This window comes from Pseudobutyrivibrio xylanivorans, assembly GCF_008935055.1.
Taxonomy (GTDB): Bacteria; Bacillota; Clostridia; order Lachnospirales; family Lachnospiraceae; genus Pseudobutyrivibrio; species Pseudobutyrivibrio xylanivorans_A.
Genome location: NZ_CP043028.1, coordinates 1,700,172 through 1,757,715, shown reverse-complemented (window position 1 = coordinate 1,757,715; position 57,544 = coordinate 1,700,172). Strand labels below are relative to the sequence as shown.

63 protein-coding genes and 1 riboswitch (2 of these 64 only partly in view) are annotated in these 57,544 nt (G+C 39.7%); of the genes, 53 read left to right on the top strand and 10 right to left on the bottom strand.

Annotated features, from left to right (window positions below):
• The 7 genes from FXF36_RS08050 to FXF36_RS08025 all read left to right on the top strand — a co-directional run.
• Nucleotides 1–1,266 carry the 3' portion of a class I adenylate-forming enzyme family protein gene (locus tag FXF36_RS08050; RefSeq protein WP_151623264.1) on the top strand. 219 nt of this gene lie to the left of the window's left edge, so 1,266 of the gene's 1,485 nt are visible here — the last part of the coding sequence; the start codon falls outside the window, past its left edge; it ends in the stop codon at nt 1,264–1,266.
• Between the two features lie 54 nt (nt 1,267–1,320).
• Nucleotides 1,321–1,788: a hypothetical protein gene (locus FXF36_RS08045; RefSeq protein ID WP_151623263.1), complete on the top strand. Its 468-nt coding sequence runs from the start codon at nt 1,321–1,323 to the stop codon at nt 1,786–1,788.
• Complete coding sequence (locus tag FXF36_RS08040) at nt 1,733–3,322, top strand: class I adenylate-forming enzyme family protein (RefSeq protein WP_167511324.1); 1,590 nt, start codon at nt 1,733–1,735, stop codon at nt 3,320–3,322. The genes FXF36_RS08045 and FXF36_RS08040 overlap by 56 nt, the downstream gene beginning before the upstream one ends.
• A 16-nt stretch (nt 3,323–3,338) precedes the next feature.
• Nucleotides 3,339–3,527, top strand: a complete 189-nt coding sequence (locus FXF36_RS08035; RefSeq protein WP_151623261.1) for a hypothetical protein — start codon at nt 3,339–3,341, stop codon at nt 3,525–3,527.
• Nucleotides 3,528–3,589: 62 nt separating this feature from the next.
• Complete coding sequence (locus tag FXF36_RS08030; RefSeq protein WP_151623260.1) at nt 3,590–4,129, top strand: hypothetical protein; 540 nt, start codon at nt 3,590–3,592, stop codon at nt 4,127–4,129.
• A gap of 5 nt (nt 4,130–4,134) precedes the next feature.
• A complete protein-coding gene (locus tag FXF36_RS16275) occupies nt 4,135–4,305 on the top strand; it encodes a hypothetical protein (protein ID WP_167511323.1) in 171 nt (56 codons plus the stop codon).
• On the top strand, nt 4,298–6,004 hold the full coding sequence (locus FXF36_RS08025) for an AMP-binding protein (RefSeq protein WP_151623259.1): 1,707 nt from the start codon (nt 4,298–4,300) through the stop codon (nt 6,002–6,004). Before FXF36_RS16275 ends, FXF36_RS08025 begins: the two co-directional genes overlap by 8 nt.
• Before the next feature lie 77 nt (nt 6,005–6,081).
• Here the strand turns inward: FXF36_RS08025 and FXF36_RS08020 are convergent, their stop codons facing one another.
• Nucleotides 6,082–6,429: a helix-turn-helix domain-containing protein gene (locus tag FXF36_RS08020; RefSeq protein WP_151623258.1), complete on the bottom strand. Its 348-nt coding sequence runs from the start codon at nt 6,427–6,429 to the stop codon at nt 6,082–6,084.
• A gap of 107 nt (nt 6,430–6,536) precedes the next feature.
• Between FXF36_RS08020 and FXF36_RS08015 the strand changes: the two genes are divergently transcribed.
• Entirely contained in the window at nt 6,537–7,052 is a 516-nt protein-coding gene (locus FXF36_RS08015; RefSeq protein WP_151623257.1) for a hypothetical protein, read from the top strand.
• 447 nt (nt 7,053–7,499) lie between these two features.
• On the opposite strand, the gene FXF36_RS08010 is transcribed toward FXF36_RS08015, so the two are convergent.
• Nucleotides 7,500–8,993 (bottom strand): ISLre2 family transposase, encoded by a 1,494-nt coding sequence (locus tag FXF36_RS08010; protein WP_151622274.1) that lies wholly within the window; start codon nt 8,991–8,993, stop codon nt 7,500–7,502.
• A 259-nt stretch (nt 8,994–9,252) separates the two neighbouring features.
• Between FXF36_RS08010 and FXF36_RS08005 the strand changes: the two genes are divergently transcribed.
• Nucleotides 9,253–10,749 (top strand): GGDEF domain-containing protein, encoded by a 1,497-nt coding sequence (locus tag FXF36_RS08005; protein WP_151623256.1) that lies wholly within the window; start codon nt 9,253–9,255, stop codon nt 10,747–10,749.
• Here FXF36_RS08005 and FXF36_RS08000 read toward each other — a convergent pair.
• From FXF36_RS08000 to FXF36_RS07990, 3 genes are all read right to left on the bottom strand, one after another.
• Nucleotides 10,735–11,706, bottom strand: coding sequence for an ion transporter (locus FXF36_RS08000; RefSeq protein WP_151623255.1), 972 nt, complete (start codon nt 11,704–11,706; stop codon nt 10,735–10,737). The two genes, FXF36_RS08005 and FXF36_RS08000, sit on opposite strands and share 15 nt — an antisense overlap.
• A 25-nt stretch (nt 11,707–11,731) precedes the next feature.
• Complete coding sequence (locus FXF36_RS07995; protein ID WP_151623254.1) at nt 11,732–12,532, bottom strand: N-acetylmuramoyl-L-alanine amidase; 801 nt, start codon at nt 12,530–12,532, stop codon at nt 11,732–11,734.
• A gap of 431 nt (nt 12,533–12,963) precedes the next feature.
• Entirely contained in the window at nt 12,964–14,457 is a 1,494-nt protein-coding gene (locus FXF36_RS07990; protein WP_151623253.1) for an ISLre2 family transposase, read from the bottom strand.
• A 148-nt stretch (nt 14,458–14,605) separates the two neighbouring features.
• A riboswitch (Lysine riboswitch) is annotated at nt 14,606–14,782 on the top strand.
• Nucleotides 14,783–14,892: 110 nt separating this feature from the next.
• On the opposite strand from FXF36_RS07990, the gene dapA reads away from it, so the two are divergent.
• From dapA to FXF36_RS07975, 3 genes are all read left to right on the top strand, one after another.
• Entirely contained in the window at nt 14,893–15,777 is an 885-nt protein-coding gene (gene dapA / locus FXF36_RS07985; protein ID WP_151623252.1) for a 4-hydroxy-tetrahydrodipicolinate synthase, read from the top strand.
• Nucleotides 15,764–17,302, top strand: a complete 1,539-nt coding sequence (locus tag FXF36_RS07980) for a Na+/H+ antiporter NhaC family protein (protein ID WP_151623251.1) — start codon at nt 15,764–15,766, stop codon at nt 17,300–17,302. The genes dapA and FXF36_RS07980 overlap by 14 nt, the downstream gene beginning before the upstream one ends.
• Nucleotides 17,303–17,420: 118 nt before the next feature.
• Nucleotides 17,421–18,995 carry an IS1182 family transposase gene (locus FXF36_RS07975; protein WP_151623185.1) on the top strand — a complete coding sequence of 525 codons (1,575 nt, stop codon included), beginning with the start codon at nt 17,421–17,423 and terminating at the stop codon, nt 18,993–18,995.
• Nucleotides 18,996–19,148: 153 nt separating this feature from the next.
• Here FXF36_RS07975 and FXF36_RS07970 read toward each other — a convergent pair whose 3' ends face one another.
• A complete protein-coding gene (locus FXF36_RS07970; protein WP_151623250.1) occupies nt 19,149–20,342 on the bottom strand; it encodes a hypothetical protein in 1,194 nt (397 codons plus the stop codon).
• A 271-nt stretch (nt 20,343–20,613) separates the two neighbouring features.
• Here FXF36_RS07970 and FXF36_RS07965 point away from each other — a divergent pair, with 271 nt between their 5' ends.
• From FXF36_RS07965 to upp, 4 genes are all read left to right on the top strand, one after another.
• The gene (locus tag FXF36_RS07965; protein ID WP_151623249.1) at nt 20,614–21,090 is read left to right on the top strand and encodes a KdsC family phosphatase; all 477 of its coding nucleotides are present in this window, start codon (nt 20,614–20,616) and stop codon (nt 21,088–21,090) included.
• Nucleotides 21,091–21,097: 7 nt separating this feature from the next.
• Nucleotides 21,098–21,868, top strand: a complete 771-nt coding sequence (locus tag FXF36_RS07960; RefSeq protein WP_151623248.1) for a TraX family protein — start codon at nt 21,098–21,100, stop codon at nt 21,866–21,868.
• Between the two features lie 181 nt (nt 21,869–22,049).
• Entirely contained in the window at nt 22,050–23,405 is a 1,356-nt protein-coding gene (locus FXF36_RS07955) for a uracil-xanthine permease family protein (RefSeq protein WP_151623247.1), read from the top strand.
• 34 nt (nt 23,406–23,439) lie between these two features.
• Nucleotides 23,440–24,078: a uracil phosphoribosyltransferase gene (gene upp, locus FXF36_RS07950; protein ID WP_015548398.1), complete on the top strand. Its 639-nt coding sequence runs from the start codon at nt 23,440–23,442 to the stop codon at nt 24,076–24,078.
• A 173-nt stretch (nt 24,079–24,251) separates the two neighbouring features.
• On the opposite strand, the gene metF is transcribed toward upp, so the two are convergent.
• Nucleotides 24,252–25,106 (bottom strand): methylenetetrahydrofolate reductase [NAD(P)H], encoded by an 855-nt coding sequence (gene metF / locus FXF36_RS07945; protein WP_151623246.1) that lies wholly within the window; start codon nt 25,104–25,106, stop codon nt 24,252–24,254.
• Nucleotides 25,107–25,291: 185 nt separating this feature from the next.
• Here metF and FXF36_RS07940 point away from each other — a divergent pair, with 185 nt between their 5' ends.
• The 6 genes from FXF36_RS07940 (at nt 25,292) to FXF36_RS07915 (ending at nt 34,364) form a co-directional block, all read left to right on the top strand.
• A complete protein-coding gene (locus tag FXF36_RS07940; protein ID WP_151623245.1) occupies nt 25,292–28,036 on the top strand; it encodes a glycoside hydrolase family 3 protein in 2,745 nt (914 codons plus the stop codon).
• 78 nt (nt 28,037–28,114) lie between these two features.
• A complete protein-coding gene (locus FXF36_RS07935) occupies nt 28,115–29,464 on the top strand; it encodes an ArsB/NhaD family transporter (protein ID WP_151623244.1) in 1,350 nt (449 codons plus the stop codon).
• 189 nt (nt 29,465–29,653) lie between these two features.
• The gene (locus FXF36_RS07930; RefSeq protein WP_151623243.1) at nt 29,654–30,280 is read left to right on the top strand and encodes a cytidylate kinase-like family protein; all 627 of its coding nucleotides are present in this window, start codon (nt 29,654–29,656) and stop codon (nt 30,278–30,280) included.
• 25 nt (nt 30,281–30,305) lie between these two features.
• A complete protein-coding gene (locus tag FXF36_RS07925) occupies nt 30,306–31,913 on the top strand; it encodes a response regulator transcription factor (protein WP_151623242.1) in 1,608 nt (535 codons plus the stop codon).
• Nucleotides 31,910–33,355 carry a sensor histidine kinase gene (locus FXF36_RS07920; protein WP_151623241.1) on the top strand — a complete coding sequence of 482 codons (1,446 nt, stop codon included), beginning with the start codon at nt 31,910–31,912 and terminating at the stop codon, nt 33,353–33,355. The genes FXF36_RS07925 and FXF36_RS07920 overlap by 4 nt, the downstream gene beginning before the upstream one ends.
• Nucleotides 33,348–34,364: an ABC transporter substrate-binding protein gene (locus FXF36_RS07915; protein WP_151623240.1), complete on the top strand. Its 1,017-nt coding sequence runs from the start codon at nt 33,348–33,350 to the stop codon at nt 34,362–34,364. The genes FXF36_RS07920 and FXF36_RS07915 overlap by 8 nt, the downstream gene beginning before the upstream one ends.
• Before the next feature lie 4 nt (nt 34,365–34,368).
• Here the strand turns inward: FXF36_RS07915 and FXF36_RS07910 are convergent, their stop codons facing one another.
• Nucleotides 34,369–35,310, bottom strand: coding sequence for a GntR family transcriptional regulator (locus FXF36_RS07910; protein ID WP_167511322.1), 942 nt, complete (start codon nt 35,308–35,310; stop codon nt 34,369–34,371).
• 351 nt (nt 35,311–35,661) lie between these two features.
• Between FXF36_RS07910 and FXF36_RS07905 the strand changes: the two genes are divergently transcribed.
• From FXF36_RS07905 to FXF36_RS07885, 5 genes are all read left to right on the top strand, one after another.
• Nucleotides 35,662–36,765 carry an ABC transporter substrate-binding protein gene (locus FXF36_RS07905; protein WP_151623238.1) on the top strand — a complete coding sequence of 368 codons (1,104 nt, stop codon included), beginning with the start codon at nt 35,662–35,664 and terminating at the stop codon, nt 36,763–36,765.
• Between the two features lie 178 nt (nt 36,766–36,943).
• Nucleotides 36,944–38,458 (top strand): sugar ABC transporter ATP-binding protein, encoded by a 1,515-nt coding sequence (locus FXF36_RS07900; RefSeq protein WP_151623237.1) that lies wholly within the window; start codon nt 36,944–36,946, stop codon nt 38,456–38,458.
• The gene (locus FXF36_RS07895) at nt 38,458–39,525 is read left to right on the top strand and encodes an ABC transporter permease (protein ID WP_151623236.1); all 1,068 of its coding nucleotides are present in this window, start codon (nt 38,458–38,460) and stop codon (nt 39,523–39,525) included. The genes FXF36_RS07900 and FXF36_RS07895 overlap by 1 nt, the downstream gene beginning before the upstream one ends.
• Nucleotides 39,525–40,556, top strand: coding sequence for an ABC transporter permease subunit (locus FXF36_RS07890; RefSeq protein WP_151623235.1), 1,032 nt, complete (start codon nt 39,525–39,527; stop codon nt 40,554–40,556). Before FXF36_RS07895 ends, FXF36_RS07890 begins: the two co-directional genes overlap by 1 nt.
• 173 nt (nt 40,557–40,729) lie before the next feature.
• Entirely contained in the window at nt 40,730–41,947 is a 1,218-nt protein-coding gene (locus FXF36_RS07885) for a diguanylate cyclase domain-containing protein (RefSeq protein WP_167511321.1), read from the top strand.
• A 39-nt stretch (nt 41,948–41,986) separates the two neighbouring features.
• On the opposite strand, the gene FXF36_RS07880 is transcribed toward FXF36_RS07885, so the two are convergent.
• Entirely contained in the window at nt 41,987–43,357 is a 1,371-nt protein-coding gene (locus FXF36_RS07880) for an MATE family efflux transporter (RefSeq protein ID WP_151623233.1), read from the bottom strand.
• Nucleotides 43,358–43,394: 37 nt separating this feature from the next.
• Complete coding sequence (locus FXF36_RS07875; RefSeq protein WP_151623232.1) at nt 43,395–44,282, bottom strand: class I SAM-dependent methyltransferase; 888 nt, start codon at nt 44,280–44,282, stop codon at nt 43,395–43,397.
• 473 nt (nt 44,283–44,755) lie between these two features.
• On the opposite strand from FXF36_RS07875, the gene rpsJ reads away from it, so the two are divergent.
• The 26 genes from rpsJ to infA all read left to right on the top strand — a co-directional run.
• Complete coding sequence (rpsJ, locus tag FXF36_RS07870) at nt 44,756–45,067, top strand: 30S ribosomal protein S10 (RefSeq protein ID WP_015548360.1); 312 nt, start codon at nt 44,756–44,758, stop codon at nt 45,065–45,067.
• Nucleotides 45,068–45,233: 166 nt separating this feature from the next.
• On the top strand, nt 45,234–45,917 hold the full coding sequence (gene rplC / locus FXF36_RS07865; protein WP_015548359.1) for a 50S ribosomal protein L3: 684 nt from the start codon (nt 45,234–45,236) through the stop codon (nt 45,915–45,917).
• Between the two features lie 29 nt (nt 45,918–45,946).
• A complete protein-coding gene (gene rplD / locus FXF36_RS07860; protein WP_015548358.1) occupies nt 45,947–46,567 on the top strand; it encodes a 50S ribosomal protein L4 in 621 nt (206 codons plus the stop codon).
• Entirely contained in the window at nt 46,567–46,866 is a 300-nt protein-coding gene (gene rplW, locus FXF36_RS07855) for a 50S ribosomal protein L23 (RefSeq protein WP_151623231.1), read from the top strand. The genes rplD and rplW overlap by 1 nt, the downstream gene beginning before the upstream one ends.
• A gap of 86 nt (nt 46,867–46,952) precedes the next feature.
• Nucleotides 46,953–47,795 carry a 50S ribosomal protein L2 gene (rplB, locus tag FXF36_RS07850; protein WP_015548356.1) on the top strand — a complete coding sequence of 281 codons (843 nt, stop codon included), beginning with the start codon at nt 46,953–46,955 and terminating at the stop codon, nt 47,793–47,795.
• Nucleotides 47,796–47,806: 11 nt separating this feature from the next.
• On the top strand, nt 47,807–48,088 hold the full coding sequence (gene rpsS, locus FXF36_RS07845) for a 30S ribosomal protein S19 (RefSeq protein WP_028234427.1): 282 nt from the start codon (nt 47,807–47,809) through the stop codon (nt 48,086–48,088).
• Between the two features lie 22 nt (nt 48,089–48,110).
• The gene (gene rplV / locus FXF36_RS07840; protein WP_151623230.1) at nt 48,111–48,500 is read left to right on the top strand and encodes a 50S ribosomal protein L22; all 390 of its coding nucleotides are present in this window, start codon (nt 48,111–48,113) and stop codon (nt 48,498–48,500) included.
• Between the two features lie 11 nt (nt 48,501–48,511).
• Entirely contained in the window at nt 48,512–49,171 is a 660-nt protein-coding gene (gene rpsC / locus FXF36_RS07835; protein WP_151623229.1) for a 30S ribosomal protein S3, read from the top strand.
• Between the two features lies 1 nt (nt 49,172).
• Entirely contained in the window at nt 49,173–49,601 is a 429-nt protein-coding gene (gene rplP / locus FXF36_RS07830; RefSeq protein ID WP_151623228.1) for a 50S ribosomal protein L16, read from the top strand.
• The gene (gene rpmC, locus FXF36_RS07825) at nt 49,601–49,807 is read left to right on the top strand and encodes a 50S ribosomal protein L29 (protein ID WP_015548351.1); all 207 of its coding nucleotides are present in this window, start codon (nt 49,601–49,603) and stop codon (nt 49,805–49,807) included. Before rplP ends, rpmC begins: the two co-directional genes overlap by 1 nt.
• A gap of 40 nt (nt 49,808–49,847) precedes the next feature.
• Nucleotides 49,848–50,102 (top strand): 30S ribosomal protein S17, encoded by a 255-nt coding sequence (rpsQ, locus tag FXF36_RS07820; protein WP_028234423.1) that lies wholly within the window; start codon nt 49,848–49,850, stop codon nt 50,100–50,102.
• A gap of 18 nt (nt 50,103–50,120) precedes the next feature.
• Nucleotides 50,121–50,489 (top strand): 50S ribosomal protein L14, encoded by a 369-nt coding sequence (gene rplN / locus FXF36_RS07815; RefSeq protein WP_090297135.1) that lies wholly within the window; start codon nt 50,121–50,123, stop codon nt 50,487–50,489.
• Nucleotides 50,490–50,501: 12 nt separating this feature from the next.
• Nucleotides 50,502–50,813 carry a 50S ribosomal protein L24 gene (rplX, locus tag FXF36_RS07810; protein ID WP_151623227.1) on the top strand — a complete coding sequence of 104 codons (312 nt, stop codon included), beginning with the start codon at nt 50,502–50,504 and terminating at the stop codon, nt 50,811–50,813.
• A 22-nt stretch (nt 50,814–50,835) separates the two neighbouring features.
• The gene (gene rplE, locus FXF36_RS07805) at nt 50,836–51,381 is read left to right on the top strand and encodes a 50S ribosomal protein L5 (protein ID WP_028234422.1); all 546 of its coding nucleotides are present in this window, start codon (nt 50,836–50,838) and stop codon (nt 51,379–51,381) included.
• A gap of 10 nt (nt 51,382–51,391) precedes the next feature.
• On the top strand, nt 51,392–51,577 hold the full coding sequence (locus FXF36_RS07800; protein ID WP_028234421.1) for a type Z 30S ribosomal protein S14: 186 nt from the start codon (nt 51,392–51,394) through the stop codon (nt 51,575–51,577).
• A 40-nt stretch (nt 51,578–51,617) separates the two neighbouring features.
• On the top strand, nt 51,618–52,019 hold the full coding sequence (gene rpsH, locus FXF36_RS07795) for a 30S ribosomal protein S8 (RefSeq protein WP_090297132.1): 402 nt from the start codon (nt 51,618–51,620) through the stop codon (nt 52,017–52,019).
• Between the two features lie 91 nt (nt 52,020–52,110).
• Nucleotides 52,111–52,650, top strand: coding sequence for a 50S ribosomal protein L6 (gene rplF / locus FXF36_RS07790; protein WP_028242193.1), 540 nt, complete (start codon nt 52,111–52,113; stop codon nt 52,648–52,650).
• Nucleotides 52,651–52,668: 18 nt separating this feature from the next.
• Nucleotides 52,669–53,037, top strand: coding sequence for a 50S ribosomal protein L18 (gene rplR / locus FXF36_RS07785; protein WP_151623226.1), 369 nt, complete (start codon nt 52,669–52,671; stop codon nt 53,035–53,037).
• An 11-nt stretch (nt 53,038–53,048) separates the two neighbouring features.
• Entirely contained in the window at nt 53,049–53,558 is a 510-nt protein-coding gene (gene rpsE, locus FXF36_RS07780; protein ID WP_015548344.1) for a 30S ribosomal protein S5, read from the top strand.
• Between the two features lie 14 nt (nt 53,559–53,572).
• The gene (rpmD, locus tag FXF36_RS07775) at nt 53,573–53,758 is read left to right on the top strand and encodes a 50S ribosomal protein L30 (protein ID WP_015548343.1); all 186 of its coding nucleotides are present in this window, start codon (nt 53,573–53,575) and stop codon (nt 53,756–53,758) included.
• A 17-nt stretch (nt 53,759–53,775) separates the two neighbouring features.
• Complete coding sequence (rplO, locus tag FXF36_RS07770; RefSeq protein ID WP_015548342.1) at nt 53,776–54,219, top strand: 50S ribosomal protein L15; 444 nt, start codon at nt 53,776–53,778, stop codon at nt 54,217–54,219.
• Nucleotides 54,220–55,533 (top strand): preprotein translocase subunit SecY, encoded by a 1,314-nt coding sequence (gene secY / locus FXF36_RS07765; RefSeq protein WP_151623225.1) that lies wholly within the window; start codon nt 54,220–54,222, stop codon nt 55,531–55,533. It begins immediately after the preceding gene.
• Nucleotides 55,534–55,630: 97 nt separating this feature from the next.
• Entirely contained in the window at nt 55,631–56,275 is a 645-nt protein-coding gene (locus FXF36_RS07760; protein WP_151623224.1) for an adenylate kinase, read from the top strand.
• Between the two features lies 1 nt (nt 56,276).
• The gene (gene map / locus FXF36_RS07755; RefSeq protein ID WP_151623223.1) at nt 56,277–57,077 is read left to right on the top strand and encodes a type I methionyl aminopeptidase; all 801 of its coding nucleotides are present in this window, start codon (nt 56,277–56,279) and stop codon (nt 57,075–57,077) included.
• Nucleotides 57,068–57,334, top strand: coding sequence for a KOW domain-containing RNA-binding protein (locus FXF36_RS07750; protein ID WP_151623222.1), 267 nt, complete (start codon nt 57,068–57,070; stop codon nt 57,332–57,334). The genes map and FXF36_RS07750 overlap by 10 nt, the downstream gene beginning before the upstream one ends.
• On the top strand, nt 57,327–57,544 hold the 5' portion of the coding sequence (infA, locus tag FXF36_RS07745; RefSeq protein ID WP_015548337.1) for a translation initiation factor IF-1. It continues 1 nt past the right edge of the window; 218 of the gene's 219 nt are visible here — the first part of the coding sequence; the start codon lies at nt 57,327–57,329; only part of the stop codon is in view: it crosses the right edge, with 2 bases visible at nt 57,543–57,544. The genes FXF36_RS07750 and infA overlap by 8 nt, the downstream gene beginning before the upstream one ends.

Genomic DNA, 57,544 nt, shown 5'->3' with positions numbered 1-57,544 from the left:
GTTGCATTTGGTGTGAAAAAGGGAGACTTTGTAACCATTTGCTCTACAACAACACCAGAGGTTATTTATACCTTTTATGCAATAAGCAAAATTGGAGCAATTGCAAACATCATAGCGCCTTTTTATACAACAGATGAAATGCTCAGCAGAATAAAAGAATGTGAAAGCCGAATAGTTATTGTGGCCGATAACTTTATTTCTAAGTTCAGAGACTCATTTACAAAGGATAAAGAAATACAAGTAATAGTGTTACCGTTGTTGAATTCATCAATTCTACGATTTATTAAGAGCGGTACGAAAGCAAATGAACAATGTGGTGAGATTAGCTGGAATAATTTTGTAAAAGTGGGGGAAGGAAAGCCTGTTGTCGAGACAGAACAGTATGAGCCTCAATATCCAATGGCGATGGTTTATTCTAGTGGCACAACTGGAGCTTCAAAAGGAATACTTCTTTCGGTAGATAGTTTTCAGAAACTAATCAATGCCTATGGAAATTCTGGATTTGATACATCAAGAAGGCAGAAAGTTTATCAGAATATACCGCCTTGGCATTCAACTGGGTTAAGTCTAGGAATTAATTTTCCACTTTCATATGGAGTGAAGGTATGCGTTGATCCAAGATTTGATCATGATGTTTTTATCAAAAATGTATTGAAGTTTAAGCCGGAATACATATTAACAAATACTAGTATGTTTCAAGGTTTTACGTTTGAAAAAAGCCTTAAAAGACTAAAGGGAAGGTCCTTAAGTTTTTTGAAGTATCCAGTTGAAGGCGGAGAACCTCTTACAGAAAAGGATATCGAAAATATAGAAGGTGTTTTTCACTCGCATGGTTCTAACGCTAGATTGTTAAATGGCTATGGGGAGTGTGAATGTGGAGCAACAGTAACAACTGATATCACAAGCCATAAGTTCTCAAATGTAGCATCTGGTATACCGCTACCAGACATTACAGTTATTGGAATTTTTGATGATGATAATCAAGAACTTCGGTACGGGCAACGTGGAAATGTATATGTTAAAACCGAAATTGGAATGTTGGAATATTTCAAGAATTCAGAAGCAACGAAGGAGTTCTTCTTTATAGATGAGAATGGAGAAAAGTGGAGTAAAACTGGCGATATTGGATATATCAAAGAAGATGGAAGCCTAGTAGTTCTTGGAAGAAAAAATGATTATTCACTTATAGGAACTGAGAAAATATTTAATTTTGATATTGAAAGGGCAATTCTTAATTCTGATAGGGTTAAACTTTGTGAGGTATAAACACATCCAAGGGATGACGGTAAGCTTATTGCGCATATAGTTTGGGAGAATGAAGTGGATAGGTTATTGCAGAGTAATCCAAAGTTGATGAATGATTATTTACGAGAAATACAGAGAACAGTATTCGAAGTTATGAAAATTGCTGAGGCTGTACCAAATGATTTTTGTATTTGGAAATCATTCCCAAGTGCATATTCAGGAAAGCGAGATATTACTTTCATAAAGGAAAACATAAAAGGGTTAATTGAAGTGGAAGCATTTAACACAGATGTTATTGACAGTTTGAATAAGGAGAAAAAAGATTTTGACAGACAGACAGACAGACAGACAGACAGACAGACAGACAGACAGGAGCTAACTGGCTATCCGAGCATAGACAAGCCATGGCTTAAGTATTACACGGACGAAGAATTGGATATAGATATCCCAGATGTATCAATGTATGAAAATATGCATAGGCATTCAGGTGATTTGGAAAAAAATGGTGGCAATCGAGTATCTAGGCTTAAAGGTAACATATGAGCAGTTATTCAAAAAGATAGATCAGACTGGGCGAGCACTTAAGGCAGTTGGCGTTAATCAAGGGGATATTGTATCGGTATGTTTGCCAAATATTCCAGAGGCAATATATTTGCTTTATGCCATAAATAAGATAGGCGCTGTTGCAAACATGCTTGATGTTCGCTGTGGCGCACCAACATTAGAAAAGGCAATAAATGATGCAGATTCAAAAGTTTTACTCTATTTGGATTCAATTACAGATAAGTTTGAAAATGTTAGGAGTAACACAACAGCTGAGGTTGTAGTTGCAGTATCACCTATAGAGGGCCTGAGTCCTGCTCTGAGGTTTATTGTTAGATGTAAGGATAAAGAACTCAGACAGAACATCCCAGCAGGGGTTTTCACATGGAAAGCTTTTACTAATAAAGCGCAGGAGTTTACTGGAACTATTGATGGTAATAGTGCTGGTAATAACGATGCAGTTATAGCGTATACTGGCGGAACTACAGGTGAGCCTAAGGGCGTAATTGGAACTAATTACAATGTAAATGCTGTGGTCGAAATGGAATTCAAGGTTGGCTTTAATCAAAGCGAGCATGATAGTTTTTTATGCATGGCACCACCCTGGACTTACTATGGAATTTGTAATTCTATAAATGTTCCATTCTGTATGGGATTGAAAGTGATTTTGGTCCCTAAATTCGGGCCAGATGATCTGGGGGAACTGATATTAAAATACAAACCTAATCATGTGGTAACTGTTCCATCAAGTGTAGGTGTTTTACTATCTGGGAAATATGAAAATGCAGATTTTAGCTATTTGCATTCTTTGATATTAGGCGCTGATAAGCTGGATGAATCATTGGAAATAGAGGTAAATAATTATTTGCAAAGTCATGGCGCATCAATTCGTGTATCTAAAGGATATGGAATGACAGAGGTTATGGCTGCGGCGGCTTACTCAAGATTGAATGCAAATGAAATCGGAAGTGTCGGAGTTCCTTATCCACTTAATAATATTTCTGCTTTTAAAGAAACAGACCATGGATATGAAGAGTGTAAAATTGGTGAGCAGGGTGAAATTGCAATCATTGGACCGACAGTAATGAAATCCTATTTTGGGAAGTTCGAAAATGAGAATGTAGATATTCTTAAGAAACATGAGGATGGTACTACTTGGGCACACACAGGTGATATTGGATACATAGGTGCAGATGGAAGAGTGTACATTGTAGGCCGTTTGAAGCGAATGTTTGTAAAGGCAGGCTTCAAGGTGTTCCCAGCTACTATCGAGCATTGTATTATGACTAATGAAACGGTGCAAGTAGCAGCTGTTGTATCAGTAAAAGATAAATACTCTGGTTATGCTACTAAGGCATTTGTCGTATTAAAGGATAATTCTGCTGATAAAAAAATAGTCCAATCAGAAATCGAAAAGATTGTTACGGATGAATTATATGATTACGAATTGCCGGATATTTATGAATTTGTGGATAAACTACCACTGACTGGAATGGGAAAAGTAGATTATCGAGCGTTAGAAGAGATGGGTTAACAAAAGGATGTAGAAAATGGGATTTAAAAAATATAGTGATGCAGCATCAGCTGAAAGAATGATAGAAAAAATAATTGATGGCGAAATTGCAAGCGATGGTACTGCGTATAGAGAACTGCAAACAATAGCTAGTGAATGGAAAGGTACTTATATAGGAGATAGAGCTCAATACTTGATTGATAATTATTATGCTGATTGGAAATAGTGGATGATTAGTTAATCTTTAAAAGACTAGGAGTTGTTAATCGATGGAGATGTGTGAACGTAATGAGCATATTTAGAGAACCTATAATTTATGAAATCGAAGAAGAACTAATTGAAAAGAACACAAAGAGCTTGAAAAAGAATGGTGTTAATCAAACGGGAATTAATGAACTTTTAGATATATCAAAACACAATCTTGATATGCAATATACGAGAAAGTCACATCTTGAAAATCGCTCGGGATTTGGATTAACACTATGGGGACTAATAACAAGCGTTTTCTTTCTTTCTACCGGAGAGATAAATAACATACCGTTACCAGTGCTAATTATGACTGGTATATCGGCGGTTGTTTCAATTATAAGTTTTTTAGTTTGTGTATGGTCTAGTGATTATAGCAGTCCAACAATGGCGTCTATAGATGATTTGTCATATTCAATTAATGATATGGAAGTATTTTTCGTACAAGAATGGAATTTACTAAATAAATGCATATTTGATAATGAAAAAGTTATTCATAGGAAATCTACTGCTTTAAATATAGGGATGGCTATTTCAGTATTGTACGGAACAGGAGTTTTTCTAGGATTTTTGTGGAGGTAAATGTTATGGCTGGAGGATATGCGAGAATGGAACCTGAGGGAAAGGGGCATAAGAAAAAGAAAAAACAAACTAATCAAGAACCATATAGACCTACACCAGAAAGAGTAAGAGGTTTGAAAGAGGAAAGGTTAGGAATTAGAAAGCAGAGAAAAAACGAGGCGGATAAGGATGATTAATAATAGTAAGACAGGCTATCCAAGCATAGACAAGCCGTGGTTGAAATATTACAAAAAGGAAGCGCTTGAAGCTCCACTTCCAGAAATGACAATGTACGAGTATGTATGGAAAGCGAATAAGGATAACTTATCAAAGAAGCTTTTTAGATATTTTGGTACAAGCATTACGAGTGGTGAGTTTATCGCTAATGTTGAAAAGGCAGCTAAGTCATTTAGCACTATGGGAATAAAAGCAGGTGACATAGTTACAATTATGTCGATGCATACTCCTGAAACTATCTATGCTGTCTATGCATTGAATTATATTGGAGCTGTTACAAATCTTGTTTATATGACACTTGCAGAGCAGGAAGTGGTTAATACATTAACTGAAACAAATTCCAAATTATTGTTAGTGTTAGATGCAGCGGGAGAAAAGATTGAATCAGTTAGAGGGAAAATAGATATTCCAATAGTTGTTCTTTCGGTTGCTGACTCAATGCCTAGATATTTGAAAGTGGCATATCGACTAAAGAATAAGGCGATAAAAGGTGATTATAACTGGAATGATTTCCTGAACAAGGGAAAAGCGGCTACAGTGCCAGAAATGAATAAAGATCATGAGAAGCTGGCAGTAATTGTTTATACCAGTGGAAGTACTGGCGAACCAAAGGGGGTAATGCTTAGTAATGATGATATAAATAAGCATGCATCACAAGATTTAAATGGACTATATGGAGAGGTGATTCCCAAAACGTGGTTGTTCATTTTGCCACCTTTTTTAGCATATGGAACTGCTCATTTACATGTTGCCATTTGTTCTGGAACAGAAATTATTCTGCAAATCCAAATGGATCCTGAAAAGGTTGCTAAGAATATATATAAGTACTCTGCAGAGTTTTTTTTAGGAACTCCAGCATACATTGATGCTGTAATGCATCCAAAGTATAGGAAAAAGGATTTGAGTTTCCTTAAATTCTTTGTTGGAGGTGGCGGAGAATGTCCTGAACAGAAGGAATTGGCATTTAATAAATTTTTGAAAGAGCATAATTCTAAGGCTAGTTATTCATGCGGTTATGGAATGACAGAAGCAGCTTCAACTTTATGCGCCAATTGTAATGAAATAAGCAAGATTGGTAGTGTTGGAATTCCGTTTATGAAGACAACTGTTAAGGTTGTGGATTTAGAAACGCAGGCTGAATTGCCATATGGAAAGGAAGGCGAACTTCATTTTTCTTCACCTAACAACATGATGGGCTATCTTCATAATGAAGAGGCTACAAAAGAAATAATGTATTTCGATAAGGAAGGCAATTCATGGTTAAAATCCGGAGATTTAGGCTATGTTGACGAAGATGGGTTCGTATTTGTTACTGGGCGAATCAAGCGTATTTGCTTCACAAGAGCAAAGGATGGTTTCTCTTACAAATTGTTTCCTCAGAGAATAGAGGAATTAATCACAAGGGACAAAAGAATCGAATTATGTGGAGTAGTAACACTTGAAGATGAAGAAAGAATTAATATTCCTGTAGCATACATTTCCTTAAGAAATAAGAGCGCATCTGCAAGTGAAAAGAAACAATTAAGAGAAGAACTCTTTGAAAGAGCTTTGCTAGAGCTTCCTGAACATGAGCAGCCAGCGGATATTATTATTTTGGATAAGATGCCTTTGACGATGAGTGGTAAGGTGAATTACAAGCAACTCGAAAGAAGAATTTGATTAGTACGTATATAATTCTTTTTTGATTGGAGCATAAATACCTCTTTTTGAGGAGGTGTTTGTGTTTATTTTCAAAATTATTTTTGGGAAATAATAGAGTTAGCATAAGCGGTTAGCCTTTGAACAGCATCATCACTGCTGTGTGAGAGTAGATTAACCAAGTTAAATAATTCGGGAGATGTTTTTTTATCAATTACAATTTTATCTGAAGTCATATCATCTGTTTCACCAGTAAGAAATGCTACAGAAGTGTTGAAGCATTGAGCTATGACTTCTAATGTTTGTATTGAAGGAGTGCGGTCTCCTGATTCATACCTACCGTACCCGATTTTAGTTAAATTAAGTCTTCTAGAAGCCTCGGCCTTTGTGATGCCGAGGTTTTCTCTTGCAATTTTGAGTCTTTCAGCAATAGTATTTTCTGACATACAAGCCTCCTTGAGTATTGATGGTAACCAATGGATGTTATATGATTAAACTATCCAATGGTTACTGTACTATATTTGGATGAAAAAAGAAATATAAGGAGAACAAAATGTTAGAAGAAAGAAATGTTTCAGTCGTGAAAGATGCAGACGGTAATAATATAGTTGTTATTAACGATGTCATCTTTAAAGGTAGACAAGGAATCAATTGGAAGGATGTAGAGGAGTATTTAAAACGTTATGTAGGAGATTTTTATACAATTGCCGATTCAAAGGATATTGTGTATATAGGCACAGATTTACCAGATGAGTATGCACATTCTGAGTATACTAATGTTTTAAAAGGTGGTAACGCAAAAGCTAAAGCTAATGCAGCACAAGGTATTCCAGAGCTTGTTATATGTGCTACTAATAAGGAATACAGTCCAAATCTTAAGAAAAAGCATAATCATGATGCAAAAAATGGATGGTATAAATATGAGTCATTCTTTGCAATGCCTGTTTTTGATATTGAGGGGGATATAGAAAGATATAATGTATACCATGTTGCAATGATCATTAGACACGCTTCTGATGGAAAAAAGTATTTATATGATATTATTAACATAAAAAAAAGAAGTGAGTAGCCTTTTCCAGTCAAATGACCTTACTCAGTAGAAAAACTCGCTCCTTAACCATATACTATCGGACGAAAGAATTTTTGTCAATGGTAGTTGTATAATTAGGCAGCGTAAATTTGTACTCGGAAATCACAGAAAAGACTATCCCTGTGTTTTTGTGACAAGAATTAGATTTGTGATTATCTTACTATTTTTCTATTCTAAAAGGAAGCCCTGCTCCGCAGCCCTCTGATTTTGGTTTAAAAGCCGTACTTTTTTGTACGACAATTAATCCTTCGTTTGCTTGTTGATATTTTATCTGCCTTGAAATGGGTGTCAAGGACTTCAGCCTTCGGTGCGTAGCATCCTTGACTCCCATTTCTGGGCAGATACACTGTAAATCAAGCAAATGAAAGATTAGGTTTGTGCGAAGCACGTTTATTAAAGGCAACACCGTCAGGTGTTGTTTCCTTTTTACAGCTTTCCATTCAACATAAACAATAGCTGCTTACTATTTTGAACACTCATGCTTGAATGAATTGCCTCTGAATATTTACCGTATTCTCGCAATAGCTGACTTCTCTTGTTTTTTTCTGATGCCAGGACATCATTAGCAGTCAATATAACTTCTTTTGCCCCCGCTGCCATCGGCAGTTCTTCTTTTTGGAATTTTGCAAGTTCAAGCATGTCTTCATCGTTATAATAATACTCACGCAGACGAGCCATCTGATTTGCTCCATGTTTACTCCAACCCATCGCTTGCGTACTCATTCTACTAGATAACACATGATATACATGCCCTTCTGCCGAACAAGCCAACACTCCTTCATGTTTTCTTAAGCGATATTTAGCTGCCATCCAATTTGAACTTATGTAATCAGCTGATGCCGATATTTTTGCAAGTATATTTTCTGAGGAAGTGTATTCTTTTAATCTATCAACCAGTTTTAGAAAATCAGCATTTGTTTTGCTTCTTATCGTTTTATATATTTCAATCCTTACATCATCTTTAGAATCCTTCATGTGTGAAATCATTCTAGAAACATGCTCTGATATATGAAATTCATCTAATACAAATGTTACATTGGCTAAACCTCTATATCCAGTTTTTATCCATGCTCCTCCGTCAGCATTTATATATATTTTCTTTATTTTTTCTACATCATATGTTGCCTCTACATAATCAAAAACTTCCTTCCATAACTCTTTATTGTCCTGTTCATCTCCACGACAAAAATAGTGTGTTCCAACAAGTCTATTTCGTTTACTTCTCGGTGCTTCAGGCTCTATTCCTTCAAATACGTAGATAATCTTATTAATAGAACCATTTAGCTTTCTGCCATAATCGTTGTACTCCAAATCACCACGCACATCCTTAAACTGGAGATGATAGTGATCCTCATCTGCATCTATATATAAATAATCCACTTCCTTTTTAATTTCGGGAATCTGGAAATTCTTTGGGAATTTTGTTTTATGAAGCAGATTTTTTACAGTTGTTTTAGTAACCCCTTCAGGAATAGATGCTACCTCACCAGCCTTCCGATATGAAGTCTGAACAGCTTCACTATAAATGTTCGCCATAACGTCTTCTGTCATCTGCTGATTATCGCCTAGACCAATCAACTTATCTAACAGATAGCATAATTCTTCCTTCTCATCTGAATTAGTGTTCTTTGAAACGTATAGTGCTCTTGTAAAAGTAACTCTTCCAAGAGTTGTAAGAACCTGTCTCGCATCAGCTTTATGTTCAACATTCCATAGGCGTTTTCTCTTTGGTAATTCCTTTAGAAGTATATCCATTTCCTGCAACACAGATTGAATAAATAATCGTCCTAACTCATCTGTTTCCTTCTTAGTTGCAATGACCAATTCAGCTAAAGACTGTGGATTCTTATAAAAATCAATCTTAGCATCATATAAATTTGTGATGAAAACATCTGCGAAATACTTTATAATTTCTTCCATAAAAAGAACATCCTCCCTTGTTTTATTGTTTTCGCAAATCAATAATTTATCACAAAAGAGGATGTTCTTTTTTTATTTGTTTAATTTTCCGATAAAAATTTTACTCTAGCGTATAATTATGGAAAAGGATTTCTACACGAAAGTTCATAAATTGTTCACATAATGTTTAAGAAAATAGATACGTAATCTGATAAGTTATACATAGATGATATTTTAGGAAACTTGTTGGCATTTTAACCTAATTCTTGGAGCGAAATGTATGGCTGACATGGGTATGATGCGTAAGCACATAAAATATTTTAGAGAGGACAACGAGACAATACGTCAGTATTTTCGAGAGTGTCTGGAGACCATCAATGATAACAATCTTTATATGCTTAGAAAAGCATGTATGTATATGTCGATGGTCTATGTTTTCATGCTCATTATTTCGAAGCTGCTGCTACCAAATTTTACGTTATCTAAGGCTCATTTGGCGGTGGTGCCATTGATGTTGGTATATTTCAATATCAATCTTTACACAATGAAGCACCGAGGACAGATAGGAACGGGGGCTACGGCGGCGATTTGCTGTACCTTCTATTTCTGTCTGGGAGTAGTACTTGGTGTGGTAGATGTTTTTGAGGTTCCTGCTGGTCAGGCATTGTGGTTGCCGCTGGCGGTAATTGGACTTCCAATGATTTTTATCGACAGGCTGTACAAGTATGGTATTGAAGAACTGGTTGTGCTCTCAATTATGCTTGTGATGTCTTTCCTTCACAAAGAACGAGAGTGCTTTATTCGTGACCTGTATATTTCCATTGCTGCATACGTAATTTCCATGCTGGCGGCGCGAATTATCCTTGAGATGAGGGCTAGAGAGACACTTGCTATCGCAGAGGTTACAAGGCTTAGTTCTCTTGATAAGCTTACTCACGTATTTAACAAGGGCGCACTTGTTGCAAGAATGGAGACCTATTATGCGAAGAGGTCTGCCGATGAGCCTTGCGCAATGTGTATTATCGATATTGATGATTTCAAGTATGTAAATGATAATCTTGGCCATAATACAGGCGATTTGTTGCTTGAACGTATTGGAAGACTCCTTGGCGAGAATTTCCGTGCATACGATATTGTGGGCCGCTATGGTGGCGATGAGTTTGTAGTTGTAATGCCTAGAATGGGCGATGTGAATATTCTTTCAAGTCGTTGTAAAGCTCTTCAGAGCTATATCAGTGAATTGGACTACGGCAACAAGAATCCTTTTACTGCTAGTATTGGTGCCGTTATCAGTACTGGAATTCCAAATAGCAGTGTGATTTTTGAAATGGCAGACGATGCCCTCTATAAATCAAAGATGCAGGGGAAAAATTGTTGCACTATCTGGGAATATGAGGATAGAGAGATTGACAGGCCTGTACTTTTAGCTGTTACTGAATCAGAAGATGATAAGATGAATGAGCTTAGGTCAGAACTATCTAGTCGCTTCCACATCATCAGAGCAGACAACGATAATAAGGCACTGTATTATCTTAGTCGATATCATAAGCAGATAGAATTTGCTGTGATAAAGATTAATGATAGGATTGATTTAGGTGAACTGGTTCTTAAGTATATTAAGACCAGAGAAGGGTTTGCAAAGATACCAGTCCTTGCAGTTACCGAGACAAAGAGTCAGGCGATAATAGCAAAAAAACTGCAAGCAGATGAAGCACTTGAAGTAGAAGCACCTGATGCAGTTTATAAAAAGACAGTTCAAAAATTAATAGGAATGTAAGAAATAACCTTCGGCGGCCAGTATTACTGTGTCGCCGTTTTTTAATTCCAAAGAGTCGATTGGAATTAGCGATTCGCCATCTCGCATGAGAATGGCTGGAAAGAAATGGTCTGGAGTTCCAATCTCAGAAATTTTCAATCCGCTCCAGCAGTGACCTTCTGTTATATGGACCGTAAGCATATCAATATGTTCGTCCTTTGCGAAGTTGGTCATAAGCTTCATACGAGAGTAATGCTCTACGAATCCGGCGCTTATAATACCAGTTGGAATAGCAACAACTCCAACGCCTAGGAATCCAGTGCAAATAGCCATTATTCGGCCAGGCGTGGTAATAGGATAAATATCACCGTAGCCAACAGTAAGCAATGTGGAAACTGACCACCATATTCCAGAGAAGGCATTTTTGAATGCGTGTGGCTGGGCATCATGTTCGGCGTAGTATATTCCAATTGAGCTGGCAAGCATGAGAATCATGACGATTACAAGTGAAGATAATACCTGATTACGTTTTTCTTTTAAAACTGAAAAGATAACGGCAAAGGAATCGTATTGTCCGTTGATTCTAAACAGATGGAAGATTCGTACGATCCTCAAAATCCTGAAGGCTACGAAGCCGGACAGGAAGAAAAATGGAAGAATCGTAAACAAATCCACGATACCATCATAAGATAAAAGAAATTTCTTTATAGCCTTTCCATGAGGTAATTCGGGATATAGTAAATCTGCTGTCCAAATTCTAAGACCGTATTCCACACAAAATATGATTATTGTGATGAGTGAGACTAAATCAAAAAAAGGAAATAGCGCCGAAAATTGCTCGTAAGTTTGAAGTACCATGACCAAAATATTGAGACATATGGTAATGGTAATAAAAATATCGAAGGCATGACTAGGAATATCATCCTTATTTCCAATTTGAATGATGTTGAATATCTCTTGCTTATTTAGCTTTTTCAATTGTTTATTCTCCCATTTAATGTGATTACTTGAGCTTTAAGCTGTAGTAGTTTGCGATTCCAGTAGCATCTGCGATGCCAAGCTGCTGGTACTGTTCTGGCGTGCTCAAATGGTTTATCCTGTCAGAGTAATTGGTACAAAAAGCGTGCTCCACAATGATGGCTGTAAAATTGTTGGTCTTAGCCTGATTAATAAGTGCATAGTAATCTCTTGCAGAGCCATCAGGATATTTGTTAGATGAATCGCGGGTAACGATGCCAGTTCCGTTTGGGCAAAGCTTCCAATCGTTTATAGTAAGTCCAGTGCTTGTAAGCTGTGTGAGAATAGATTTTCCAAGTCCTGCACCCTTTTCGCACATGGCAGGCTTATAGTTTGGATTTGGAATGATTACCTTTGCACCGCTTTGGGACGTATCTAAATCTGGATCATAATCATTGTGAAGACTTACCAGAACATCCGCATTTACGGATTTGGCAAAGTTTACTCTTGAGCTTAGACACTCAGCAGTAGAGTCAGGATTTGCTCCATAAGGGCAGTCAAAACTATAGCGAGTCATATAAACGGTGACTCCAGAATACTTCTCAAGCTCCTGCTTGCAATAATATGCGATGTAGAGGTTGGCAATGCCTTCCTCAAAATTCTCATAATGACAACCTAGATGAGTGGTGTCATGACCCGGATCAAGAACAATAACTATGTTGTTGGCAGAAGCCTTCTTGGAAGCCTTTGTCTTTGCTTGTGAAACATTTGTATCAGATAGAAAAAGTGAAGCAATCAGAATGAGACTGAAGGCTAAAACGAATATTTTTTTAAAGCAAATTTTCATGCAATAACCCCTCCCGAAATACTCAAAACTTAAAATAATTCTACCATCAGTATGTTTGTTTATCAATTTATTGTTGACATCAGGCAGCGTAAATTTGTACTCGGAAATCACAGAAAAGACTATCCCTGTGTTTTTGTGACAAGAATTAGATTTGTGATTATCTTACTATTTTTCTATTCTAAAAGGAAGCCCTGCTCCGCAGGCCTCTGATTTTGGTTTAAAAGCCGTACTTTTTTGTACGACAATTAATCCTTCGTTTGCTTGTTGATATTTTATCTGCCTTGAAATGGGTGTCAAGGACTTCAGCCTTAGGTGCGTAGCATCCTTGACTCCCATTTCTGGGCAGATACACTGTAAATCAAGCAAATGAAAGATTAGGTTTGTGCGAAGCACGTTTATTAAAGGCAACACCGTCAGGTGTTGTTCCCTTTTTACAGCTTTCCATTCAACATAAACAATAGCTGCTTACTATTTTGAACACTCATGCTTGAATGAATTGCCTCTGAATATTTACCGTATTCTCGCAATAGCTGACTTCTCTTGTTTTTTTCTGATGCCAGGACATCATTAGCAGTCAATATAACTTCTTTTGCCCCCGCTGCCATCGGCAGTTCTTCTTTTTGGAATTTTGCAAGTTCAAGCATGTCTTCATCGTTATAATAATACTCACGCAGACGAGCCATCTGATTTGCTCCATGTTTACTCCAACCCATCGCTTGCGTACTCATTCTACTAGATAACACATGATATACATGCCCTTCTGCCGAACAAGCCAACACTCCTTCATGTTTTCTTAAGCGATATTTAGCTGCCATCCAATTTGAACTTATGTAATCAGCTGATGCCGATATTTTTGCAAGTATATTTTCTGAGGAAGTGTATTCTTTTAATCTATCAACCAGTTTTAGAAAATCAGCATTTGTTTTGCTTCTTATCGTTTTATATATTTCAATCCTTACATCATCTTTAGAATCCTTCATGTGTGAAATCATTCTAGAAACATGCTCTGATATATGAAATTCATCTAATACAAATGTTACATTGGCTAAACCTCTATATCCAGTTTTTATCCATGCTCCTCCGTCAGCATTTATATATATTTTCTTTATTTTTTCTACATCATATGTTGCCTCTACATAATCAAAAACTTCCTTCCATAACTCTTTATTGTCCTGTTCATCTCCACGACAAAAATAGTGTGTTCCAACAAGTCTATTTCGTTTACTTCTCGGTGCTTCAGGCTCTATTCCTTCAAATACGTAGATAATCTTATTAATAGAACCATTTAGCTTTCTGCCATAATCGTTGTACTCCAAATCACCACGCACATCCTTAAACTGGAGATGATAGTGATCCTCATCTGCATCTATATATAAATAATCCACTTCCTTTTTAATTTCGGGAATCTGGAAATTCTTTGGGAATTTTGTTTTATGAAGCAGATTTTTTACAGTTGTTTTAGTAACCCCTTCAGGAATAGATGCTACCTCACCAGCCTTCCGATATGAAGTCTGAACAGCTTCACTATAAATGTTCGCCATAACGTCTTCTGTCATCTGCTGATTATCGCCTAGACCAATCAACTTATCTAACAGATAGCATAATTCTTCCTTCTCATCTGAATTAGTGTTCTTTGAAACGTATAGTGCTCTTGTAAAAGTAACTCTTCCAAGAGTTGTAAGAACCTGTCTGGCATCTGCCTTATGCTCTACATTCCATAAGCGTTTTCTCTTAGGTAATTCCTTTAAAAGTGTATCCATTTCCTGCAGCACAGACTGAATGAACAATCGTCCCAACTCATCTGTTTCCTTCTTAGTTGCAATGACCAGTTCAGCTAACGATTGTGGATTCTTATAAAAATCAATCTTAGCATCATATAAATTTGTGATGAAAACATCTGCGAAATACTTTATAATTTCTTCCATAAAAGAACATCCTCCCTTGTTAGTATTGTTTCGCAAACCAATATCTTATCACAAAGAAGGATGTTCTTTTTATTTGTTTAATTTTCCGATAAAAATTTTACTCTAGCTTGACATCAACTTTTCTAAGAGTTAGACTATAGCCAACTTAATAAAAGATAGAGGTTGCGAGAAACATTAGTAATCTCATTGATGGGACAGGCCCAAGTGATATGAGATAAAAGGGAATTTCGCCGAAAGAAGTCAGCTCCTGAAGCTGACGATCTTGGGCATACGAAGAATATTCGTATGACTGTCACTTAGTAATAAGTGGGGAGCTATCATATTCGTATGTGCAATTGAAGGCTGACCATTTATTATGGTCAGTCTTTTTTGTTGTCGTTATTTAGATGAGCTTGTAAGCGTAACAGGCGGAATTGGATTACAGGAGGATGAGAAATGAGTATATTTAATGGCGCTGCTGTAGCAATTGCTACTCCATTTAACAACGATGGTTCAGTCAACTATGAGAAGCTTGATAACCTGATTGAATTTCAGATAAAAAACAATACAGATGCTATTGTTATCTGCGGAACTACAGGCGAAGCTTCTACACTGTCACATGAAGAGCACGTGGATGTTATAAGACATTGTGTTCAGACAGTAAACAAGCGTGTTCCAGTAATTGCTGGCACTGGCTCAAACTCTACAGAGACGGCAATCTTTCTTTCAACAGAGGCAGAGAAAGCTGGAGCTGATGCGGTGCTTCTTGTGACACCATATTACAATAAGGCAACTCAGAGAGGACTTTATGAGCACTTTAAGGATACAGCTGATGCTATCAAGCTCCCATGTATTCTTTATAATGTTCCATCAAGAACTGGCTGCAACATTTTGCCTGAGACAGCGGTAAAACTTGCAAAGGATGTGGATAACATTGTTGCCATCAAAGAAGCATGTGGAAACATCAGCCAGATTACTAAGCTTCTTCAGTTGGCAGATGGTTGCATAGATGTTTACTCAGGAAATGATGATCAGATTGTACCAATTATGTCACTTGGTGGACTTGGTGTAATCTCAGTGTTTTCAAATGTTGCACCTCAGCAGACACATGATATGTGCCAGGCTTGCCTTGATGGAGATTTCAAAAAGGCAGCAAAGATGCAGCTTGAAGCATTACCACTTATTGATTCACTTTTCTCAGAGGTTAATCCAATTCCTGTAAAGAAGGCTCTTAACCTTATGGGATTTGAAGCTGGTCCACTCAGAAAACCATTGACTGAGATGGAAGAGGCACACGCAAAAATATTAGAGGAGAATATGAAAGCTTATGGAATTTACTAATACTATCTGGTCGCTATTGCCACCATTAATTGCCATTGTTTTGGCGCTGATTACAAAAGAGGTTTACTCATCATTATTTTTAGGAATATTTGCAGGCGGTTTACTGTACGCAGGCTTTAATCTGACAGCTGCGATGGAGCACATCTTTGTGGATGGAATGATTGGTCAGCTTTCTGACAGCTGGAATGTAGGTATTCTCATTTTCCTTGTTGTCTTAGGAAGTATGGTTATGCTTATGAACCGTGCGGGTGGTTCGGCTGCTTTTGGAAAATGGGCTGTTACCCATGTAAAGACAAAGGCAGGCGCACAGGTTGCTACAATCATCCTCGGTATGCTGATTTTCATCGACGATTATTTTAACTGTCTTACAGTTGGCTCGGTTATGAGACCAGTTACTGACAAGCATGGGATTTCTCGTGAGAAGCTCGCATATCTTATAGATGCCACAGCTGCACCTATTTGTATTATTGCACCGATTTCATCATGGGCTGCAGCAGTTACAGGCTTCGTTGATGGTGCAAATGGCTTGTCACTTTTCATTCGCGCCATTCCATACAATTTCTATGCATTGCTTACACTTGTGATGATGTTCACAATTACTTACTTGGATTTTGATTACGGCTCAATGAATCTTGCAGAGCTGAACCATAAAGCCCAAGAAAAGCAGAGAAAGAAAAAGGATGCTGCTTCACTTACAGGCGCTGAAGATCAGCCACATCCACCAGTTTCAGAGAGAGGAAAGGTGTCACACCTTGTGTTCCCTATTATTTCCCTTATTATCTGTTGTGTAATCGGAATGATTTACACAGGCGGATTCTTTGATGGAGTAAACTTCATCGATGCATTCTCAAATTCAGATGCATCTGTTGGACTTGTATATGGCTCAGTTGTGGCACTCATTCTTACAATCATTAACTATCTTGCAACAAAGGTGCTCAGCTTCAGCGAGTGCATGAATGCAATTCCTGAAGGCTTCAAGAGTATGGTGCCAGCTATCCTTGTACTTACATTTGCATGGACCCTTAAGTCTATGACAGATTCACTTGGAGCAGCTGAATATGTTGGTGGAATCGTTGCAAACATTGCTGATAATCATGCACTTATGAGCTTGCTTCCAGCGCTTGTATTCCTTGTTGGTATCTTCCTTGCATTTGCAACAGGAACCTCATGGGGAACCTTTGGTATCCTTATTCCAATCGTCGTAAATGTTTTTGGTGGTGACATTAATAACGAGCTTATGATTATTGCTATTTCAGCTTGTATGGCTGGTGCTGTTTGTGGTGATCACTGTTCACCAATTTCTGATACAACAATCATGGCATCTGCTGGTGCGGATTGTGACCATATCAGACATGTTAGTACACAGCTTCCATACGCATTTACGGTAGCAGGAGTTTCACTTGTATCTTATATTGTTTCGGGCTTTGTGAGAAATTGGGCGGTATGCCTGCTAGTAGGAATTGCACTTATGATAGTAACTCTTGTACTGCTAAAGAATATAACAGCTAAAAAGGTAAGTTCATAAGAATAATTGAACTATTGTAAAAAGAAAAGGGGCTGTGAAATAATCAGCTCATGAAAAAAAGAGAAGTAATAGCTGGAAACAGCCGATTACTTCTCTTTTTTCATGGTAAAATATTACCATGATCAATCAAACCAATTCTTATAATACTCTAAATCAGGGCGTTTTACCATTTTTTATTTCAGATTGCTTGGATATCTGTGATCCGGTTTTTACTTTTGACGAACTCGTGGGAGGTATGAATCTTGAGAAGTATCTGAAAAATGTGCCAGAGCATAAGCTTGGCAGAATCAGATATAATCCAGTCAAAATGTTGAAAACCGTACTATTCGGTTTTATGAGTGAAGGATATATTTCACTAAGAGGACTTCAAGAAAACTGTAGGGTTAACATTCGATTTATGTATCTTATGGACAGGGAAACTCCTTCTTACAGAACCTTCAGCTATTTCATAAACGATGTGTTAAAGGATTCAATAGAGGATATTTTCAATGATATTAATCAGGAAATATTCAGCAGGCATAAAGTTGACCTGAATCATCTTTATATTGATGGTTCGAAGTTTGAAGCTAATGCTAACAAATATACTTGGGTATGGAAGAAGGCCACGGAAAAATCCCGTTACCGTCTTTTTGAAAAGATTACTAAATTACTGCAAGAAATCAACAGCGATCTTCAGTGGAGCGGAATCAAGATTGAGACTAATACAGAGTACATGCCTGAATATATGCGCCAGATAACAGAACGGTTTTCTGAGATATGGAAGCTTGATACTTCAACTTTTGTTTCAGGAAAAGGACATAGGAAAACCGTCCAGCAGAGACAGTACGAAAAGCTTGTAGAGTACACAACAAAGCTCAATGAATATGTCACAAAAATCAGCATCTGTGGAGAAAACAGGAACAGCTATTCAAAGACAGATCCTTCCGCTACATTCATGAGAATAAAGACCGACTACATGGGAAACGACCAGCTTCTTCCCGCATACAACGTTCAGATTGGTGTAGCTGATGAATACATAGCAGTTGTTGATGTTAATCAATACAGATCTGACATGGACTGCTTCATACCGTTGATGAATAAGTATTATGAAACATATGGCTTTTATCCAAAATATCCTGTGGCTGATGCTGGATATGGCTCGTTCAATAATTATATCTTTTGCGAGCAAAAAGGCATGAAAAAGTACATGAAGTTCACAATGTTTAAAAAGGAGACGACCGATAAGAAATATCACAACGATCCATTCAGAGCTGTTAATTTTGAGATCGGTGATGATGGGAAAATGCGTTGTCCTAATGGGAGGAGCTTCAACTTTCTATACAGGCAGCATGTAAAAGGAAACCAGTATGGCCGGCAAGAAGAAGTCTATCAGTGTGAAGACTGCAGTGGTTGTCCCTATGCATCGAAGTGTAAGAAAACAGATAAAAACAAAACCGTAAGAATAAACGAAGAACTGACCGCTATGCATCAGGAGGTTATAAATAATCTTGAAAGCATCCAGGGAGCACTCCTTAGAATGAACAGATCCATTCAAGCGGAAGGTACTTTCGGAATCATAAAAAATGATCGTTGGTATAAAAGAATAGTCCGAAAAGGAATAGAATCCGTAAAACTTGAGGTTCTTTTGGTTTCAATAGGTCATAACTTATATAAATATCACAATAAAAAGATGCGTCTCCAAGAAGCTGCCTAATCAAAAAAGTTTGTAGTTTTTTGGGGAAAGGGGCATTATACTCTATTTTTGCCAGAAACAGCATACCTCACAAAAAATGATATAAAAAGGGAGCTGGAAAAAATGATTATCTCATTTTTTCACAGCCCCTTAAGTTTTGAAATTTATAGCTGATTACTGAGCATTATTCTGCTCTTCAGTTTCATCTGGAATGTTGATTGTGTATGTTACTTCGTAATTGTAACCTGATTCAGATGATACCTTTGTTGTAATCTGTGCAGAACCATCATCGTTGTTCTTTACATATGCACCGAGATTGTATTCTGAAGTGCTTGAACCATTTGGATCGATGCTGTACTCGATTGTGTAAGATTCATCGCTGTCGCTATAGTGATGATTCATCTTTCCGGTATATTCACCAGCAACCTCATCTGAAGGAATTGGTTCACTATAACGGTCGTCTGTAATTGCCATCTCGCCAACTACAATACCGTGAAGATTCTCATCATGTAATGGACCAGTTACATCGGCTTTGCCTTCAGCTTCTTGTCTTGAATACATTTCTTTGAGGTCGTCTGTATCAGCAGTTTCAAATTCGATTACGGTGCCAGGATATTTGACATGTGGATTGTCATCGCCTCTTGAAACAGAGTAAACGCCATTAATCTTGTAAATATAGATAGTTGCACCATTTTCAGCAACAAATGTACCAAGTTCGGTGAAATCGCCTTTTTTCTCAACAATTGGTTCGTTTGAAATTACATAATTACCAGAGCTTGTGCTAACTGAGCTTGATGAGCTAGAACTTGAAGCTGAGCTAACAGCTGCTGCTACAGTAGAATAGTCGCGTGTTCCCATGAGGTTTGAAGCAGCATAAATCTCTACAGAAGTAAGCTGATCATTGAAAAGTGATGCAACCTTCACACCAGCTTTAGAGCAAGCTGCAAGTGTTGTAAGATTACGTCCTTCCTTCTGTCCGAAGGTGTAGTAGTGCTCGTAGTATTTAATGATGTCGTTACCAAAGGCTGACTTTAAATCTGGATATGCACTAGCGTATGCAGAAGGATCGAAATCTCTCCAGCCCTTTCTGCCTTCCCAGATACCGCACTTCTCGAAGTGCTCAAGGAGTGCGTTTCGCTCTGTTCCGAGAGCTTTAACAACATCCTCGTTTTTCTCTGCATAAAATTTCTCGTCAAAAAGCTTTTCTACCATAGCGGCCTGCTTTTTGGTAAGTGTGCCATAGACAACCTGTGAAGCATCTGTAGCCATTGTCAAATCAGCTGCATGTGAAACGACTGCAGTTGTAGCAGCAACGCCACCAGATAATGCTATAACAAGTGCCATAGCGATTACTAGTTTTCTTTTCATCTCATTATTCTCCTCTTGTTTATAAATACTCTGGACAGAGATTGCGTCCATCTTATTCATTATAATACTCATATTATAGTGAAACAATGTAATAGTTATACAAAATAACGTAATAGTTTAGGTGTAATTTTTACAAAAAGGCAACAAAGACGTAAAGAAATTGTTACGAAATTGTAACAAAAAATGTGGAATATAATCTATTCAAATGCCGGGTAAATGTATTAAAATATGAAATTAGGAAAATATGAAACAATTGTAAAAGGAGTGCTTAATGAAAGATATTAAATACCTTGTTCTTGATGTAGATGGTACTTTGACAGATGGTTGCGTGTATATGGGGGAAAATGGGGAACTTTGCAAAGCTTTCAATATAAAGGATGGCTACGGAATTGCACATCAGCTTATTCCTTCTGGAGTGATTCCTATGATTATCACAGGGCGTACAAGCAAGATTGTTGAGAACCGCTGTAAGGAGCTTGGGATTACAAATATTTTTCAGGGAGTAGCTGATAAGCTTGGTAAGCTTAAAGGTGTAATGTCTTCAAATGGAAGAACACTCAAGGATTGTGCATATATGGGGGATGATTTAAACGACCTTGAGGTTATGAAGGCAATAAAGGCTGAGGGAGGACTTATCGGATGTCCTGCCGATGCGGCACCAGCAGTTATTGAGATTTGCGATTTTGTTTCAGAGAAGGATGGAGGTAGAGGATGCGTTCGAGATTTCATCGAATGGCTGATTGATTAATTTTACTATGGAAAAGAAGAGACTTGAATTTACAGGCACAGGATTAAAGCTTATTGCAGTCATTACGATGTTCATTGATCATATCGGGGCTGGAATTCTTGAAAAATCGGAGGCAGCTCAACTGGCTATAGAAAACTTTTGGCCGTGGAACTATAATTCTTTTGACAATATTTTTCGAGCTATAGGACGTATGGCGTTTCCTATCTACTGCTTTATGCTGGTGGAGGGATTCTTTCATACCAAAAGTCGTTTGAAATATGCGCAGCGTTTACTTTTTATTGCTGTGATTTCAGAGGTTCCTTTTGATATGCTTTTTAGACTGAGCTATTTTGATTTTAGATATAACAATGTGCTTTGGGAGCTTCTTCTTGGACTGGGTGTATTATGTGGACTTGATTATGCTAATAATAAGGATTTTTCTTTCACTGAAAAACGCTGGGCTAACGATGGTCTAATGGTTATAGTAATGCTAATCGGAATGGGGATTGGCTATTTGACTCATTTGGATTACAGTATGTCTGGAATATGTTGCATCAGTGTGATGTACAAGTATTATGGAACAACTAAAAAGGACAGACTGAAATCCTTTGGAATGGGACAGCTTATGTTATCCCTTTTTAACTTTTTTGAGTTGCCAGCATTCCTTATGCTTTTACCAATGAGTCGCTACGAAGGCCATCGCGGCCGCGACTCAAAAGCTATGCGCACGTTCTTCTATTTCTTCTACCCAGCACACATCGTCGTATTATATGTAATTAGAACATTATTGTTTGGATAATAATAAGCCAGTAGCAGACAAGCTCATGGTGTTACTTAAGCGAAGCATTCTAAGCTGAGCGAAGTAATACCATGGCTTGTAGGCGTAACTGGCGTAGGTATGGTGTAAATTAGGTATTGTAATGTTGTAATTAACATGATAGAATATCGAAAGTTTGAGTATTTTTAAAGGGAGGATAACTATGAACTCACACGCACCAATTAAAGATGTGTCGACGCTCGGCACTCCAAAGACCTTAATTCTCGGTCTTCAGCATCTATTTGCTATGTTCGGAGCAACTATTTTAGTTCCAATTCTCGTAAACAATTATTTCAATGGCGAAGGTCTTTCAATTCAGGTCACTTTATTTTTCGCAGGTGTCGGCACCTTATTTTTCCATCTTTGTTCTAAATTCAAAGTTCCAGCTTTTCTTGGTTCATCATTCGCTTTTCTCGGTGGTTTTCACACAGTTGCTAATTTAAATACTGGTATTTTCAAAAATATGACAATGGGCGAAAAGCTTCCATACGCTTGTGGTGGTATCGTCGTTGCCGGAGCACTTTATTTGATTCTTGCTCTTATCATCAAGCTTGTTGGTATCAACAAAGTTATGAAATATCTTCCACCAGTTGTTACTGGTCCTATCATTATCTGCATCGGACTTTCTCTTGCACCTTCAGCAATTACCAATGCTTCATCAAATTGGCTTCTTGCTATAATCGCACTTTCAGTTGTTATTATATTTAATATCTGGGGAAAAGGAATGTTCAAAATCCTTCCAATTCTTATGGGTGTTGTTATTTCATACGCATGTGCACTTGTATTCAATGCTTTTGGTATGACAAATGCAGATGGTAGTGCAATTCTTGATTTTACAACTGTTAAGCAGGCAGCTTGGGTTGGCCTTCCAGATTTCTTTATCTGCAAGTTCAACATCTCAGCAATCCTTGTTATGGCACCAATTGCTATTGCAACAATGATGGAGCACATTGGCGATATGTCAGCAATCTCTGCTACAGTTGGTGAGGATCTTGTAACTGACCCAGGACTTCATCGTACACTTGTTGGTGATGGTCTTGCTACAGCGCTTTCAGCTATGTTCGGTGGTCCTGCAAACACTACCTATGGAGAGAACACTGGCGTACTTGAGCTTTCAAAGGTTCATGATCCAAAGGTAATCAGAATCGCGGCATGCTACGCAATCGTTCTTTCATTCATCCCAAAGATGGCTGATATTATTGGAACAATGCCTAGCGCAATCGTGGGTGGCATAAGCTTCATGCTTTATGGTATGATAAGTGCAATAGGAATCAGAAATGTTGTTGAGAATCATGTTGATTTCACACATTCACGCAACCTTATTATTGCAGCAGTTATCCTTGTTTGTGGACTTGGCTTCTCTGACGGCCTTACATTTACAGTAGGCTCTACAGATATCACACTTACAAGCCTTGCAATCGCTGCAATCGCAGGTGTAGTTCTCAATGCGATTATCCCTGGACGTGATTACGAATACGGTAATCCAGAGAGATATCGTTTTGATAAAGACGGTATATAAAGCTGTTTTATAAAAGATTTTTAGGAGGTATCTAATGGAAAAGTTAGATAACGTAGTAGAGTTAACACATCCTCTACTTCAGCACAAAATTACAATGCTTAGAGACAAGAACACAGGTACAGCAGAGTTCCGTGCACTTGTAGAAGAAATAGCTATGCTTGAGGCTTTTGAAGCCCTCAACGACTTGCAGACAGTAGATATCGAGTGCGAGACTCCAATCGAGAAGTGCATGGCACCAGTCATCGCTGGTCGTAAGATGGCAATCGTGCCAATCCTTCGCGCAGGTCTTGGAATGGTAAATGGTATCCAGCGTCTTGTTCCTACTGCAAAGATTGGTCACATCGGTATGTATCGTGACGAGGAGACACATATTCCTCACGAGTACTACTGCAAGCTTCCTAGCCCAATCGAGGAGCGTCTCATCGTAGTTACAGATCCTATGCTTGCCACAGGTGGTTCTGCAATCGACGCAATCGGACTTATCAAGCAGCACGGTGGAAAGCGCATCAAGTTCATGGCTATCATCGCTGCTCCAGAGGGCGTTCGTGCTCTTCACGAGGCTCATCCAGATGTACAGATTTATGTAGGTCACATCGATCGTGAGCTCAATTCAGACGCATACATCTGCCCAGGTCTTGGCGACGCCGGCGACCGCATCTTCGGCACAAAGTAATTTAATACTGTGTACCCCGCGGCTCTACACCATGTTGTGTGGAGCCGCTTTTTTGCTCCCTTAAGTGTATTGCACAGCGGCCGGAGTGGCAGGGGCAGACAATTAATAAGAAAGGGTACAAAAAAGCGCCCCCTTGAAGATAATCAAGGAGCCGCGGGTATATAGTATAAAAATTACTTGATGGCGTCGCAGATTTCGGCGGTCATCTTAGGCTTGTTCATGCAGTAGATGTGGATGTGACCCATACCGCATTTACGTAGGTCATTGATTTGAGAAATTGCATATTCTATGCCGGCAGAGCGCATTGCGTCTGCATCCTCTCCGTAGCGCGCACAAATATCTGCAAGCTTCTTTGAAACTGATGAGCCTGCAAGCGTGACGGTGGACCCAATCTGCTTTGCGGAGGTGATAGGCATTATTCCTGCTACGATAGGCACGGTGATACCAGCCTTGTCAGCACGTTCAACGAAGCGGTAGAAGTCTGCATTGTCGAAGAAAAGCTGTGAGATAAACATTTCGGCGCCCATATCCTGTTTCATCTTCATGAATGCAATATCTGAGTCCATAGATATTGCTTCTGGATGCTTTTCAGGGTAACATGATGCTGAGACCTTTAAGCTGGTGTTCTGATTTAAGAAGTGAATCAAATCAGTTGCGTGAGGAAAGATTCGCTGTTCGAACTGTTCGTCTGACATATCGCGTGGCTTGTCACCGCGAAGGGCAAGAACATGTGAAACGCCAACAGCTTCTAAATCCTTGGTGACTGCCAGAATGTCATCTTGTGTGGAACCAACGCAGGTCATATGAGCCATTGCATCGAGTTTTAGTGTGTTCTGGATGTAGTTGGCAATGTCTACAGTCTTTTTCGAACGGCTGCCACCTGCGCCGTATGTGACACTTATAAAATCAGGCTCTAGTGTTGCAAGTGAATCAAGTACCTTGTAGCAGTTCTCGAATTCGTCATCCTTCTTTGGTGGAAAGACCTCAAATGAGAGGGAAGAATCGCGTTTGAACATGTCTTTAAACATAGATAATCTCCTTTTTTGTAAAAATGAGTATAAAACCGTAAATCTTAGTGAAATGTGAAGATAATTTTAACAAAAATTACACAGATTTGAAATACAAAAATAGTATCATATTTCATAGTGAAAAAAAAGACACTGGGGGAGTGTTGAGGGGTGGAATTAAGTAATTAATTCGGGAGTTACCTACTATGAATCTACGACAACTGAAAGGTGTAATCACTAAAAGTGGAAAGATGGACTTTCCAGAACATAGGGGCTTAGTGCGCGCATTTGGTGCCGACAGTATGGTCCTGCTGAAGAATAACGGCGTCCTTCCAATGAATAAAGGGAAGGTTGCTTTGTTTGGAGCGGGTGCTGTTGACACTATTTTTTGTGGCGTTTTTTTCAATTACGTATTTACGGATGGAAATGTAAGTGTAAGAGATGGTCTTCTGAATAATGGTTTCAACTTTAGTACTGAAAGCTGGCTGAAGAAGATGGATAAGGCCGTGAAGCTTGGGGAAAAGGAAAATGCCGGTTATGGTCGTACTCCAAAAATTTTTGGTGGAATGAAGGTTAGAACTGAAGAGGTACCTATTTCCGAGGCTGATATGGCAGAGGCAATTCTTGGAGCAGATACAGCCATTTATGTTAGCAGGAGAGCTTATCTTGGAACCCAGCAAACTCTTGAAAATATGAAGAGCTATCAGCTGTCGCAACGTGAGTTGGATAATCTCAATTTGATTACCGCCAATTTTAAAAACGTAATACTTGTAATGAACTCTGGCATGATGGAGATAGCAGCCATTGCCAGAATGAAAAATATAAAGGCTATTATTCTTATGGGTGTGCCGGGAATGGAAGCAGGTAATTCTCTGGCTGATGTGCTTACGGGTGCAGTGAATCCTAGTGGTCGTCTTACATCTACCTGGGCTAAAAAATTGAAGGATTATTCTACGTGTCCAACGGTTGCAGCAAGAAATAAGGCTGAAAAAACTCATGAGATAGATTATAAAGAAGGTATCTATATGGGATACCGTTATTTTGATGCTTTTGATGTGGCTCCACTCTATCCATTTGGATATGGTTTGAGCTATACCACATTCGATATATCACTTGAATATTTTGAAGCTAGTTGGATTTCCCTAATGATGCACGTGAAGGTTACAAATACAGGTGAGCATGCAGGACGTCAGGTTGTTCAGGTGTATTGTAGTCAACCCGATGGAAAGTTGGAGAAGCCATATCAAATCCTGTGTGCCTTTGGAAAGACTGGCAAGCTGAAGCCAGGGGAATCGGAGGAGCTTACCATAAAGATTCCTATTATGTCCCTGACAAACTTTGACGAAGAGACTACTGCGTGGGTTATGGAAAAGGGTGATTACCTGTTCAGAATAGGTGCAAACTCACGTGATACAAAGCTTTGCGCAAAGATGGTGTTAGACAAGCTTACCACCATAAAAAGGGTTGCTAATGTTATAGAGCCTAGCAAGCCTCTTGAATTTTTGACACCACCACCTAGACCAGATGAGGATACTGGATATATCATGGTGGCATCACTTTCTGGCGCAGATTATAATTCCCAAAATAAGTACGTAGAGACGAAGAAGGAATTTACTACCTACGTTCAAGAGGGTAGTAACTATACTTCATACATAAACAATAATGCCTACGATATTCCTTTCAGGTGCCATGAAAATATTCAGGTGGTTAGACCGTGCGGTACTGCAACCTTTATCGACGTAATAAAGGGAAATGTGTCTATGGAGGAGTTTATAGCATCTCTGTCACCTGAGGTGCTGGCACGAATTGTTGTTGGTGCAACAGAAGAGTCAAAATTATCCAGTGAAAATAGATTTAAGTTCACTCTAAATGTAGAAAAGCTTGGTCCAGATATTGCTGCCAGAACCACATCTCAGTTTGCAAATACGCTTGGAATACCTGGCGTGACAATTGCGGATGGTCCATCGGGACTCCACATTATAGGCATTCCTTGTACCTGCTTCCCATCACCAATGAACATGGCTCAGACCTGGGATATGAGTGCTATGGTCAGAATGGGACGAGCCTATGGACGTGAGATGGAGGCAAATAATATTGATTATTGCCTTGCACCTGCGCTTAACGTTACTAGAAATCCTATGTTTATCAGATCCTATGAGTTCTATTCGGAGGACCCAGCATTGTCAGGTATTCTTGGGGCTGGCTTTATCATGGGTGTTAAGCGTTATGAAGGCAGAAATGTCATCGTAAAAAACGTGCTTACTTATAATCAGGAAACAATTGATATGGATGCAAATATCAATGTGAGCCGTAGAGCTTTTGGCGAGATTTATCTTCGCCCATTTTCAGTGTGCCAGTTTATGGTTAAGCCTGCAGGTTTCCTATGTGCCAGCAGTAAAATTAATGGTGGCTTTACATCATCTCAGAAGGGCTTGAATACGGATATTATTAGACAAGACTGGGGATTTGATGGCTTTATCATGTCTGACTGGGGCTCATGGTCTGATAAGGGTGAAGATATTCATGCAGGCTGTGATTTGATTATGCCTGGATATGACCCAGATAAGCTTTTGGAGAGCATGATGAATGTGCCTCCAACCTTCGAGGATGATGGCTATGTGACTGTAGTGGAAAAGGCATTCTTCTATGGATTCCCTTCAATAAAGTATGAGAAGTGGGGTTCATTTATCCTTAATAAGGATGGTGATGCTGTTGTGACGACGACAGTTTCTGCCGACAAGGAAGTTAGCGAAAAAGCGCTTAAGCTTCAGCAGGAAGGCCTTTGTACGATAAAGGTAAAATCCAACGGTTCTAAGACAATTGAATATAGAGGCTACAACCGTGGCCCATATCTTGCTCTTGGTGAATTGCAACAGGCAGTAATTCATATTCTAAATGAGATAAAGGACACTGGCTCCATGAAAAAATTGCTTGAAAAGGCAAACATTTAGGGCAAAATGTTTATTCTAAAAAAGACTCCCAAAGTATACAATATGATTTGGAAAAATGTATAACGAAGGGAGTTTTTTATGTTAGCTCAAATAATAGCACTTGTAATATTCGTAGCTATGTTTGGTCTGATTGTTTGGGATAGATTTCCTAAGCATTTTGTGACCTTAGGCTGCGGTGTGCTTACAAGCATATTTGTATTCGGAGTTGGAATGCAGGATAAGCAGGCATTCATTAATACCATGGCACTTAGAGGTATTTTCAAGTCTAGCTTTTGGTACGCAGCAGGGGAACATGCCGAACAGACCTCTGGTATCAACTGGGCAACCATCATTTTCCTTTGGGGAATGATGATAATGGTTGAAGGAATGGCTGAGGCAGGCTTCTTCGACTGGTTATGTATGAAGATTGCAAAGCTTGCAAACTACGAGCCAGTGAAGATTTTCGTAGCCTTCATGATTTTGGCATCAGTGCTTGCTATGTTCATTGATTCAATCACAGTTATCCTTTTCCTTGCAGCGGTTACAATCAGATTGGCTCGTACATTGAAGTTCAATCCAATTCCAGTAATTATGGCAGAGATTTTCTGTGCAAACCTTGGCGGAAGTGCCACAATGTGTGGAGATCCACCAAACATCATCATCGGTACATCACTGGGATATTCATTCGCTGATTTTGTGATGAACACAGGTGCAATGGCGGGTATTTCTCTTGTTATCATTATTGTATACTTCTATTTTACAATGAGAAATCGTCTTCAGGATCCAGGCGACAGAGTTGACCCTAGCACAATCGATGTTGAGGTTAAGATTGAAAATATGAAGGAATTCCTGACAAGCACAATTATCTTTGGACTTGCAGTACTTCTTCTTATCACACATGCAATGACAGGTCTTACAGTAGCTTTTATTGGTGTGTTTATTGCATTCATCACACTTGCAACAGCTGGTAGAAAAGCACCTAAGCTTTTGAAGAGAGTGGATTATGAGACATTGCTTTTCTTTATCGGCTTGTTCGTGGTTGTAGGTGGATTGGAAGAGACAGGCGTACTTGTTGTTATCGCTGATTTTATTGCTAAGGTTTCAGGAGGAAATCCATATGTTATGATAGCAATCATCCTTTGGGTCAGCTCAATTGCATCAGCCTTTATCGACAATATTCCATTCTCTGCAACAATGATTCCGGTAATCAATGCTTTGGCACAGACTACAGGAGTTGATCTTGCAACAATGGCATGGACACTTGCCATCGGAACAGACATCGGTGGAAGCATGACACCAATCGGAGCCAGCGCCAATGTAGTTGGTATTTCTACAGCCGGTAAGGAAGGTTACCCAATTAGCTGGGCAGTCTACTGTAAAGAGCTTGTACCTGGTACACTCATTGTACTTGCCGTATCTATGCTAAATATATACATGAGATATCTATAGGATTTATATTAGCCTTCAGTAGCTAACAAAATCTTGCTGTTACTAAAGCGAAGCATTTTGCGCTGAGCGGAGTAATAGCAAGGTTTGTTAGTGTAACTGGAGGCGTTTTTTATTTGCTATAACCCTCTCGACTTCTTTTTGTAGATAATATAAAATAGAGTTAGCATAATACTGGAAGGGGGTTAGTTTATGGGGCAGTTAATCATTTCAGTAGGTAGAGAGTACGGAAGCGGTGGACATGAGATAGCCACCATTTTATCGGAGAAGTTCAACATTCCATTGTATGACCGCAATATGCTTGATCAGCTTGCAGCACGTAATGGAATCGAGGCTGAGTCACTTCATCAGCATGAGGAGATGAAGCGCAGAGGCCTTGTCAGAACAGTCAGGGGCCATTCTTCATCCGTTCAGGATTCGGTTGCTCAGCTTCAGTTCAACTTCATTCGTGAAAAAGCAGCAAGTGGGGAAAGTTTTGTCGTGGTTGGACGTTGTGCTGAAAATGTTTTGCGGGGGAATCCTGCACTTGTTTCAATTTTTGTCAGAGCAGACGAGGAGGCAAAGACTCAGCGTATTTGCAAGCTCTATAAGCTTAACAGACTTGAAGCAAAGGCGAAGATGTTCCGCCACGATAAAAAGAGAAAGGCTTACCACAATTATTACTCTACAATGAAATGGGGAGATAGTAGAGGCTATGATATTTGTATTAACAGTTCTCTAATAGGGGTAGAGGCAACTGCGGAGGCTCTTTACACCGTTATTTCTCAGTACAATAGTCTGAGAGGCGGACAGCAAGAAATCAAAGAAAAAGTAATTTAGTAGCAGAAGGGTTTTTAGGGGAATAATGTATAGTGTTTTTTTGGTCGAGGATGAAATTCTTATCCGCGACGGATTAAAGGCCAGCTTTCCATGGGAACAGTATGGCTTCGCGTATGTAGGTGATGCTGCCGATGGGGAGATGGCATTACCATTGATTCGACAGACAAAGCCAGATGTTCTGATTACCGATATCAGAATGCCTTTTATGGACGGAATAGCTTTGTCGAAAATGATTAAGAAGGAGCTGCCTAATACTCGTATAATCATTATTAGCGGCTTCGACGATTTTTCTTATGCACAGGAAGCTATAGGCATTGGTGTGGACAATTATCTATTGAAGCCTATCACAAAAGATAAGCTTGCAGAGGTAATGACTGATGTAAAGGCAAAGCTGGATAAGGAAAACGAAAAGGATAATTATCTAGAGCAATTCAAAGCGGAAAGTCAGGAATACGAGCAGTTCGCAAGAGTAAGGTTTTTTAATCAGCTTGTTGGTGGCACCATGTCTGTATCAGAGGTTTATGAGAAATCTGAGGACTTGGGGCTTTCTCTTGATGCGACTCATTATAATCTTGTGCTTTTAGATTTCACACCTATGAACGGGGCTGTGACTGCACCAGTTTACTCAAAGCATCGTGCCCGTCTTTCTGATCAGCTGATGCAATATCTGAAGTGTTGCCCTGAGTATATCGTGTTCCATTGGAGTATGGACACCTATGCCATAATCGTAAAGGGCGATGCTTACACAATTTCCAGTCATACATCAACTTTAATAGAGAATATTCAGCGTCGTTGTATAGTTTATGAGGATGAGATTAATTGGTATCTTGCAGAAAGTGGAGTCATTAATCGTCTGTCAGAGTTTGCAAAGGCATGTCAGATTGCAAACAAGAGATTGGGGTGCAGATATATCAATCCTCAGGGACATGTCTTTACTGATGAAGATATCGAGGCAATTCGTAGCAATAACGAGGAGAGTGACTCAGCCCAAATCGACCAGAGACTTGTTGCTCTTTTCCTTGAAAATGCTGAAGAATCAGAGATAGAAAGCTTCCTTGACAATCTGATTAACAAGCAGACAAAGAATGCACTGAAATCGATTTTATTCTGCAAATATTTTTCGATGACTATGTATATGTGTGTATGCGATTATTTGCGAAAGATGTCTTTGAATCCCGATGAGGTTTTGGGCCGAGAAATCAGAATTGAAATGGAAAATGCAGATGAAGATAAGGTAATGGCTTTAGTTCAGAGGATGTTTGCAGCAGCCATTTCAAAACGTAAAAACGAATTCGGAAAACAGTCGCGCTCACAACTTTCAGAGGCGATTCGTTATGTGGATGAACATTATTCAGATGCCAGCCTGAGTCTTAACGAGGTTGCAAAGGAGGTTAACATTTCTCCTAGTTACCTGAGCGCAATGTTCTCACGAGAGAATAAAACCACCTTCGTGGAGTACATGACCTCGAAGCGTATGGAACAGGCAAAGCATATGCTAATCAATACAAGCGAAAAATCCCAGACCATTGCCGAGCAGGTGGGCTATAAGGATCCACATTATTTCAGCTATATTTTCAAGAAGACATACGGACTTAGTCCAAAGGAATTCAGAGCGAAGGGCCGGGGAGCATGACATCAAGACTTTTCATCAAGAAAAAATCTACCATGAGCGCAATGCTCAGAAGATTAATAGCGGTCATAATAGTACCTATGAGTATAGTTATAGCTATACTCATAGGTATTTTGTGCTGGTATGTTTTTCAATATCAAACTATTTTGCAGAATGTAACTGCAGCATCGGCTTTCAACCAGGACTTTAAAAACGAGGTTGATCTGAAGATGTTTTATTATGTGAGCGATAGTGCTTATGCAGATGGCAAGCCGATAGATGAGGTTGAAAATGCCCGTAATCTTGCAGAACAGTTATTATCACAAACTACAGAGAAAAAGAGTATAGAAGCAATAAAGTCTGTGCGAAACCTTTGTATAACTCTTGAGCTTCGCATGGATGAAATAGATGATGCTGGTTCCTATGATGAAGGAATGGAACAGCTGGAAAACAATATTTATATTTTGACTGATTTGATACAGACCTATATGTACGATTACTTGTATTATGAATCGGTTCATCTGAATCAGCTACAGGAGGAGCTTTCTACAGAACTTCAGTATTTGGTGCTAGCTACTATAGCACTTTTCTTAATTATGCTTGTGGTAGTAGCGGTGTATGCTTCCCACATCACTGAGGGCATCACGGTTCCTATCACAAAGCTGTCCAAGCGTGTTGATGATATTACAGGTGGAGATTTTGAAGTTAAGGTGCCTGTTGTAGCAGAAGAGGTTGAAATTCAAACTCTTTCAGATGGATTTGAGGGCATGGTAGGTCAGCTCAACAGTCTTATTCAGGAAAATAAAAAGGCGGAGAGGCGTAAACGACATGCTGAGCTTGAACTACTTCAGGCACAGATTAATCCGCATTTTCTATATAACACATTAGATACAATCATCTGGCTTGTGGAGGCAGGCAGAAATCAGGAGGGTATACAAATGGTTAGCGCCCTTTCAGATTTCTTTAGATTTTGCCTTAGCCGAGGCCGGGATATAATTTCTCTCGAGGAGGAACAGAAGCATGTATTAAGCTACCTGGCCATCCAAAAAATCCGTTATCAGGACAGGATGGACTATCAGGTGAATATTCCGGAGACATTATATGGATATGCTATTCCAAAGCTTACTTTGCAGCCTCTCGTTGAGAACAGTATTTATCATGGTATAAAACTTCAGCGAGAAAAGGGCATCATTCGAGTGGACGCCGTGGACATGGGTGACAAGATAGAACTCACTGTCAAAGATAACGGAGCGGGCATGAGTGAGGAACGCCTAGCCCAAATGCGAGCAGCCATTGAAAAAGGTGAAAAGATAGGCTTTGGACTTCGCACAGTTCATGAGAGAATGCAGCTTCTGTTTGGAGATGAATACGGTCTGACTATATCAAGCTCAGAGGGAGTTGGCACAATTATAACTGCGGTAATACCGAAAATAACACAGGAGAAGAAGGAGATTATAAATGCGTAAGATTAAAATAATTCTTGTCTCAGTGTTAATTTTGGTGTTAGCGCTGCTAACCTTTGCTTGCACACAAAAGCCTTCGGGAGAGATAGTCGATGACGAAGAGAACGATTTAGTTGTTGTAGGTTTTTCTCAGCCTGGTGCCGAATCAGCATGGCGTGTTGCACTGACGGATTCTGTTAAGGATAGCTTTACAGAGGCCAGAGGCTATCGATTGATATACAAGGATGGAAAGTCAAAGCAGGACAATCAGATTAGGGATATCAGAACCTTTATCCAGCAGGGAGTGGACTATATAGTGCTTAGCCCAATTGTGGAAACAGGCTGGGATACAGTTTTGGATGAGGCAAAGGCAGCAGGAATTCCAGTTATTATCTGTGACAGAAATGTTGTAGTTTCAAATGAATCTCTTTATACAGCTTTTGTTGGATCGGATTTTATTGCGGAAGGTGAGACGGCTATTTCCAATTTGGAGAACATCCTACTGGACGAGGAAACTGGTGAGGTTAAGTCAGCAAATATTGTTCATATTCAGGGAACTATTGGATCTTCAGCGCAGATTGGTAGAAGCAAGGCGTTGGAAAATGCACTTGAAAAGCATGATAATTGGAATGTGGTCTATGAGGATTGCGGAGAGTTTACCAAGGCAAAAGCTAGAGAGATTATGGCCAGCGCTCTTCAGGAGGTTGGTGCAGATGGAATAGACGTGGTTTATTGTGAAAATGATGAGGAAGCATTTGGTGCCATTGCTGCTATGAACGAGGCTGGTGTTAAATATGGAGAAGAAGGAATAAAGGTGATTTCATTTGATGCTATGAATACAGCTTTAGTGCTTTGTCTTGATGGGCAAATCAGTGTAGAGGTCGAATGCAATCCACTTCAGGGGCCATATATTTATAATCTGATAAGCAGACTCAACCGAGGTGGAGCAGTTCCAAAAATCACATACGTGAAGGAACAATACTTCACCAAGGATAATCTTTCAAATGAAATAATAGAAAAGAGGAAATTTTAATAGCTTAGTTCTTATAAGGAATGGTGATAGAGTGACTATTGCCATTCTTTTTTAATGCAAGAAAAGCTTTTGCGGCCTCTTTCCCAAGTGATTTTGAAAGGGCTAGGGTACAGGTTGAAACAGGAAATGTCCCGTCTGTGCCCCGTGACACATCGTCTAAGTAGACTGAGGAAACAGTGTTGTAAGCTGTCTTTAAAAATCTGTTAATTGGTCGTGAATCTCCAGAATCTACCCATAGGAAACACTCATCAATAATCTCGAGATTTGCATCTCGAATTGCATCAACAAATCCCGTGAAGGCATTTACAGACGAAGCACTGTCGTGATTAAAAACTCCGCCAAGCTTTTTGTGACCTGAGTTTATCAGACTTCGAGCCATCTGGTACCCCTTAGAATAATCATCCGTATTTACGATAATCGGATTATAAATGCGAGTGTCTGCATTCTCTAAAAAAATAATAGGAAGCTGGCGCTTAAGCAATATCTGTAATAAGTCCGAATTTGTTGATGGAATGGATGAGTGCACTGGCAGGATAAAAAGACCACCATACATATCTTTTAGCATTTCTTTTAGATATTCTCTCTCAAGAGCGAAATGGCCTTTGGTTTCAAACAGTTCGACCTGTAGCCCATCTTTAAGGAGGACAGAAGTAATGTCATCAATGGCGGCAGCGTACATTCCGTTATTAGAATCTGGAATAAGAATTCTAACTATAGTTTTCTTAGATAAATCACTTTTGGCAATGACAGTATTTCCACTGCCCCAGCGCTTAGAAATGATGCCTTCGTTCTCAAGAATTTCAAGAGTCTGTCTCACCGTGGAACGACTGACATTATATTGTTCTGAAAGTTGAATTTCTGTAGGAAGCTTCGAACCGATTGGATATTTTTCGGATAAAATATCCTCATTAATTTTTTCTTTCAAAGATATATATTTTGGAATCATAAAATTATTCCCCCCACTCCAAAGAGTTTCTACATTATCTCTAATAATTTTAGCATAGTACCGCATAAATTGGTATGAAATTTGTCGAGAGAGAATACATACCAATCATAAAATTTTAAAAATTTTAGCATAAATATTTCACATAAAAAATGAAAATGTGGAAATTAAAGCGAAATTGGTATGTAAAAATTGTTGGATATAAAAATTGGTACTATCGTCAAAATAGAAACCAATCTTTTGAAGGTCATTTAATTGTTGCATTTTAATTCACATGATAGAGTAATTATAGAAAAATTAAGGGCCAGGAAATAAATGGGGCCTGGCGAGGAGAAGGAAGGAGAAATGAAACTTATGAAAAAAAGAATTGTAGCAGGAATGCTCACAGCACTTATGGCAGCTTCAATGGTTGCATGCGGAAGCTCAGACACAGGTGCAACAACAGAAACAGCAGATACAGCTGCTGAGACAACAGAGGAAGCTGGCAGCGACGCTGCAGCAGATAGTGGAGAGAAAATCACTGTTGGTTTCGCTCAGGTAGGACACGAGTCAGATTGGCGTACTGCTTCAACAAATTCAGTACAGGAAGCTTTCTCAGAGGCTAACGGATATGACCTTGAGTTCGTTGATTGCGATAACGATTCTGCAAAGCAGATTGAAGCAGTTAGACAGTTCATTCAGGATGATGTTGATTACATTGTAATCGATCCTATCGTTTCAACAGGATGGGATACAGTTCTTACAGAGTGCGAGGATGCTGGTATTCCAGTAATCGTAATCGATAGAACAATCGAAGATTCTGACAAATATGTTTCATGGGTTGGTTCAGAGTTCATGAACGAAGGTCTTGCATCAGGTGCTTGGTTAAAGGCATATGCTGAGGCAAAGGGTATCACAGATCTTAACATCCTTGTTATCGAAGGTTCAAACGGATCTTCAGCTCAGATTGGACGTACAGATGGTTTCAAGAAGTATGCAGATGCTGAGGGATGGACAATCCTTGATTCTCAGGATGGTGACTTCACACAGGATGGCGGCCAGCAGGTTATGGAGTCATACTGCAAGTCATATGAAGGCAAGTTCAACGTAGTTGTTTGCCAGAACGATAACGAAGCATTTGGTGCTATGGATGCAATGAAGGCAGCTGGTGTTTCTTACGGTGTTGACAATGATGTAATCCTTATCTCATTCGATGCTTGCAAGGCTGGTCTTGAGTATGTACAGTCTGGCGACATCAATGCAGACTTCATGTGCTACCCACTTCAGGGTTCTTACTGCGCAGACATTATCAAGTCTCTTCAGGCTGGTGAAACAGTTGCAAAGCAGACATTCATGACAGAGCCATGGTATGTTGCTGAGGACGTTCTTAAGTCAATCACATACACAAACAATGCTGGTGATGAAGTTACAGAAGATCTCATCGTAGTAACAGATGCAGCTTCACAGGCTAGCTACTAAATCGTACAAAACGTACTAATACTAATATGTAACGCAAGGGGAAGGGCATTTCCTTCCCCTTTATTTAAGCCAGTAGCAGACAAGCTCTTAGTGTTACCTGAAGAGCCAATCTCGCTCAAAGGCAATACTAAGGCTTGTATGTGTAACTGGCGTAGTTTATAGAAGCGGAGGAGAGAAAATGGATGAAAATTTATTGATTACCATGCGAGACATATCCAAATCCTTTCCGGGGGTAAAAGCATTAGACCATGCACAATTCACTCTTAGAAAAGGAGAGATACATGCTCTAATGGGAGAAAATGGTGCTGGAAAATCAACTCTTATTAAAGTTTTAACAGGTGTGTATTCATTAGATGCCGGAGAAATCCACGTTGCTGGATTTGAAGGACCAGTAGTTAATCACTCCACATTGGAGGCACAGGAAAAGGGAATTGCTACAGTTTACCAGGAGGTAAACCTTTGCCCTAACTTAACAGTAGCAGAAAATTTATTTATTGGTCGTGAACCAAAGACAAAATTAGGAACCATCGATTGGCGTACAATGAACAAAAAGGCCAAGAAAATAATGGATGGTCTTGATATTAACATTGATGTAACAATAGCGCTTGAAAATTATTCTCTTGCAATCCAGCAGATGATAGCAATTGCAAGAGCTGTAGATATGGATTGTAAGGTTCTTATTCTGGATGAGCCAACATCTTCTCTCGATGACAACGAGGTTGAGAAGCTCTTCAAGGTAATGAGAGACCTTAAGCAAAAGGGAGTTGGAATAATATTCGTTACCCACTTCTTAGAGCAGGTATATGCAGTTTGCGATACAATCACTGTTCTTCGAAATGGTGAATTTGCAGGCGAGTACTCAGTAGAGGAAATGCCTCGTGTCAAGCTTGTAGCGGCAATGCTGGGTAAAGATTTTGATGATTTAGCATCAATTAAAAAAGAGGGAGCTGGAAATATATCAGATGATGTGGTTGTTGAGGCTAAAAATCTTAGTCATAAAGGAACTATTAAGCCTTTTGATTTTCAGATTAAAAAGGGTGAAGTTGTTGGTGTTACTGGCCTTCTTGGCTCTGGTCGTTCAGAGATGGTTCGTTGCATTTATGGTGCGGATAAGGCTCAGACTGGCACCTTAAAGGTAAAAGGAAAGGAAATCGATATAAAGGAACCTCTTGATGCAATCAAGGCTGGCATGGGATACCTTCCAGATGACAGAAAGGCGGATGGTTGTATCGGAGATCTTTCAGTTAGAGAAAACATTATCCTTGCACTTCAGGCTAGAAATGGATTATTCAAAAAGATTCCAATGTCAAAGCAAATAGAGCTTGCTGATAAGTTTATTGATATGCTTCAGATAAAGACAGCATCTCGCGAGACACCAATCAATCAGCTCTCGGGTGGTAATCAACAAAAAGTTATCTTGGCAAGATGGTTATGCACACATCCAGATTTCCTGATTTTGGATGAACCAACAAGAGGTATTGATATTGGTACTAAGACAGAGTTCCAGAAGCTGGCTTTAAAGTTTGCCGAGGAAGAGGGCATGAGTATCGTATTCATTTCATCAGAAATCGAGGAGATGCTTCGTACCTGTACTAGAATGTATGTTATGCGTGATGGCGCCCAGGTAGGGGAGATATCTGGAGACATGACACAGGAATCAGTTATGGCAGCTATCGCAGGAGGTGGAGAATAATGGAGAATTTTAAGAAGCTTACTAAAAAACCACTGTTCTTGCCAATTTTCTGTATGATATTGGTACTGTTGATAAACCTGATTAAATCACCTGCTTTCTTTTCAATCAGTATCAACAACGGTGTTTTATATGGTAGATTAATTGATATTTTAAATCGTGGTTCAGAAATCGCGATTCTTGCAGTTGGACAGACACTTGTAGTTGCTGTTTCAGCAGGTACAGATATTTCCGTTGGTTCTGTAATGTCGCTTTCAGCTTGTAGCTGTTGTATGTTACTTGCTGGTTATGGTAATAACTCAGTATCAACACTGGCTGTTCCAATGATTGTAGGTATGCTTTTTGGTGTACTTATGGGTGGTGTCAGCGGTGCAATGAATGGTGCACTTGTAGCCAAGCTTAAGATTCAGCCTATGGTTGCTACCCTGATTTTATTTACAGCAGCCCGTGCAATTGGACTTTTACTCTGCAATAACCAGATTACGTATATACGATATGAGCCATACAAGTATTTAGGTAACTTCCTTCCAGGATGTCCAATACCTACACCTGTATTTGTTGCAGCAGCAGTAATTGCAATCGTAGCAATTTTATTAAAGAAGACAGCACTTGGACTTTATATCCAGTCAGTTGGTATTAACAGCAGAGCAGCGAGAATTTCAGGCATTAATTCAGATGTAATATGCTTTATCTGTTATGTAGTTTGCGGTGTTTGTGCAGGTATTGCAGGTATCGTTGCTTCATCAAGAATCTACTCAGCAGATTCAAACAACATTGGTCTTAACTACGAGCTTGATGCTATCCTTGCAGTAGCACTTGGTGGCAACTCACTTGGTGGTGGTAAATTCAATCTTGCTGGTTCAATAATTGGTGCTTATACTATTCAGGCTATCACAACAACACTTCTTGCTATGGGTGTTTCAACTGATAAGGCACCAGTATTTAAGGCAATCATCGTTATTATTATTGTAGTTGTGCAGGCTCCAGCCTTTAAGGCATACATGGCAGCTAGAAAGGCACAGAAAGCTCAGAGAGCTGTTAGTGCTACTACTGTAAAGGAGGCAGCATAATGAAGACAAAAAAGAAACTTGATTCAAACACAGTCCTGATTATCATTACAATTTGCTTATTTGCATTTATGTATGCAGTAGGTTGTGCAATCTATCAGGACAAGGGCTTTAGTAATTTACAGACATTTTTAAATATTCTTATTAACAACGCTGGTCTTATCTGTGTTACCTGCGGAATGACTTGCGTAATGCTAACAGGTGGAATTGACATTTCCGTTGGTTCAGTCATCGCTATGGACTGCATGCTTTTGGTGTATGGAATGACCGAGTGGCATATGGGGGCAGTTCCTATGGTAATTCTTGTACTTGTCATTGGACTTGTATTTGGATTAGTTCAGGGCTTCCTTGTAGGCTACTTGGAAATCCAGCCATTCATCGTAACAATGGCAGGTATGTTCTTTGCACGTGGTATGACAGCAGTTATTTGCTCCGGCCAGATTTCAATCACTGAAGCAGACAACCCATTATTTTATTCATGGGCAAATGCAAAGATTAATCTTCCAGCATTCTTAGGAAAGGTTAACAAGCATGGAAAGGTTGTTGCCCCATACATGAGACCAACTGTTTTAATCGCCATCATCGTACTTGTACTTATTTTCTTTATGCTTAAGTACACAAAGTTTGGTCGCAACCTTTACGCAGTTGGCGGCAACCAGACATCAGCAACAATGATGGGCCTTAACGTAAAGAAAACAAGAATGCTCTCACATGTACTTTCTTCTTTCCTTTGCTCAATTGGTGGTATTCTATATTGCTTGAATACAATGTCAGGTTCAGTTAACCAGGCAAAAGGACTTGAGATGGATGCAATCGCATCAGCAGTTATTGGTGGAACACTTCTTACTGGAGGTGTAGGAAATGTAATCGGATCACTCTTTGGTGTTCTCATAAACGGTACTATTACAGTACTTGTAAACACAAATGGAAAGCTTCTTTCAAGCTGGGCAAACATTGCAACAGCGGCTCTCCTTTGCGTATTCATCATCCTTCAATCAATATTTGCACTTGTTAAGGCACAGAGAAATAAATAATTAAATAGGGGTAAATAGAGAGAGGGCTTCCCTTAGCGGGAGGCCTTTTTCATTATAATTTCATAATTTTGTGGCAAAATGACCATATTGGAGGGTTTGCCATGTCCAAAAAGAAGCTGAGCAACAGTTTAAAATACCAAATGCTAAAGATAACGTTAATTCCGCTCGTTATTATGACTGTTATTATTGTCAGTGTCAGTGTGAGCGGCTTATATACACTGACTTCAGACAAAGTCCGTGAGGAGCTGACTCGTGATGCAGACATGGCAATGTATGTTTTCGATACTGTCTATACGGGGGAATACTGGGCGGAGGATGCGGATTCGGATGGTGAACTTGAAATGTATAAGGGCGCCCAGCGCATCAACGGTGAAGATACAATAATTGATGATTTGGCTAAGCAGCTTGAGATAGATATTTCAATTTTCTACAAGGATGTGCGACTGTTAACGACTCTAAAGGATTCGGATGGGAATCGTGCAATTGGTACCAGCTCATCTGTGGTTGTAAAGAATGATGTTTTGAAAACAGGGGAGAGTAAGTTCTACAGCAACGTGCTTGTTTATGACACTAAGAGCTATGCCTTCTACAAACCTATACGGGATGAGAATGGGGAAATAAGTGGAATGATAGCCGTCAGTCGTTCTCAGGAATCTGTTAAGCAGGAGATGCTTTGGTACACCATGCCAATCTTTATCGTCTGCCTTGCAACAGCATTTTTGATTGGCTACATTATGGTTTATTTCCATAGAAAGTTAGCTGAGCGCATTGAAAAGATGGATAACTATATGAATACACTTTCCAATGGTGAGTTTGATATAGAAATGCCCCGCGAACTTGGATTATACGATGATGAGATTAAGCGCCTCTCCAACAGTGGTAAAAAGATGGCTCGGTCAATAAAGACGTTGGTTGAATTTGACGCTCTTACAGAGCTAAATAATAGAAGATTTGCTGATAAAAAGCTTGAGGAAATACGTATACGGTCTGTTGAACAGGGCCTTCGATATTGTGTTTGTATATCAGATATTGATTTCTTTAAAAAGGTAAATGATACCTATGGTCATGAAATGGGTGACGAAGTTTTGCGACGTGTGGCTGCAAAGCTGAAACTTGGCATGGTGGGAAAAGGTATTGCTGCCAGATGGGGTGGCGAGGAGTTTCTTCTCATTTTTGAAAATCGCGAGCTTGATATAGCTCGGAGGGAACTTTCTATAATAATGGATGATGTTCGTACTATTTGGATTCCAGACACAGACCGACAAATCACAATGTCATTTGGGCTTACTGCTCTTGAGCCGGGCGAATCCATTGATGAAGTGCTACAGCGTGCCGATTCGAATCTATATGAAGCCAAGGAAAACGGACGTAATCAAATCATATGCAAATAAAAAAGAACCAACACTCTGTGTGAGTGTTGGTTTTCTTTGTTATAAATTCTTAAATTCAGGATGTGCAAATTCCTTGCGCACGAGTATGAGGCAGATAGTAAATGAAAGTACATCTGCTATAGGCCCTGCGTAAAGTACTCCGTTGAATCCAAATATCATAGGTAATAATATGATAAGTGGTGCAAGGAATAATACCTGTCTTGTGAGAGACATGAAAATTCCTTTGTAAGGCTTTCCAATTGATGTAAAGAAGTTAGATGATATAGGCTGTAGAAAAGCACTGCAAATTCCAAAGAGGAAAATTCTAAAGTATTTCTCGCAAAATTCGAAGTATAATTCATCACCGGAACCAAAAATTGAAACAATCTGGCGAGGGAATAGCTGGAAGCAAGCCCAACTTGTAAAGGTAATAATTGCAGCTATCTTAAGTGCTAATAATAAAGCATCTTTAACTCGCTTGTATTGTTGTGCACCATAGTTAAAGCTGATAATTGGCTGAAGTCCCTGGGAAATACCGATTACAAATGAGAAGCAGATGCCATTTACCTTAGAAATGATTCCTGCACATGTGATAGGAATATCAGAGCCATAAATAGATTGAGCTCCATAATGACCCATTACATGATTCATTGTAATCTGAACGAGCATCATAGCAATTTGATTAATGAAAGGAGCAGCGCCTAAAGATGTAATTGCTACGATCATAGGAAGATTAAGTATAAAGTGCTCCTTATGTAATTTCACTGTTTTGAATTTTGTTAAGTAAATAAGAACCATTATTCCGGCAACATACTGACCAATAATTGTTGCAACGGCAGCACCGGTCATGCCCCACTTGAAAACAGCTACAAACAGAAAATCAAGAATAGTATTGATAATTGCACCTGTCATATTGATAGCCATAGTCATGTTAGGACTGCCATCGGCTCTAACAATATGAGCTCCGCCTGCAGATAAAATGAAAAGTGGATAACCAAGTGCGCAGATTCTAGAGTATTCTACAGCATAAGGAAGAATGTTCTCTGTGGCACCGCACCCTAAAAGGATTGGCTCTAGAAAAAGCTCGGTGACACCCATAAGGATAAGGCCGCCTAAAAGCATAAGAGAAACAGCATTTCCTATATAGTAACCTGCTTTATCGGTCTCTCCTCGTCCCATTGCAAGGTTAAAGGTGGAAGCTGCACCTATTCCGCAAAGAAGTGCGATGCTTACATTTAGAATCGAAAGTGGAAACTGAATATTTGTTGCACCATTTCCAAGAGGACCTACAAAGTTTCCAATGAAAAGCTGATCGACCATGTTGTAGAGAGAACCTACAAGCATGGCGATAATACTTGGAATTGCAAATTTCCTAAGGAGCATACCCACTGGTTCAGTACCCAGTGGATTCATTTGTGTTGATTCATTCATAATATTATTTTCCTTCTATATACATGTAGTAATGAGATTATTTTCTAACCCAACGTCCGCTTGCACCACATGGAAGCACAAGACCAGACTCTGTAACAGGAAGACCAATCTCATCGGCTGTAACTTCGCCTGGATGATTCTTCAGGAGAGCAGTGCTAATCATGTAATTCAAAACAGCTGGCTGAAGACCAGTTGTATATGAGTTTACCAGGAAGAAGAGCGCGTCATCTGCAAGAATCTCTTCGCAAAGCTGAATGAATGGGAAAATATCATCCTCGATTTTCCAGACTTCGTTCTTTGAGCCTCTTCCATATGATGGAGGATCCATAATGATTCCATCATATTTATTTCCACGTCTGATTTCACGTTCTACGAACTTTCTACAATCGTCAACAAGCCATCTGATAGGGGCTTCTTCAAGACCGGATGATGCGGCATTCTCCTTAGCCCACTGAACCATACCCTTTGAAGCATCTACGTGAGTAACCTGTGCACCTGCCGCTGCGGCAGCGAGTGTTGCTCCACCAGTATATGCAAAAAGATTGAGAACCTTAACTGGTCGATTCTTTTCTTTGATTTCCTTATTTATAATAGAAGAAAACCAATCCCAGTTAACTGCCTGCTCAGGGAACAGACCTGTATGTTTAAATGCGAAAGGCTTCAGATTAAATGTAAGCTTCTTGTCGCAGATAGGATAGCTGATAGTCCACTGCTCTGGTAAGTCAAAGAATTCCCACTCACCGCCACCTTTGTTTGAACGATGATAATGAGCGTTTAGCTTCTTATAATAAGAAGACTTCTTTGGAGTGTTCCAGATGATCTGTGGGTCTGGACGGAGGAGCACATAGTCGCCCCAGCGCTCCAGCTTCTCGCCGGAGCTACAATCTATTATTTCGTAATCTTTCCAATTGTTCGCTACTTGCATTTTGATACCTGTTCTTTCTATATATAATGAAATAAGTCTTTACAAAACTCTTTGCCTTGACTATTATACTTAAAGATTATTAATGTTCAATGTTTTCTAGTTATAAAATATGAGGCAAACCACAAGATTTTGGTGCTCTTTAAAATTGTACTTGAAAAAATACAATTATTTTCATTTTTCTCTTGCAGATATTCCCATCCCCGTGTATATTATTACTTGCTGTGACATGATAGCTATGAAGCGTGAGGTTGCAATTCAGTTATGAATTGGTTTTCCGTGGAGCGAATGTCAAGTTAGGAAACTGACGACAAGTCACTGTACAACAGAAAACCGTCCGCATTCGCGGAGACGACGTGTGAGAACTTGGTTCGAACTTTGAGTTTTAAATCATGATACACACGGGTAAGTGTACAGTCGCCACTTGTTCGATTTTTCAGAAGTCAGAAAAAACGAAAAAGGAGGAGACTTTTTTTATGGCAAATCAAGTTATGAGAATCACACTCAAGGCTTATGATCATGAGTTAGTAGATTCATCTGCCAAGAAAATCATCGAGACTGTTAAGAAGAACGGAGCACAGGTTAGTGGCCCAGTACCTCTTCCAACAAAGAAGGAAGTTGTTACAATTCTTAGAGCTGTACATAAGTACAAGGACTCTCGTGAGCAGTTCGAGCAGAGAACTCATAAGAGATTGATTGATGTCATCGATCCAACACAGAAGACTGTTGAAGCACTTTCTAAGTTAGAGATGCCAGCAGGTGTTGAAATCAGCATCAAGAACAAGTAATTGAGTTCATTTAATCAAGTAAACATCCAAGATGGTTTTATATAGAAGCAATAAGGCATTTCTTATTCCACTTATATGACACTGTTCTAGGATGAACGGTTCCGCTACCCCAATCGTTATTAGATGGGCATGAAGCGTTCCGCTGTAGAAAATGGAGGTAAGAAAAATGAAGAAAGCTATTTTAGCTACAAAGGTCGGAATGACTCAGGTCTTCAATGAAGGCGGCGAGCTTATTCCTGTAACTGTACTTTCTGCTGGTCCATGTGTTGTTACACAGATCAAGACAGTAGAGAACGACGGTTACGATGCAGTTCAGGTTGGCTTTGTTGACAAGAAGGTTAAGCTTGTTAATAAGGATGCTAACGGACGCAAAGAAATCATTCATCGCAATGGCGTAAACAAGCCAGAGAAGGGTCACTTCGACAAGGCTGGTGTTGAGCCAAAGAGATTTGTTAGAGAGTTCAGATTTGATAATTGTGCAGATTACGCACTCGCTCAGGAAATCAAGGCTGATATCTTTGAGGCTGGCGACAAGGTTGACGCTACAGCAACATCAAAGGGTAAGGGATTCCAGGGTGCTATCAAGAGATTAGGTCAGCACAGAGGACCTATGGCTCATGGTTCTAAGTTCCACAGACACCAGGGTTCAAACGGTGCATGTTCATCACCTAGCCGTGTATTCAAGGGCAAGGGTATGCCTGGTCAGATGGGCGGAACAAGAGTTACAATCCAGAATCTTGAGATTGTACGTGTTGACGTTGAAAACAATCTGCTTTTAGTAAAGGGTGCTGTTCCAGGACCAAAGAAGTCTCTTGTAACAATCAAAGAGTCAGTTAAAGCAGGAAAGTAATCTTACGATAGGAAAGGAGGAACTTAGCAATGGCTAAAGTATCCGTATTTAATATGGAAGGCAAAGAAGTTGGCAGCATGGATCTTAACGACAGCATTTTCGCAGTTGAGATTAATGAGCACTTAGTGCACATGGCAGTTGTCCAGCAGCTTGCAAATAACCGTCAGGGAACACAGAAGGCTAAGACTCGTTCTGAGGTTTCTGGTGGTGGTAGAAAACCTTGGAGACAGAAGGGAACAGGTCATGCAAGACAGGGTTCTACAAGATCTCCACAGTGGACAGGTGGTGGCGTAGTATTCGCACCAACTCCAAGAGATTATTCATTCAAGCTTAACAAGAAGGAGAAGAGAGCAGCTCTTAAGTCTGCACTTACTTCAGTAGTTAACGAGAATAAGTTCATCGTTGTTGACGAGCTTAAGCTTGATTCTATTAAGACAAAGGATTTCGCAAAGGTTCTTACAAACCTTAACGTTGAGAAGGCTCTCGTAGTTCTTGATACAAACGATCAGAACGTAGTTATGTCTGCAAAGAACATTCCTACAGTTAAGACAGCTCTTACAAACACAATCAACGTTTATGACATCCTCAAGTACAACACAGTAGTTGTTACAAAGGCTGCTGTTGATCAGATTCAGGAGGTGTATGCATAATGGCAAATGTACAGTATTATGACGTAATCCAGAAGCCTGTAATCACAGAGAAGTCAATGAACGCTATGGCTGAGAAGAAGTATACATTCTTAGTTCATCCAGAAGCTAACAAGACAATGATTAAGGAAGCTGTTGAGAAGATGTTCGACGGAGTTAAGGTTGCTTCAGTTAACACAATGAACGCTGATGGCAAGACAAAGAGACGTGGAATGACTTACGGAAAGACAGCAAAGACAAAGAAGGCTATCGTTCAGCTTACAGCTGATAGCAAAGACATCGAGATTTTCTCAGGTCTTTAAGATTTAGGTCTTTTATAGACAAGAGTTAATTAATTTTATGCACAGTCGAGTGCGACAATAAACGAGTTTTTGAAAGGAGAACAAAAATGGGAATTAAGACATATAACCCATATACACCTTCGAGAAGAAATATGACTGGTTCAGATTTCTCAGAGATCACAAAGAACTCTCCAGAGAAGTCACTTACTGTTTCACTTAAGAAGCACGCTGGTCGTAACAATCAGGGTAAGATTACCGTTAGACATCACGGTGGCGGTAATAGACAGAAATATAGACTTATCGATTTCAAGAGAAATAAGGATGGAATTCCTGCAAAGGTTATCGGTATCGAGTATGATCCAAACAGAACAGCTAACATCGCTCTTATCTGCTACGCAGACGGCGAGAAGGCTTACATCCTTGCTCCAGCTGGTCTTACAGACGGCATGACAGTTATGAACGGTGCTGACGCTGAAGTTAGAGTTGGTAACTGCTTACCACTTGAGAAGATTCCAGTTGGTACTCTTATTCACAATATTGAGCTTTATCCAGGTCGTGGCGGACAGCTCGTTCGTTCAGCTGGTAACTCAGCTCAGCTCATGGCTAAAGAAGGAAAGTATGCTACACTTCGTCTTCCTTCAGGCGAAATGAGAATGGTACCTCTTAACTGCCGCGCATCTATCGGTGTAATCGGTAACGGTGATCACAACCTTGTTAAGATCGGTAAAGCTGGTCGTAAGAGACACATGGGTATCAGACCTACAGTTCGTGGTTCTGTTATGAACCCTAATGACCATCCACACGGTGGTGGTGAGGGCCGCGCTCCTATCGGACGTCCAGGTCCATGCACACCTTGGGGCAAGCCAGCTCTTGGTCTCAAGACAAGAAAGAAGCACAAGCAGTCTAACAAGCTCATCGTAAGAAGACGCGATGGTAGAGCAATCAAATAAGGAGGATACACATGGCACGTTCATTAAAAAAAGGACCATTTGCTGATGCAAGCTTATTAAAGAAGGTTGATGCTATGAACGCAAGCGGCGACAAGTCAGTTATCAAGACATGGTCACGTCGTTCTACAATCTTCCCACAGATGGTTGGACATACAATTGCAGTACATGACGGAAGAAAGCATGTTCCAGTATATGTTACAGAAGACATGGTTGGACACAAGCTTGGTGAGTTCGTTGCTACTAGAACCTACAGAGGTCACGGCAAGGACGAGAAGAAGTCAAAGGTACGCTAATTAACAGAAAGGAGTTTTAATCATGGCTAAGGGACATAGATCTCAAATTAAACGTGAGAGAAACGATGTAAAGGATACAAGACCTTCAGCAAAGTTATCTTATGCTAGAATGTCAGTTCAGAAGGCTTGTTTCGTACTTGATGCCATTCGTGGTAAGGATGTTGATACAGCTCTTGCTATCGTAATGTACAATCCAAGATACGCTTCAAGCGTTATAGAAAAATTACTTAAGTCTGCTATTGCAAACGCTGAGAACAATAACGGCTTAGAACGCAAGGACCTCGTAGTAGCTGAGTGCTATGCAAACAAGGGACCTACAATGAAGAGAATTAGACCAAGAGCACAGGGTAGAGCTTACAGAATCGAGAAGAGAATGAGCCACCTCACAATCGTGCTTGATCAGAAAAATTAAGGAGGCAAAACATGGGACAGAAAGTTAATCCTCATGGCTTAAGAGTCGGTGTTATTAAGGACTGGGATTCTAAGTGGTATGCTGAGGGCGAGAACTTCTCAGACTACTTAGTTGAAGACTATAATATCAGAAAATTTCTTAAGAAGAAGCTTTACGCTGCAGGCGTTTCTAAGATTGAAATCGAGCGTGCTGCTGGTAGAGTAAAGGTTACTGTTTACACAGCAAAGCCAGGCGTTGTTATCGGTAAGGGCGGCGCTGAGATCGACAAGATTAAGACTGAGCTCCAGAAGCAGACAAGCGACAAGCTTGTTGTTGATATTAAGGAAATCAAGAGACCAGATCGTGATGCACAGCTTGTTGCTGAGAACATCGCTGGCCAGCTTGAGAACCGTGTATCATTCCGTAGAGCTATGAAGTCTTGCATGGGTCGTGCTATGAAGACAGGTATCAAGGGTATCAAGACAAGCTGTTCAGGACGTCTTGGTGGTGCTGATATGGCTCGTTCAGAGTCTTACAATGAAGGTACTATTCCACTTCAGACACTTCGTGCTGATATTGATTATGGATTCGCTGAGGCTGACACTACTTATGGTAAGGTTGGTGTAAAGGTATGGATCTATAAGGGTGAAGTACTTCCAAAGAAGAAGAATGTGGAAGGAGGAGCCGAATAATATGTTAATGCCAAAGAGAGCGAAGCATAGAAAGCAGTTCCGTGGAAACATGGCTGGAAAAGCTTCAAGAGGAAATAAGATATCTTACGGTGAGTTTGGTATCGTTGCAACTGAGCCAGCTTGGATCAAGTCTAACCAGATCGAGGCAGCTCGTATCGCTATGACACGTTACATTAAGCGTGGTGGTAAGGTTTGGATTAAGATTTTCCCAGACAAGCCAGTTACAGCAAAGCCTGCTGAAACTCGAATGGGTTCAGGAAAGGGTACACTTGAATATTGGGTAGCTGTTGTTAAGCCGGGCCGTGTATTATTCGAGATCTCAGGAGTATCTGAGGAAGTTGCTAGAGAAGCACTTCGTCTCGCTACACACAAACTTCCTTGCAAGTGCAAGATAGTTTCCCGTGAGGATTTAGAAGGCGGTGAAGCATAATGAAGAATACAAAGTACGTAGAAGATTTAAAGAATACTTCAGTAGCAGAGCTTAATGCTCAGCTCGTAGAAGCAAAGAAAGAACTTTTCAACTTAAGATTCCAGAATGCTACAAACCAGTTAGATAACACAGCAAGAATTCGCGAGGTTCGTCGTAACATCGCTCGTATTCAGACTGTTATCACAGAAGCTGAGAAGAATGCATAATTGACTTAGAATCTTAATTATTTGAAAGGAGATCAAAAACGTGGAAAGAAACTTAAGAAAAACACGTACAGGTGTTGTTGTAAGCGACAAGATGGATAAGACAATCGTTGTTGCAATTCGTGACAATGTAAAGCATCCACTTTACAACAAGATCGTTAAGAAGACATATAAGCTTAAGGCACACGATGAGAACGGCGATGCTCACATCGGTGATACAGTAAAGGTTATGGAGACAAGACCACTCTCTAAGGATAAGAGATGGAGACTCGTTGAAGTAATCGAGAGAGCAAAATAATTAAAGGAGGCTACTATAATGGTACAACAGGAAAGTAGATTAAAGGTAGCTGATAATACTGGTGCCAAGGAAATCCTTGTTATCCGTGTTATGGGTGGATCTACAAGAAGATATGCCAACATCGGCGACATTATTACTGCTACCGTTAAAGATGCAACACCAGGTGGCGTTGTAAAGAAGGGTGACGTTGTTAAGGCAGTAGTTGTTCGTTCAGTTAAAGGTGCCCGTCGTAAAGATGGTTCTTATATCAAGTTTGATGAAAACGCTGCAGTCATCATCAAAGATGACAAGACTCCAAGAGGAACTCGTATTTTTGGACCTGTAGCTAGAGAGCTTCGTGAGAAGCAGTTCATGAAGATTGTTTCTCTCGCTCCAGAAGTATTGTAGGAGGAAGAGTAGATGGCAACATTTAAGATTAAAAAAGGCGATACTGTTCGTGTCATCGCTGGTGGCGATGTTAACAACGAAGGTAAGGTTATCGCAGTAGATAAGAAGAATAACACCGTTACAGTTGAAGGTGTAAACATGGTTAAGCGTCATGTTAAGCCTAACATGGCTAATCAGGCAGGCGGTATCATCGAGCAGGAAGCTCCTATCGATGCTTCAAATGTTATGTTACTTCATAACGGTCAGCCTACACGCGTTGGCTTCAAGATGGACGGCGACAAGAAGGTCCGTTTCGCTAAGAAGACTGGCGAAGTGATTGACTAATTGAAGAAAGGAGAACAGTTCGTTGAGTAGATTAAAAGATCAGTATCTTAATGAGATCGTACCAGCAATGGTTGAGAAGTTCGGATACAAGAATATTATGGAAGTTCCTAAGATCGAAAAGATCGTTGTCAACATGGGTGTTGGCGAAGCAAAGGACAATGCTAAGCTTCTTGAGTCTGCAGTTAATGATATGGAAAAGATTACAGGCCAGAAAGCAGTTACAACAAAGGCTAAGAACTCAGTTGCTAACTTCAAGATTCGTGAAGGTATGGCAATTGGTTGCAAGACTACACTCCGTGGAGAGAAGATGTACGAGTTCGCAGATCGTCTCATCAATCTTGCACTTCCACGTGTACGTGACTTTAGAGGTGTAAATCCTAATTCCTTCGACGGAAGAGGAAACTATGCACTTGGTATTAAGGAGCAGATCATCTTCCCTGAGATCGAGTACGATAAGATCGACAAGACTCGTGGTATGGATATCATCTTCGTAACTACAGCTAAGACAGATGAAGAGGCAAGAGAATTACTTCGTTTATTCAACATGCCTTTCGCTAAGGAAGCATAGGAGGAAAGTTATGGCAAAGAAGTCAATGAAAGTTAAGCAGCAGCGCACAGCTAAGTTCTCTACACAAGAGTACAGCCGCTGCAAAATCTGCGGTCGTCCACATGCATACCTTAGAAAGTATGGTATTTGTAGAGTATGTTTCCGTGAGTTAGCTTACAAGGGACAGATTCCAGGCGTTAAGAAAGCTTCATGGTAAGATAACGAACACAGATTGATAATTAGGAGGAAATTGCATCATGACAATGAGTGATCCAATAGCAGATATGCTTACAAGAATCCGTAATGCAAATACTGCAAAACATGATACAGTTGATGTTCCAGCATCTAAGATGAAAATCGCTATCGCTGATATTCTTGTAGATGAGGGATTTATCACAAAGTATGACATCGTTGATAATGGTAACTTCAAGGATATCCGTGTTACATTAAAGTACGGTGCAAACAAGAACGAGAAGATTATTTCTGGTATTAAGAGAATTTCTAAGCCAGGTCTTCGTATTTATGCTGGTAAGGACGATATCCCATACGTTTTAGGTGGACTTGGTATCGCTATCCTTTCAACAAACAAGGGCATCATCACAGATAAGGAAGCTCGTAAGCTTCAGGTTGGTGGCGAAGTTCTTGCATACGTTTGGTAATCAAATCCAAACAATTTAGTAACTAATTACCTAAAAGTATAACCCGGTTATAGAAGCCGGACATACAGTTTATATTTAAGGAGGTACGGGCATGTCACGTATAGGAAGAATGCCAATCGCAGTTCCAGCTGGTGTTACAGTTGAGATTGCAGAAAATAATCATGTGACTGTAAAAGGTCCTAAGGGTACTCTTGAGAGAACTCTTCCATCAGAGATGGATATCAAGCTCGAGGGTGCAGAAGTTGTTGTTACTAGACCTAATGATTTAAAGAAAATGAAGTCTTTACATGGTCTTACAAGAACACTTATCAACAACATGGTTGTTGGTGTTACAACAGGCTATGAGAAGACTCTTGAGGTTAACGGTGTAGGTTACAGAGCATCTAAGGCTGGTAAGAAGCTTACTCTTAACCTTGGTTACTCACACCCAGTAGAGATGGAAGATCCAGAGGGTATCGAGTCAACTGTTGACGGAAATAAAATTATCATCAAGGGTATCGACAAGGAAAAGGTTGGTCAGTACGCTGCCAACATCAGAGATAAGAGAAGACCTGAGCCATACAAGGGTAAGGGTATTAAGTACTCTGATGAAGTTATTAGACGTAAAGTCGGTAAGACCGGTAAGAAATAGTAAAGGAGTGAATGTAAAATGGTAAGTAAGAAATCTAGACAAGTAGTTCGCCAGACAAAGCATAGAAGACTTCGTAACACTCTAGCCGGTACTGCAGAAAGACCTCGTTTAGCAGTGTTCAGAAGCAACAATCATATGTATGTTCAGGTAATTGACGATACATGTGGAAATACACTCGTTTCAGCATCTACTCTTGACGCAGACGTTAAGACAGACCTTGCAAAGACAAATAACATCGAAGCTGCTTCAAAGCTCGGTACAGTTATTGCTAAGAAGGCACAGGAAAAGGGAATCAAGGAAGTCGTTTTCGACAGAGGTGGTTACATTTATGCCGGCAAGGTTGCAGCTCTTGCAGACGCAGCTAGAGAAGCTGGATTAGAATTCTAGGAGGAGAACACATGAAACGTGAAATCATTGACGCTAGCCAGTTAGAATTAACTGAGCAGGTTGTAGAAATTAAGCGTGTAACAAAGGTTGTTAAGGGTGGACGTAACATGCGTTTCACAGCTCTTGTTGTAGTAGGCGATAAGAACGGACACGTTGGCGCTGGACTCGGCAAGGCAGCTGAAATTCCTGAAGCTATCCGCAAGGGTAAGGAAGATGCAATGAAGAAGCTCATCACAGTTAAGCTTGATGACAACCACAGTATTACACACGACATTCAGGGTAAGCACACAGGCGCTTCTGTACTTCTTAAGAAGGCTCCAGAAGGTACTGGTATCATCGCTGGTGGTCCAGCACGTGCCGTATGTGAGCTTGCAGGTATCGGAAACATCCGTACAAAGTCACTTGGATCATCAAATAAGCAGAACGTTGTTCTTGCTACTATCGAAGGACTTAAGCTTCTTAAGTCTCCTGAGGAAGTAGCTAAGGCTCGTGGCAAGAAGGTTGAAGACATTCTTGCTTAAGGAGGAAAGTTAAAATGGCAGAGAAGAAGTTAAGAGTAACACTCGTAAAGTCTACAATCGGTGCTGTTCCTAAGAACAAGAAGACTGTAGAAGCACTTGGCCTTAGAAAGGTCAATAAGACTGTTGAGCTTCCTGACAACGACAGCGTTCGCGGAATGCTTAGAATGGTCAATCACTTAGTAAAAGTTGAAGAAATTTAATAGAAGGAGGTGCCATAATGGATTTATCTAACTTACAGCCAGCAGAAGGCTCAAAGCACAGCGATAATTTCAGAAGAGGCCGTGGTCACGGTTCAGGAAATGGCAAGACTGCTGGTAAGGGTCATAAGGGACAGAAGGCTCGTTCTGGCGGAAGCATTAGACTTGGATTCGAAGGTGGACAGATGCCTTTATACAGACGTCTTCCTAAGCGTGGTTTCAAGAATAGAAATACAAAGGAAATCGTTGGTATCAATGTTTCTTATTTAGAGAGATTTGATAATGGTGCTACTGTAACTGTTGATACTCTTATCGAGAGCGGTATCATCAAGAATCCTCGCGATGGCGTTAAGATCCTTGGCGGCGGAGAGCTTACAAAGAAGCTTAACGTTCAGGCTAATGCATTCAGCGCTAGCGCTAAGGAAAAGATTGAAGCTTTAGGCGGAACAGTAGAGGTGATCTAAATGCTTCAAACACTACGCGATGCTTTTAAAATTAAAGATTTAAGAAGACGAATTGGTTTTACATTTTTAATGCTTATTGTTGTTAGGCTTGGAAGCTTGCTTCCAGTGCCTGGCATCAATGGCAGTGCCTTTAGCAGTCTCTTCGCGGATAGTGACAGTGCGTTGAATTTCTTTGATTCGATCACTGGTGGTTCTTTTTCATCAATGTCAGTTTTCGCGCTGAATATTACACCATACATTACATCTTCTATCATTATGCAGTTGCTTACAATTGCATTTCCTAAGTTAGAAGAGATGCAGCGTGATGGTGAGGCCGGCAGAAAAAAGATGACAGCAATTACACGTTATCTCACTGTTGGATTGGCACTCGGTGAATCAATTGCAATGGCAATTGGATTTGGAAGAAGTGGATATCTCGTTGCTTACAATGCTTGGTATGTTATTTTAGTTGTAGCAGCTCTTACAGCTGGTTCTGCAGTTCTCATGTGGATTGGTGAGAGAATTACAGAAAAGGGTATTGGAAATGGTATTTCAATAGTTCTTACTATTAATATCATTAGCCGTATCCCATCTGATTTAACAAAGCTTTATGAGCAGTTCATGGCAAATAGAACAGTTGCAAAAGCAACACTGGCTGGCGTGATTATCGCTGCAATTATTGTTGCACTTGTTGTATTCGTTGTTATTTTGCAGAGCGCTGAGAGACGTATTCCAGTTCAATATTCCAATAAGATTCAGGGAAGAAGACAGGTTGGCGGTAATTCCTCAGTAATTCCTATGAAGGTTAATACTGCAGGTGTTATCCCAGTTATCTTCGCACAGTCCCTGCTTCAGACTCCTATAATGCTTGTTCAGTTATTCGCTAAGAATGGCGTTCAGGGATTTTGGGGTAAAGTATTAAATGCTATGAATCAGTCTAACTGGTTTAACCCAGGAAACTGGGTAAATTCAATCGGAGCAGTTGTTTATATTCTCCTTATCATTGGATTCGCATATTTCTATACAGAAATTACATTTAATCCACTTGAGATTGCTGAGAATCTTAAGCGTTCTGGTGGATTTATCCCAGGTATTAGACCAGGCAAGCCTACATCAGATTACCTTACAGGTATCTTACAGCACATTATTTTCATTGGTGCAATTGGACTTGCAATCGTAGCTTTACTTCCAATCATCTTTAACGGTTTGCTTGGAGCAAGCGTTTCATTTGGTGGTACATCAATCATCATTATTGTTGGTGTTATCGTTGAAACACTTAAGCAGGTTGAATCACAGATGATGGTTCGTAATTACAAAGGATTTTTAAATGACTAATTGTCATTAATTCATCTAAGGGATACGCAGATTTCTGTGTATCTCTTTAGGTGTTTTTAGAGAAAAATATAAACATCTATGCAGGAGGGTTTTATAAATGAAGATTATTATGTTAGGTGCACCTGGTGCAGGCAAAGGAACACAGGCAAAGCAGATTGCTTCAAAGTATTCTATTCCTCACATTTCTACAGGTGATATATTCCGTGCTAACATTAAAAACGGTACAGAGCTTGGCAAGAAAGCAAAGGAATACATGGATCAGGGTTTGCTTGTTCCAGATGAACTTACATGTGATCTTGTAATGGACCGTATTGCACAGGATGATGCTAAAAATGGATTTGTTTTAGATGGTTTCCCAAGAACAATTCCTCAGGCAGAAGCTCTTGATGCTGCTCTTACAAAGATTGGACAGTCTATGGACTTCGCTATTGATGTAGATGTTCCAGATGAGAACATCATCAACAGAATGTCGGGACGTAGAGCATGCCTTAACTGTGGTGCTACATATCACATCGTTTCTATTCCGCCTAAGAAGGAAGGCGTTTGTGATTCATGCGGTAGCGAGCTTGTACTTAGAGATGATGATAAGCCAGAGACAGTTAAGAAGAGACTTGATGTATATCATGATCAGACACAGCCACTTATTGATTATTACAATGGCAAGGGTATCCTTAAGTCTGTAGATGGTACACAGCCAATGGAAAAAGTTTTTGAGGATATCACAGCTATTTTAGGAGCTTAAGATGTCAGAAGTTATAACTATTAAAACTGATGAAGAAATTCAATTAATGCGTGAAGCTGGAAAGATTCTTGCTCAGGTTCACGAGGCTTTGGCTAAAGAAATTCACGAAGGAATGTCTACACTTGATGTGGACAAGCTTGGTGAAGAAATAATCAGAAGCTATGGCTGCGAGCCTAACTTCAAGGGCCTTTATGGTTATCCTGGAAGTGTATGCGTTTCTGTGAATGACGAGGTTGTTCATGGTATACCATGCGATGATCACATTCTTGTAAATGGTGATATTGTCAGCTTGGATACAGGTGTTTTGTACAAGGGTTACCATTCAGATGCAGCACGTACAGTTCCAGTTGGTGAAATTAGTGAAGAGGCAAGACTTCTTATAGAAAGAACTCGTCAGTCTTTCTTCCAGGGAATGAAATATGCAACTGCAGGAAACCATCTTTATGATATATCTGGAGCAATTCAGGAGTACTGCGAAGGCTTTGGATATGGAGTTGTCAGAGATTTGGTTGGACATGGCATTGGAAAATCACTTCACGAGGCGCCAGAGATTCCTAATTTCAGACGTAAGTTTAGAAAAGGGCCAAAGCTCCTAAAGGGAATGACATTGGCTATTGAGCCGATGATAAATGCAGGCGGCCCAGATGTTGCCTGGATGGATGATGAGTGGACAGTTGTTACTATGGATGAATCATTATCAGCTCATTATGAGAATACAATTGTTATTACTGATGGGGCTCCTGAGATTCTCACACTTACACCATCGGAGCTTGCAAATCCGGAGGGAAACAAATGGATTTAACACTTGCATTATCAAAGGCGGGTCATGATAAAAATCAGGTGTATGTCATTATTGATGAATTAGATGATTTTTACATGGTTGCAAATGGTACAACTAAGCCAATTGCAAAGCCGAAGAAAAAGAAGAAGATTCATTTACAGCTTATTAAAAATATTCCGTCAGATGTTCTTGAAGAATATGATTCTACAAAAGCACTTGATGATCTTATAATTAAAAGAATTCTTAAAAGTTATAATAGGAGGAACAAAGATGTCTAAGGCAGATGTTATTGAAGTAGAGGGAGTTGTTGTAGAAAAACTTCCAAATGCTATGTTTAAGGTTGAGCTTGAGAATGGTCATCAGATTCTTGCGCATATTAGTGGTAAGTTAAGACAGAATTACATTCGTATCTTACCGGGTGATAAAGTAACAATCGAAATGAGTCCTTATGATCTTTCAAAGGGAAGAATCATTTGGAGAGATAAATA

Coding starts and splice junctions, on each gene's coding strand:
- FXF36_RS07965 (WP_151623249.1), top strand. CDS start 20,614: ATGAAAGATATTAAATACCTTGTTCTTGATGTAGATGGTACTTTGACA.
- rplN (WP_090297135.1), top strand. CDS start 50,121: ATGGTACAACAGGAAAGTAGATTAAAGGTAGCTGATAATACTGGTGCC.
- FXF36_RS08010 (WP_151622274.1), bottom strand. CDS start 8,993: ATGGAAGAAATTATAAAGTATTTCGCAGATGTTTTCATCACAAATTTA.
- FXF36_RS07930 (WP_151623243.1), top strand. CDS start 29,654: ATGGGGCAGTTAATCATTTCAGTAGGTAGAGAGTACGGAAGCGGTGGA.
- rplW (WP_151623231.1), top strand. CDS start 46,567: ATGGCAAATGTACAGTATTATGACGTAATCCAGAAGCCTGTAATCACA.
- FXF36_RS07935 (WP_151623244.1), top strand. CDS start 28,115: ATGTTAGCTCAAATAATAGCACTTGTAATATTCGTAGCTATGTTTGGT.
- FXF36_RS07895 (WP_151623236.1), top strand. CDS start 38,458: ATGGAGAATTTTAAGAAGCTTACTAAAAAACCACTGTTCTTGCCAATT.
- FXF36_RS07800 (WP_028234421.1), top strand. CDS start 51,392: ATGGCAAAGAAGTCAATGAAAGTTAAGCAGCAGCGCACAGCTAAGTTC.
- FXF36_RS07940 (WP_151623245.1), top strand. CDS start 25,292: ATGAATCTACGACAACTGAAAGGTGTAATCACTAAAAGTGGAAAGATG.
- FXF36_RS08035 (WP_151623261.1), top strand. CDS start 3,339: ATGGGATTTAAAAAATATAGTGATGCAGCATCAGCTGAAAGAATGATA.
- FXF36_RS08015 (WP_151623257.1), top strand. CDS start 6,537: ATGTTAGAAGAAAGAAATGTTTCAGTCGTGAAAGATGCAGACGGTAAT.
- FXF36_RS07980 (WP_151623251.1), top strand. CDS start 15,764: ATGGAATTTACTAATACTATCTGGTCGCTATTGCCACCATTAATTGCC.
- rpsH (WP_090297132.1), top strand. CDS start 51,618: ATGACAATGAGTGATCCAATAGCAGATATGCTTACAAGAATCCGTAAT.
- rplV (WP_151623230.1), top strand. CDS start 48,111: ATGGCTAAGGGACATAGATCTCAAATTAAACGTGAGAGAAACGATGTA.
- rplC (WP_015548359.1), top strand. CDS start 45,234: ATGAAGAAAGCTATTTTAGCTACAAAGGTCGGAATGACTCAGGTCTTC.
- rpmD (WP_015548343.1), top strand. CDS start 53,573: ATGGCAGAGAAGAAGTTAAGAGTAACACTCGTAAAGTCTACAATCGGT.
- FXF36_RS07995 (WP_151623254.1), bottom strand. CDS start 12,532: ATGAAAATTTGCTTTAAAAAAATATTCGTTTTAGCCTTCAGTCTCATT.
- secY (WP_151623225.1), top strand. CDS start 54,220: ATGCTTCAAACACTACGCGATGCTTTTAAAATTAAAGATTTAAGAAGA.
- FXF36_RS07760 (WP_151623224.1), top strand. CDS start 55,631: ATGAAGATTATTATGTTAGGTGCACCTGGTGCAGGCAAAGGAACACAG.
- rplB (WP_015548356.1), top strand. CDS start 46,953: ATGGGAATTAAGACATATAACCCATATACACCTTCGAGAAGAAATATG.
- FXF36_RS08005 (WP_151623256.1), top strand. CDS start 9,253: ATGGCTGACATGGGTATGATGCGTAAGCACATAAAATATTTTAGAGAG.
- FXF36_RS16275 (WP_167511323.1), top strand. CDS start 4,135: ATGGCTGGAGGATATGCGAGAATGGAACCTGAGGGAAAGGGGCATAAG.
- FXF36_RS07885 (WP_167511321.1), top strand. CDS start 40,730: ATGACTGTTATTATTGTCAGTGTCAGTGTGAGCGGCTTATATACACTG.
- FXF36_RS07970 (WP_151623250.1), bottom strand. CDS start 20,342: ATGAAAAGAAAACTAGTAATCGCTATGGCACTTGTTATAGCATTATCT.
- map (WP_151623223.1), top strand. CDS start 56,277: ATGTCAGAAGTTATAACTATTAAAACTGATGAAGAAATTCAATTAATG.
- upp (WP_015548398.1), top strand. CDS start 23,440: ATGGAAAAGTTAGATAACGTAGTAGAGTTAACACATCCTCTACTTCAG.
- FXF36_RS07890 (WP_151623235.1), top strand. CDS start 39,525: ATGAAGACAAAAAAGAAACTTGATTCAAACACAGTCCTGATTATCATT.
- rplF (WP_028242193.1), top strand. CDS start 52,111: ATGTCACGTATAGGAAGAATGCCAATCGCAGTTCCAGCTGGTGTTACA.
- rpmC (WP_015548351.1), top strand. CDS start 49,601: ATGAAGAATACAAAGTACGTAGAAGATTTAAAGAATACTTCAGTAGCA.
- rplX (WP_151623227.1), top strand. CDS start 50,502: ATGGCAACATTTAAGATTAAAAAAGGCGATACTGTTCGTGTCATCGCT.
- FXF36_RS08030 (WP_151623260.1), top strand. CDS start 3,590: ATGAGCATATTTAGAGAACCTATAATTTATGAAATCGAAGAAGAACTA.
- FXF36_RS07990 (WP_151623253.1), bottom strand. CDS start 14,457: ATGGAAGAAATTATAAAGTATTTCGCAGATGTTTTCATCACAAATTTA.
- FXF36_RS07915 (WP_151623240.1), top strand. CDS start 33,348: ATGCGTAAGATTAAAATAATTCTTGTCTCAGTGTTAATTTTGGTGTTA.
- FXF36_RS07920 (WP_151623241.1), top strand. CDS start 31,910: ATGACATCAAGACTTTTCATCAAGAAAAAATCTACCATGAGCGCAATG.
- dapA (WP_151623252.1), top strand. CDS start 14,893: ATGAGTATATTTAATGGCGCTGCTGTAGCAATTGCTACTCCATTTAAC.
- rpsE (WP_015548344.1), top strand. CDS start 53,049: ATGAAACGTGAAATCATTGACGCTAGCCAGTTAGAATTAACTGAGCAG.
- rplO (WP_015548342.1), top strand. CDS start 53,776: ATGGATTTATCTAACTTACAGCCAGCAGAAGGCTCAAAGCACAGCGAT.
- rpsJ (WP_015548360.1), top strand. CDS start 44,756: ATGGCAAATCAAGTTATGAGAATCACACTCAAGGCTTATGATCATGAG.
- FXF36_RS07975 (WP_151623185.1), top strand. CDS start 17,421: ATGATCAATCAAACCAATTCTTATAATACTCTAAATCAGGGCGTTTTA.
- rpsC (WP_151623229.1), top strand. CDS start 48,512: ATGGGACAGAAAGTTAATCCTCATGGCTTAAGAGTCGGTGTTATTAAG.
- FXF36_RS07880 (WP_151623233.1), bottom strand. CDS start 43,357: ATGAATGAATCAACACAAATGAATCCACTGGGTACTGAACCAGTGGGT.
- FXF36_RS07750 (WP_151623222.1), top strand. CDS start 57,068: ATGGATTTAACACTTGCATTATCAAAGGCGGGTCATGATAAAAATCAG.
- FXF36_RS08020 (WP_151623258.1), bottom strand. CDS start 6,429: ATGTCAGAAAATACTATTGCTGAAAGACTCAAAATTGCAAGAGAAAAC.
- rpsS (WP_028234427.1), top strand. CDS start 47,807: ATGGCACGTTCATTAAAAAAAGGACCATTTGCTGATGCAAGCTTATTA.
- FXF36_RS07955 (WP_151623247.1), top strand. CDS start 22,050: ATGAACTCACACGCACCAATTAAAGATGTGTCGACGCTCGGCACTCCA.
- rplD (WP_015548358.1), top strand. CDS start 45,947: ATGGCTAAAGTATCCGTATTTAATATGGAAGGCAAAGAAGTTGGCAGC.
- FXF36_RS07925 (WP_151623242.1), top strand. CDS start 30,306: ATGTATAGTGTTTTTTTGGTCGAGGATGAAATTCTTATCCGCGACGGA.
- FXF36_RS07875 (WP_151623232.1), bottom strand. CDS start 44,282: ATGCAAGTAGCGAACAATTGGAAAGATTACGAAATAATAGATTGTAGC.
- rplP (WP_151623228.1), top strand. CDS start 49,173: ATGTTAATGCCAAAGAGAGCGAAGCATAGAAAGCAGTTCCGTGGAAAC.
- FXF36_RS07960 (WP_151623248.1), top strand. CDS start 21,098: ATGGAAAAGAAGAGACTTGAATTTACAGGCACAGGATTAAAGCTTATT.
- FXF36_RS07900 (WP_151623237.1), top strand. CDS start 36,944: ATGGATGAAAATTTATTGATTACCATGCGAGACATATCCAAATCCTTT.
- FXF36_RS07905 (WP_151623238.1), top strand. CDS start 35,662: ATGAAAAAAAGAATTGTAGCAGGAATGCTCACAGCACTTATGGCAGCT.
- FXF36_RS07910 (WP_167511322.1), bottom strand. CDS start 35,310: ATGATTCCAAAATATATATCTTTGAAAGAAAAAATTAATGAGGATATT.
- FXF36_RS08025 (WP_151623259.1), top strand. CDS start 4,298: ATGATTAATAATAGTAAGACAGGCTATCCAAGCATAGACAAGCCGTGG.
- rplR (WP_151623226.1), top strand. CDS start 52,669: ATGGTAAGTAAGAAATCTAGACAAGTAGTTCGCCAGACAAAGCATAGA.
- metF (WP_151623246.1), bottom strand. CDS start 25,106: ATGTTTAAAGACATGTTCAAACGCGATTCTTCCCTCTCATTTGAGGTC.